This is a genomic window from Kitasatospora sp. NPDC057692, from assembly GCF_042799475.1.
In the GTDB taxonomy this organism is placed as follows: Bacteria; Actinomycetota; Actinomycetes; order Streptomycetales; family Streptomycetaceae; genus Kitasatospora.
Genome location: NZ_JBHVIV010000067.1, coordinates 1 through 49,650 on the forward strand (window position 1 = coordinate 1; position 49,650 = coordinate 49,650).

Annotated in this window: 39 protein-coding genes; 18 read left to right on the forward strand and 21 right to left on the reverse strand. The window is 73.6% G+C overall.

Annotated elements, in window-relative coordinates; translation table 11 throughout:
- Both ACFVFS_RS29855 and rpe read right to left on the reverse strand, forming a co-directional pair.
- Window positions 1-446: pirin family protein (locus ACFVFS_RS29855; protein ID WP_380627924.1), on the reverse strand; the 446-nt coding region annotated here is incomplete at its 3' end.
- Window positions 447-575: 129 nt separating this feature from the next.
- Window positions 576-1,259, reverse strand: coding sequence for a ribulose-phosphate 3-epimerase (gene rpe, locus ACFVFS_RS29860; RefSeq protein WP_380627925.1), 684 nt, complete (start codon window positions 1,257-1,259; stop codon window positions 576-578).
- A gap of 242 nt (window positions 1,260-1,501) precedes the next feature.
- Between rpe and ACFVFS_RS29865 the strand changes: the two genes are divergently transcribed.
- The gene (locus tag ACFVFS_RS29865; protein ID WP_376092235.1) at window positions 1,502-2,362 is read left to right on the forward strand and encodes a hypothetical protein; all 861 of its coding nucleotides are present in this window, start codon (window positions 1,502-1,504) and stop codon (window positions 2,360-2,362) included.
- Between the two features lie 50 nt (window positions 2,363-2,412).
- On the opposite strand, the gene ACFVFS_RS29870 is transcribed toward ACFVFS_RS29865, so the two are convergent.
- From ACFVFS_RS29870 to ACFVFS_RS29900, 7 genes are all read right to left on the reverse strand, one after another.
- Window positions 2,413-2,919, reverse strand: coding sequence for a DUF4188 domain-containing protein (locus ACFVFS_RS29870; protein ID WP_380627926.1), 507 nt, complete (start codon window positions 2,917-2,919; stop codon window positions 2,413-2,415).
- 134 nt (window positions 2,920-3,053) lie between these two features.
- The gene (locus tag ACFVFS_RS29875; RefSeq protein WP_380627927.1) at window positions 3,054-3,761 is read right to left on the reverse strand and encodes a TetR/AcrR family transcriptional regulator; all 708 of its coding nucleotides are present in this window, start codon (window positions 3,759-3,761) and stop codon (window positions 3,054-3,056) included.
- A gap of 13 nt (window positions 3,762-3,774) precedes the next feature.
- Window positions 3,775-5,274: a PE-PGRS family protein gene (locus tag ACFVFS_RS29880; RefSeq protein ID WP_380627929.1), complete on the reverse strand. Its 1,500-nt coding sequence runs from the start codon at window positions 5,272-5,274 to the stop codon at window positions 3,775-3,777.
- Window positions 5,271-6,734, reverse strand: coding sequence for an FAD-dependent monooxygenase (locus ACFVFS_RS29885; RefSeq protein WP_380627969.1), 1,464 nt, complete (start codon window positions 6,732-6,734; stop codon window positions 5,271-5,273). Before ACFVFS_RS29885 ends, ACFVFS_RS29880 begins: the two co-directional genes overlap by 4 nt.
- 288 nt (window positions 6,735-7,022) lie before the next feature.
- Entirely contained in the window at window positions 7,023-8,009 is a 987-nt protein-coding gene (locus ACFVFS_RS29890) for an aldo/keto reductase (protein WP_380627930.1), read from the reverse strand.
- A gap of 90 nt (window positions 8,010-8,099) precedes the next feature.
- Entirely contained in the window at window positions 8,100-8,933 is an 834-nt protein-coding gene (locus ACFVFS_RS29895; RefSeq protein ID WP_380627931.1) for an ABC transporter permease, read from the reverse strand.
- Complete coding sequence (locus tag ACFVFS_RS29900) at window positions 8,933-9,988, reverse strand: ATP-binding cassette domain-containing protein (protein ID WP_380627932.1); 1,056 nt, start codon at window positions 9,986-9,988, stop codon at window positions 8,933-8,935. Before ACFVFS_RS29900 ends, ACFVFS_RS29895 begins: the two co-directional genes overlap by 1 nt.
- A 108-nt stretch (window positions 9,989-10,096) precedes the next feature.
- On the opposite strand from ACFVFS_RS29900, the gene ACFVFS_RS29905 reads away from it, so the two are divergent.
- Window positions 10,097-10,843, forward strand: coding sequence for a TetR/AcrR family transcriptional regulator (locus ACFVFS_RS29905; protein ID WP_380627933.1), 747 nt, complete (start codon window positions 10,097-10,099; stop codon window positions 10,841-10,843).
- Between the two features lie 36 nt (window positions 10,844-10,879).
- On the opposite strand, the gene ACFVFS_RS29910 is transcribed toward ACFVFS_RS29905, so the two are convergent.
- The 3 genes from ACFVFS_RS29910 to ACFVFS_RS29920 all read right to left on the reverse strand — a co-directional run bounded on the left by ACFVFS_RS29910 (window position 10,880) and on the right by ACFVFS_RS29920 (window position 20,356).
- Entirely contained in the window at window positions 10,880-12,301 is a 1,422-nt protein-coding gene (locus ACFVFS_RS29910) for a serine/threonine-protein kinase (protein WP_380627934.1), read from the reverse strand.
- A 466-nt stretch (window positions 12,302-12,767) separates the two neighbouring features.
- Window positions 12,768-13,361, reverse strand: coding sequence for a hypothetical protein (locus ACFVFS_RS29915; RefSeq protein WP_380627935.1), 594 nt, complete (start codon window positions 13,359-13,361; stop codon window positions 12,768-12,770).
- Window positions 13,358-20,356, reverse strand: coding sequence for a polymorphic toxin type 44 domain-containing protein (locus ACFVFS_RS29920; RefSeq protein WP_380627937.1), 6,999 nt, complete (start codon window positions 20,354-20,356; stop codon window positions 13,358-13,360). The genes ACFVFS_RS29915 and ACFVFS_RS29920 overlap by 4 nt, the downstream gene beginning before the upstream one ends.
- A gap of 500 nt (window positions 20,357-20,856) precedes the next feature.
- On the opposite strand from ACFVFS_RS29920, the gene ACFVFS_RS29925 reads away from it, so the two are divergent.
- Window positions 20,857-25,191: a LamG-like jellyroll fold domain-containing protein gene (locus tag ACFVFS_RS29925; protein WP_380627939.1), complete on the forward strand. Its 4,335-nt coding sequence runs from the start codon at window positions 20,857-20,859 to the stop codon at window positions 25,189-25,191.
- Between the two features lie 109 nt (window positions 25,192-25,300).
- Here the strand turns inward: ACFVFS_RS29925 and ACFVFS_RS29930 are convergent, their stop codons facing one another.
- Complete coding sequence (locus ACFVFS_RS29930) at window positions 25,301-26,110, reverse strand: alpha/beta fold hydrolase (protein WP_380627941.1); 810 nt, start codon at window positions 26,108-26,110, stop codon at window positions 25,301-25,303.
- 275 nt (window positions 26,111-26,385) lie between these two features.
- Between ACFVFS_RS29930 and ACFVFS_RS29935 the strand changes: the two genes are divergently transcribed.
- The 4 genes from ACFVFS_RS29935 to ACFVFS_RS29950 all read left to right on the forward strand — a co-directional run bounded on the left by ACFVFS_RS29935 (window position 26,386) and on the right by ACFVFS_RS29950 (window position 28,583).
- Window positions 26,386-27,249, forward strand: a complete 864-nt coding sequence (locus ACFVFS_RS29935; RefSeq protein WP_380627943.1) for a helix-turn-helix domain-containing protein — start codon at window positions 26,386-26,388, stop codon at window positions 27,247-27,249.
- Window positions 27,246-27,479 carry a DUF397 domain-containing protein gene (locus ACFVFS_RS29940; protein WP_380627944.1) on the forward strand — a complete coding sequence of 78 codons (234 nt, stop codon included), beginning with the start codon at window positions 27,246-27,248 and terminating at the stop codon, window positions 27,477-27,479. Before ACFVFS_RS29935 ends, ACFVFS_RS29940 begins: the two co-directional genes overlap by 4 nt.
- An 89-nt stretch (window positions 27,480-27,568) precedes the next feature.
- Complete coding sequence (locus ACFVFS_RS29945) at window positions 27,569-27,985, forward strand: SSI family serine proteinase inhibitor (RefSeq protein WP_380627945.1); 417 nt, start codon at window positions 27,569-27,571, stop codon at window positions 27,983-27,985.
- Between the two features lie 193 nt (window positions 27,986-28,178).
- Window positions 28,179-28,583 carry a hypothetical protein gene (locus ACFVFS_RS29950; RefSeq protein ID WP_380627946.1) on the forward strand — a complete coding sequence of 135 codons (405 nt, stop codon included), beginning with the start codon at window positions 28,179-28,181 and terminating at the stop codon, window positions 28,581-28,583.
- A gap of 127 nt (window positions 28,584-28,710) precedes the next feature.
- Here ACFVFS_RS29950 and ACFVFS_RS29955 read toward each other — a convergent pair whose 3' ends face one another.
- The 3 genes from ACFVFS_RS29955 to ACFVFS_RS29965 all read right to left on the reverse strand — a co-directional run bounded on the left by ACFVFS_RS29955 (window position 28,711) and on the right by ACFVFS_RS29965 (window position 30,332).
- Window positions 28,711-29,160, reverse strand: coding sequence for a hypothetical protein (locus ACFVFS_RS29955; RefSeq protein ID WP_380627947.1), 450 nt, complete (start codon window positions 29,158-29,160; stop codon window positions 28,711-28,713).
- A gap of 223 nt (window positions 29,161-29,383) precedes the next feature.
- The gene (locus ACFVFS_RS29960; protein WP_380627948.1) at window positions 29,384-29,587 is read right to left on the reverse strand and encodes a hypothetical protein; all 204 of its coding nucleotides are present in this window, start codon (window positions 29,585-29,587) and stop codon (window positions 29,384-29,386) included.
- Window positions 29,588-29,678: 91 nt separating this feature from the next.
- On the reverse strand, window positions 29,679-30,332 hold the full coding sequence (locus tag ACFVFS_RS29965) for a TetR/AcrR family transcriptional regulator (protein ID WP_380627949.1): 654 nt from the start codon (window positions 30,330-30,332) through the stop codon (window positions 29,679-29,681).
- 75 nt (window positions 30,333-30,407) lie between these two features.
- On the opposite strand from ACFVFS_RS29965, the gene ACFVFS_RS29970 reads away from it, so the two are divergent.
- Window positions 30,408-31,523 (forward strand): threonine/serine dehydratase, encoded by a 1,116-nt coding sequence (locus ACFVFS_RS29970; RefSeq protein ID WP_380627950.1) that lies wholly within the window; start codon window positions 30,408-30,410, stop codon window positions 31,521-31,523.
- Between the two features lie 84 nt (window positions 31,524-31,607).
- Window positions 31,608-32,072 (forward strand): hypothetical protein, encoded by a 465-nt coding sequence (locus ACFVFS_RS29975; protein ID WP_380627951.1) that lies wholly within the window; start codon window positions 31,608-31,610, stop codon window positions 32,070-32,072.
- 51 nt (window positions 32,073-32,123) lie between these two features.
- On the opposite strand, the gene ACFVFS_RS29980 is transcribed toward ACFVFS_RS29975, so the two are convergent.
- Window positions 32,124-33,488 carry an FAD-dependent oxidoreductase gene (locus ACFVFS_RS29980; protein ID WP_380627953.1) on the reverse strand — a complete coding sequence of 455 codons (1,365 nt, stop codon included), beginning with the start codon at window positions 33,486-33,488 and terminating at the stop codon, window positions 32,124-32,126.
- A gap of 302 nt (window positions 33,489-33,790) precedes the next feature.
- Here ACFVFS_RS29980 and ACFVFS_RS29985 point away from each other — a divergent pair, with 302 nt between their 5' ends.
- From ACFVFS_RS29985 to ACFVFS_RS30020, 8 genes are all read left to right on the forward strand, one after another.
- Window positions 33,791-34,936, forward strand: a complete 1,146-nt coding sequence (locus ACFVFS_RS29985; protein ID WP_380627955.1) for a YncE family protein — start codon at window positions 33,791-33,793, stop codon at window positions 34,934-34,936.
- A 708-nt stretch (window positions 34,937-35,644) separates the two neighbouring features.
- The gene (locus ACFVFS_RS29990; RefSeq protein WP_380627956.1) at window positions 35,645-36,688 is read left to right on the forward strand and encodes a phytanoyl-CoA dioxygenase family protein; all 1,044 of its coding nucleotides are present in this window, start codon (window positions 35,645-35,647) and stop codon (window positions 36,686-36,688) included.
- Window positions 36,685-38,064, forward strand: coding sequence for a DUF6271 family protein (locus ACFVFS_RS29995; protein ID WP_380627958.1), 1,380 nt, complete (start codon window positions 36,685-36,687; stop codon window positions 38,062-38,064). The genes ACFVFS_RS29990 and ACFVFS_RS29995 overlap by 4 nt, the downstream gene beginning before the upstream one ends.
- Complete coding sequence (locus tag ACFVFS_RS30000; RefSeq protein WP_380627959.1) at window positions 38,057-39,265, forward strand: type III PLP-dependent enzyme; 1,209 nt, start codon at window positions 38,057-38,059, stop codon at window positions 39,263-39,265. Before ACFVFS_RS29995 ends, ACFVFS_RS30000 begins: the two co-directional genes overlap by 8 nt.
- Complete coding sequence (locus ACFVFS_RS30005) at window positions 39,266-39,874, forward strand: GNAT family N-acetyltransferase (RefSeq protein WP_380627960.1); 609 nt, start codon at window positions 39,266-39,268, stop codon at window positions 39,872-39,874.
- A 79-nt stretch (window positions 39,875-39,953) separates the two neighbouring features.
- Complete coding sequence (locus ACFVFS_RS30010; RefSeq protein WP_380627970.1) at window positions 39,954-41,207, forward strand: MFS transporter; 1,254 nt, start codon at window positions 39,954-39,956, stop codon at window positions 41,205-41,207.
- A 109-nt stretch (window positions 41,208-41,316) separates the two neighbouring features.
- Window positions 41,317-41,670: a DUF6204 family protein gene (locus ACFVFS_RS30015; RefSeq protein WP_380627961.1), complete on the forward strand. Its 354-nt coding sequence runs from the start codon at window positions 41,317-41,319 to the stop codon at window positions 41,668-41,670.
- Between the two features lie 487 nt (window positions 41,671-42,157).
- Entirely contained in the window at window positions 42,158-43,138 is a 981-nt protein-coding gene (locus ACFVFS_RS30020; RefSeq protein ID WP_380627963.1) for a LysR family transcriptional regulator, read from the forward strand.
- 127 nt (window positions 43,139-43,265) lie between these two features.
- Here the strand turns inward: ACFVFS_RS30020 and ACFVFS_RS30025 are convergent, their stop codons facing one another.
- The 3 genes from ACFVFS_RS30025 to def form a co-directional block, all read right to left on the reverse strand.
- A complete protein-coding gene (locus tag ACFVFS_RS30025; protein ID WP_380627964.1) occupies window positions 43,266-44,738 on the reverse strand; it encodes an RsmB/NOP family class I SAM-dependent RNA methyltransferase in 1,473 nt (490 codons plus the stop codon).
- Between the two features lie 108 nt (window positions 44,739-44,846).
- Window positions 44,847-45,788 (reverse strand): methionyl-tRNA formyltransferase, encoded by a 942-nt coding sequence (fmt, locus tag ACFVFS_RS30030; protein WP_380627965.1) that lies wholly within the window; start codon window positions 45,786-45,788, stop codon window positions 44,847-44,849.
- Window positions 45,789-45,834: 46 nt separating this feature from the next.
- The gene (gene def / locus ACFVFS_RS30035; RefSeq protein WP_380627966.1) at window positions 45,835-46,380 is read right to left on the reverse strand and encodes a peptide deformylase; all 546 of its coding nucleotides are present in this window, start codon (window positions 46,378-46,380) and stop codon (window positions 45,835-45,837) included.
- Between the two features lie 256 nt (window positions 46,381-46,636).
- Between def and ACFVFS_RS30040 the strand changes: the two genes are divergently transcribed.
- Window positions 46,637-47,287 (forward strand): hypothetical protein, encoded by a 651-nt coding sequence (locus tag ACFVFS_RS30040; protein WP_380627967.1) that lies wholly within the window; start codon window positions 46,637-46,639, stop codon window positions 47,285-47,287.
- 120 nt (window positions 47,288-47,407) lie between these two features.
- On the opposite strand, the gene ACFVFS_RS30045 is transcribed toward ACFVFS_RS30040, so the two are convergent.
- Window positions 47,408-49,495 carry a primosomal protein N' gene (locus ACFVFS_RS30045; protein WP_380627968.1) on the reverse strand — a complete coding sequence of 696 codons (2,088 nt, stop codon included), beginning with the start codon at window positions 49,493-49,495 and terminating at the stop codon, window positions 47,408-47,410.
- Window positions 49,496-49,650 lie beyond the last annotated feature (155 nt).

The window sequence follows — 49,650 nt, forward strand, 5'->3', positions numbered from 1 at the left end:
TCGCGGTGGCGGTGGGTGTCGGGGAGGGCGACCCAGAGCTGGGCGCCGTGCAGGAGGGGGGCGTGCGGGCGGGGGGACTCCTCGGAGTGGGAGATGGCCCGGCCGGAGGTCATGAGTCCGAGTTCGCGGGGGCGGACGGTCTGCAGGTTGCCGAGGCTGTCGCGGTGCAGGACCTCCCCGGCGTGCAGCCAGCTGACCGTCTGCAGACCCATGTGCGGGTGCGGGGGTACCTGCATGCCCGGCTCGTCCGCGATGTCGTCCGGGCCGTAGTGGTCCACGAAGCACCACGCTCCCACCATCCGCCGGCCGAGGCTTGGCAGCAGCCGGCGCACCATCGTGCTCTCGCCGAGCTGCACCTGACGGGCCGGCAGCAGGTCGCGGACCGGGCCGGTGCCGGGCTCGCCCCCGCAGGTGGTCGGGGCGGGCTTGACGTCGAGGTTGCTCATGGGGCGGTCACCGCCGTGCGCGTCGGGCGGCCGGGCGGGCCCGGGAGAGCGCCGCCCCGGCCGGGGGTCGTCGAAACGATCCTCCACCAGCGCGGGGCGATCCTCCACCCGGAGCCGTCCGCCCGGGGCTCAGTGCCCGCAGGCCCACCAGGCGTCCGCGCTCGCGCCCTCGGCGAGGGTGCGCAGCTTGGCGACCGCCTCGGCCGGGTCCTCGGCGCCGTAGACGGCCGAGCCGGCGACGAAGACGTCCGCGCCGGCCTCGGCGCAGCGCTCGATGGTGCTCGCCGAGACGCCGCCGTCGACCTGGAGCCACAGCTCCAGCCCGTGCTTGGCGATCAGCTGCCGGGTCCGGCGGATCTTCGGCAGCATGATGTCCAGGAACGCCTGGCCGCCGAAGCCCGGCTCGACGGTCATGATCAGCAGCATGTCCAGCTCGGGCAGCAGGTCCTCGTAGGGCTCGATCGGCGTGGCCGGCTTGAGCGCCATCGAGGCGCGGGCGCCCTTGGCCCGGATCTCGCGGGCCAGCCGGACGGGCGCGGCGGCGGCCTCGACGTGGAACGTCACCGAGCCGGCGCCCGCCTCCACGTACTGGGGGGCCCAGCGGTCCGGGTCCTCGATCATGAGGTGGCAGTCGAGCGGAGTGCCGGTGGCCCGGGCCAGCGACTCGACGACCGGGACGCCGAGGGTCAGGTTGGGCACGAAGTGGTTGTCCATCACGTCGACGTGCAGCCAGTCCGAGCCCCGCACGGCCTCGGCCTCCTGGGCCAGCCGGGCGAAGTCCGCGGACAGGATGCTGGGGTTGATCTGCGCCATGGGGCCTGTTACCTCTTCTTGCCTTCGTGCCGTCTGCGAGGGATCGGGCGTGCGCGGGGCGCACCCCGGTCATCATCTCGTGCACCGTCGGCCGCGCGGCACCACCGAGACCTCCGCGTGACCGTCATCACACCCCGGTCAGGGTTATCGTGACCGGCGCCGTGGTCATCAGCCAGTACGACAACCTGCAATGAGTACACCCGTACGGCGCGACCGCCCCCTCCCCTGAGGAAGGTTCCCTCTTGGCCGATCTCGTCCACCCCGCCCGGGCCCTGTGGTGGCTCTTCGAGCCGGTGCACGCCGTCACCTACTTCACCCCCGAGAGCCTCGGCGCCTTCGAGGCGGTCGGCCTGCGCGGGGTCGCGCGCAGCTACTTCGCCGGCCGCGCCGCCCCGCTCGGCCCGGTGGACGCGACGCCGGTGATCGCGGCGTTCTTCAACTTCGCGCCCGCCCCGATCGAGCGCGCCCTGCCGGAGGTCTGGAAGCTCGCCGACCCGGAGACGGCGCTCGCCGCCCGGGCCTCCGGCGCCTCGGCGGCCCTGGCTCGGCTGCTGGAGCACGTCGACCGGGCGCAGGTCGAGCTGGCGACCGACCTCCTGGAGGACGCCGTCACCCGGCTGGACTGCGCCGGGCGGGTCCTGGCCGCCGCCAATGCCTCCCTCCCCCGCCCGTCCGACCTGTACGGCCGCCTCTGGCAGGCCGCCACCGTGATGCGCGAGCACCGCGGCGACGGCCACATCGCCGCCCTGGTCTCCGCGGGCCTCGACGGCTGCGAGGCGCTGGTCGTCCGCTGCGCCCTGGACGTGCGGCGCGAGGCGCTGCAGCCGATGCGCGGCTGGACGGACGCCGAGTGGGACGCTGCCGCGGCCCGGCTGGCCGAACGCGGCTGGCTCACCGAGCGCGGCACCATCACCGAGTGCGGCCGGATCCGCCACCACTCGCTGGAGGCGGCCACCGACCTCGCCGCCGCCCGGGTCTGGGAGAACCACCCGCGCGCCGAGCTGGACCGGCTCGCCGCCGCCCTCAAGCCGATCTCGGCCCTCTGTCGCACCGCCCTGCCCCCGATCAACCCCATCGGTCTCCCCGCGACCACCACGGCCTGACGCCCTGGGCCGGCCCCCGCCACCAGCCTCCCGGCGGGGCGGGCGGCCGGCTACTCCGCCCTCTCGGAGCGGAAGGCGAGGCGCTGCCCGGCGGTCCGCCCCCGGCTCTCCACCGGCAGCACCCCGGTCGCGCCCGCGAGCCCGAACGGCGGCATGTCGAAGTACACGCACTCGTAGGAGCCCTCCGGCACGACGTACGTCTCGTGCCAGAGCCCGACCAGCCCGCGCAGCCGGCCCTCCTTGAGCTTCCTGTTGGCGATCCTCCACACCCGGTGGTGGAAGGCGTCCGGCGCGCTCGCGTAGCGGTAGAGCTTCTCCTTGGAGTCCCAGTACTGGACGACGTAGTAGGTGCGCGGCGAGGCCGTCAGCAGGACCTTCCCGCGCAGGCCGCGCTCCGGCTCCCGCCCCAGGTCGCGGAGCATCCGGAACATCGCCAGCATCACCGGCACCCACTGGTGGACGGCCCAGAACCGGTTGATCCGCATCCCGATGAGCAGGACGACGGTGTCCCCGGTGGCGGCCGCGGTGGTGAAGCCCGGAGTCGGTTTCGCGAACACGTCTGCCCCCAGCCTGTCGGCGCTTCCGGCCTCCCGCCGCTACGGCTACTCGCGGGTAGAGGCCGATGTAAGCGGTGATTACATCAGGGCGGACGCGGCCGGTCAACCCTCCGCGCACGCGAAATCCCGTCCGCTCAGCGGGGATTGGCGACTCCCCGGCCGAAGGTGTCGAGCACCTGGGCGACCACCTCCTCCGCCTTCTCGGCCGGCAGGTACCCGTCCACGATCATCTGCGCCAGCCCGTACACCAGCGCCTGCCCCGCGAGCCCCACCAGCGCCGGATCGCCCGGCCGCAGCAGCCCGGCCGCCTGGTCGGCGACGATCACCTCGGTGTACGCGCGGTCGATCCCGGACAGCCGCTCCAGCAGCTCCGGCTGCGGGGACGGCGCGAACACCCGCGACCGCACCAGGGCGAAGCGGTGCGGGTACCGGATCGCGTAGCGGACGAAGCCGAGCCCGATCGCCCGCAGCACCGCCCGCTGATCCCCGGGACCCGTTCCTGCGCCCGTCGCTGGACCCGCCCCTGCGCCCGCCGCTGGGTCCGTCGCCGGGTCCGCCCCTGCGCCCGCCACCGGGTCCGCCCCCGCGGCCGCCGCCATCTCCGCGCGCTGCCACCGCTCGAAGTCCGCCAGCGCCCGGTCCGCCACCGCCGTCATCAGCGCCCGCCGGTCCGCGAAGTGCCGGAACGGCGCCCCCGGCGAGACGCCCGCCCGCCGGGCCACCTCCCGCATGGTGACCTTCTCCTGCCCCCGCTCGTCCAGCAGCTCGAAGGCCGCCCCGACCAGTGCCTCGGGCAGCGCCCCGTGGTGGTAACTCCCGCGCTCCGCGGGCCTCTCCGTCATGCGAGCAGTGCTATCACACCACCGGCAGCGCCAGCAGGTGCGCCAGCACCGCCGCCGGAACAGCCGGATGGCCCGCCGCCCCCTCCGCCGTCCGGGCCTCCGTCAACAGCCCGGCGAGCAGGGCGTCCGGAAGCCGCGGGTCCCGCAGCGCCGTCCGCCGGACGAGCCAGTCCTCGTCGTCCAGCAGCCGCACCACCGAGGCCGCCGAGAGCCGGGGGTCCTCCAGGGCCCGCAGCCGCACCCCGCCGTCCTCGTCCCGGGCGCACCGCTCCACCAGTTCCGCGGACGCCGCCGGATCGTCCAGGGCGAGCCGCCGCAGCCACGGATCGGGATCGGCGGCGAAGCGGAGCACGCCCGTGCGCGGGAAGTTCGGGTGCTCCCGCAGCCGTCCCCGCGAGTAGCCGCCCCAGCGCACCCACATCTCCAGCAGCAGCCCGGCCGGTGCCTGCGCGCAGTTCTCGGCCAGCAGCAGCCGGACGGCGAAGTCCTCGTCACGGGCGAGGAGTTCGACCACGTCCGGGGGAAGGTCCCGGACGTGCGCGACACTGCGCCGCAGCAGGACGTGCGCGGACGCGGCGCAGCGCCGCAGGTGCGCGACGTCGCCCCGCCGTTCCAGCACCCACGGCAGCGGGTCGTACCGACCGTTCGGGTCGACCTCGACGGGGACGCCGGCCCGCTCCGCCTCGCTCAACTCGGGCCGCAGCGACACCGCGAGCCGCACGGCCGGGTCCCCGTCCCGCGCCAGCACCGCGACCAGGTCCGCGTCGAGGCGGGGATTGCCGGCCAGCGCCCGTCGCTCGCCGCTCCCGCCCCGCGCCAGCGAGTCGGCCAACTCCCGCTCCAGCAGGCACTTTCCGATGATCCGCAGCCGGTCCGCCTCCTCGCACCCGTCCGTCAGCGCCCTGAACTCGCCTTCCGGCAGCGGCTCGTCGGCGTACCGGGCGAGCAGTGCCTCGGCCCGGACGCCGGAGTGCGGATCGGCCAGCAGCGCGGCCCGGGCCGCCCCGTCGAGATGCGGCCACGCCCGCCCGACCGCCGGCGCCCGGACGCCGCAGCTCGGGTCGCCGAGAAGGACGGCCAACTGTGCCACGGAGAGGTTTCGTTGAAGGGCGAGTTCGGCCCGCACCAGAGGGCTCGGATCGGCCAGGAAGCGGTCGGCCTCCGCCTCCTCCAGGACCTCGTCCGCCGCGGTGAAGAACAGGGCCGCCCGCCGCACCCCGGCGCTCGGGTCGCGCAGCAGCCGCCGCCGCTGGGCGCCGGTCAGCCCGGACCGCTCCGCCGCCCGCGCCCGCACCTTCGCCACCGGGTGCGCGATCCAGGCGTCCACCACCGGCTCGGGCAGCGCGAGATACGTCAGCCCGTACAACAGCGGATCGCCGGCCGCGCACTCCTCGATCACCCGGATCCGCAGTCCCGGGGGCGCGGCGGGGTTCGCCACCGCGCCCTGCCGCCACAGCGTCCGCAACTCCTCGGTGGTGCTAGTCAGTTCCAGGACAGGAGCCCACTCCGTCATCGGCCTCGGCCCGTCCCCCCGGCAGGCGCGCCCCACCACCGGCGCAACGCGGCCTCCGCCCCGCCCTGGCCGTCCCCGACCCAGACCGCATGGCCGTCCGGCCGCAGCAGAACGGCGGGCGCGTCCACCTCCGCCCCGGCGTCGGCGACGTGGTCGACCCGGTCCGCCCAGCCCTCCGTCGAGAGCCGGCCGCCGGTGCGGTCGAGGAGCAGCCCGCGGCCGCCGTGCAGCAGTCCGTACAGCCGGCGGTCCCCCGACAGCCGTACGTCCCGCAGCCGCCGGCCGACGAGCTCATGGTCCCCGTCGCCGACCTCGTAGCGGATGTCGACCGCGGTGATCATGGCGGTGACCTGGCGGTTCACCTCCTCGACCGCCATCAGCCGCGCGAACAGCTCCCGCAGCGCGGTCGGCCCGGGCGCGCTGCCGAGCAGGGTCATCTGCGCCCGGGTGTTGGTCAGCACGCGCTCGCCGACCGGGTGCCGCTCCGCGTGGTAACTGTCCAACAGCCCCTCCGGCGCCCAGCCGGCGACCTCGGCGGCGAGCTTCCAGCCCAGGTTGAACGCGTCCTGCACACCGAGGTTGAGCCCCTGCCCGCCGGTCGGCGGGTGGATGTGCGCCGCGTCGCCGGCCAGCAGCACCCGGCCGACCCGGTAGCGCTCGGCCTGCCGGGTGGCGTCGCCGAACCGGGAGAGCCAGTGCGGTGTGTGCGCGCCGAAATCGGTGCCCGCGACGGCGCGCAGCCGCGCCTTGAACTCCTCCAGCGTCGGCGGCGTCGCCCGGTCCTCGGCGACGCCGTCCGCCGGCACGATCATCCGTGCGACGCCCGGCCGGCCGTCCACGTCGGGGGCCACGCCGAACCGCAGCTCGGTCCGGCGCACCCGCTCCACCACGGCGGCCACCTCCGCCGGGTCGGCGGTCAGCTCCAGGTCGCCGATCAGCGTCTCGACCTCGGCCGGCTCCCCCGGGAAGCCCACGCCGAGCGCCTTGCGCACCGTGCTGCGCCCGCCGTCGCAACCGACGAGGTAGCGCGAGCGCAGCCGCTCGCCGTCCGCCAGCTCGACGGTCACGCCGTCCGCGTCCTGCCCCAGTCCGGCGACCTCGCGACCGCGCCTGATCACGGCCCCGAGTTCGAGGGCGCGCTCCTCCAGCAACCGCTCGGTGACCGCCTGCGGGGTGGCCAGCCCGTAGGGGTGGGCGGTGTCCAGGCTCTCCGGCCAGCTCGTCATGACGCCGCCGAACAGCCCGCCCACCTGGAACTTCTCGCTCACCGCGAGGAACCGCTCCAGCAGCCCCCGCTGGTCCATGATCTCCACGCTGCGCGCGTGCAGTCCGCGCCCGCGCGACTCCCCGCCCCGCTCCGCCAGCCGCTCCAGCACGACCACGCCGACCCCGTGCAGCCGCAGCTCGCACGCCAGCATCAACCCGGTCGGCCCGCCGCCGACCACCACCACGTCCAGCACCGACATCGCCCAGCGCCCCGTTCCGTCGTTCCCGTACTTCCGCCGAAGCGGGCGGAACACCATGGACTCCGCGAATCCCGCCGTTCCACCCCGTCCCGGCCCAGGCCGACGATTCTGCGCCTCCCCCACCCCCTTGCCGCAAGGCCCCCCGTGCGCTATAAGTTGAGAGTGGCAACGAGTGACCGTCCTCGTTGCCTTCGCTGTTTCCGCCCGCGGCCCGCCCGGCGACGCCCCGACGCACCCGTGCGGCCCCGTTCGCACCCATACACCCACACACCCCCGCGTGCCCTACCAGGCGTAGTCCTCCGGCGCCGGCTTGCGGCCCGGGAAGAGTTCGTCCAGACGGGCGAGGACCTCCTCGTCGAGCTTGATGTCGAGGGCGTGCACGGCGGCGTCGAGGTGGGAGGCCGCGCGCGGGCCCACGATCGGGGCGGTGACGGCGGGACGGGAGAGCAGCCAGGCGAGGGCGAGGTCGGCCGGGTGCTCGCCGATCTCGGCGGCGAGGTCCTCGTAGGCCTGGATGCGGGGCCGGTTGGCCTCCAGGATCTCGCCGGCGTGCGGCAGCGCGCCGCGGACGAGGCCGCCCTCGCGCTCCTTGCGGAGGGCGCCGCTCAGCACGCCGCTGCGCAGCGGGGACCACGGGAGCAGGCCGAGACCGTAGTACTGGACGGCGGGGACGACCTCCAGCTCGATGGTGCGGTCGAGCAGGTTGTAGAGGGACTGCTCACTGACCAGGCCGAGGAAGTGGCGGCCGCGGGCGGCCTCCTGGGCCTGCGCGATGTGCCAGCCCGCGAAGTTGCTGGAGCCGACGTAGATGATCTTGCCCTGGGCGACCAGGACCTCCATCGCCTGCCAGATCTCCTCCCAGGGCGTGTCCCGGTCGATGTGGTGCATCTGGTAGAGGTCGATGTAGTCGGTGCCGAGGCGGCGCAGGCTGGCCTCGACGGCGCGGCGGATGGCGAGGGCGGAGAGCCGGCCCTCGTTCGGCCACTCGCCCATCGGGGCGTAGGCCTTGGTGGCGAGCACGGTGCGCTCGCGGCGGCCGTCGCCCTTGGCGAACCAGCGGCCGATGATCTCCTCGGTCCGCCCCTTCTGGCCGCCTTCGACGTTGCGTCCGTAACTGTTCGACGTGTCGAAGAAGTTGATGCCCAGTTCGTGGGCGCTGTCCATGATCAGATGGGCGTCGGACTCCTCCGTGTGCGGGCCGAAGTTCATGGTGCCCAGGCAGAGTCGGGAGACGGTGAGGCCGGTGCGGCCGAGGTGGGTGAACTCCATGGAGCCACCCTGAGCCGCACCGGCCGTACTGTCCAGCACATTTCGCCCCGTGGGACACGGGTCGCGCGGAGACGGACGAGGCCCCTCCGATCAGCGGCCGCGGGCGCCGTGCGTGGCGAACTTCCGCACCGCGAGCGGCCCGCAGAGCAGCAGCAGGAGCGCGCACCAGAGCAGACTGACCGAGGTCGCGTGCTGCATCGGCCAGGCGGCGGCCGGGGCGGACGGGTTGCCGAACAGGTCGCGTCCGGCCTGGACGACGGCGCTCATCGGGTTCCAGTCGGCGAGCGCGGCCAGCCAGCCGGGCATCCCTCCGGTGGGCACGAAGGCGTTGGTCACCATCGCCAACGGGAACACGGCGACGGCCAGTTGCCCGGCCGCGTCCTCCTTGCCGACGGCCAGTCCGAGCAGCAGGCCGACCCAGGTCATGGTGAAGCGGAAGAGCAGCAGCAGGCCGAAGGCCGCCGCGGCGTCGCCCGCCCCGCCGCGGATCCGCCAGCCGACGGCCAGTCCGACCGCCGCCAGGAGCCCCAGGACCACCATGCTGACCAGCAGGTCGGCGAGGGTCTGGCCGAGCAGCAGGCCGGTGCGGGAGACCGCCATCGAGCGGAGCCGGTCGGTGATGCCGCGCCCGACGTCGCGGGCGGCGCCGACCATGGTGGGCATGATGCCGTTGACGGCGACCATGGCGAACAGGCCGGGCATCAGGAACTCCCGGTAGCCGCCGCCGGATCCGGCCGACCCGCCGCCACCTGCGGGCGCACCCGGGACGGCGACGGCACTGCCGAACACATAGCCGAACAGCACCACCATCAGCACCGGGACGGCCAGCGAGGCGGCCACCAGCCCGGGCGAGCGGCGGTAGGCGAGGAGGATGCGGAGCATCGACGACCAGGTGTCGGCGAGCAGGCGCGCGGGTGCGGACATCAGGCGGCCCTCTCCGTCCCGGTGGAGATGCCGTCCGCGCCGGACACGCCGGGCACGCCGTCCGCGCCGTCCGCGCGCCCGGTGAAGGCGAGGAAGACGTCGTCCAGCGAGGGCGGCCGGAGCGCGGCGTCCCGGGCGACCACCCCCGCCGCGTCCAACTCCCGTACCAGCCCGGGCAGCAGAACCTCCACCCCGGGACGGGAGACCACCTCGACGGTCCGCTCGTGCTGGTCCACCCGCACGTCGCCGGTCCCGGCGAGCGCCGCCAGCACCACGGCGGCCCGGCCGAGCTGCGCGGCGTCGGCGAGGGTGACCGAGACCCGCGTGCCGATCGACGCCTTGAGCCGCTGCGGCGGGCCGGTGGCGATGGCGGCGCCGTGGTCGACCAGCACGATCGAGTCGGCCAGCCGGTCGGCCTCCTCCAAGTACTGGGTGGTGAGCAGCACGGTGGTGCCGGCGGCGGCCAACTCCCGCACCACGTCCCAGATCTGCTGCCGGCTGCGCGGGTCGAGGCCGGTGGTCGGCTCGTCCAGGAAGAGCACCGGCGGGGCGGTGACCAGGCTGGCGACGAGGTCGAGGCGGCGCCTCATGCCGCCGGAGTAGGTGCGGACGAGCCGGTCGGCGGCTCCGGCGAGCCCGAAGCGGTCGAGGAGCTCCCCGGCGCGGGCCCGGGCGCCCCGGGCACCGAGGTGGTGCAGCCGGCCGAGCAGGTGCAGGTTGTCGCGGCCGGTGAGGCCCTCGTCGACGGCGGCGTGCTGACCGGCCAGACCGATGCTGCGGCGGACGGCGTCGGGGGCGCGGACCACGTCATGGCCCGCCACCCGGGCGGTCCCGCGGTCGGGGGCGACGAGGGTGGCGAGGACACGGACGGCGGTGGTCTTGCCCGCGCCGTTGGGACCCAGCAGGCCGCAGACGGTACCGGCCGGGACGGTCAGGTCGAGCCCGCGCAGCGCACGGGTGGCGCCGAAGCGTTTCTCGACGCCGGCCATCTCGATGGCAGCCGTCTCGATGGCGGCGACGGTGGCTCCGGCATGGTTCCGGATGGTGTCGGACATGGCTCCGCCCACTCCCTCACTAGGTACAGCGTACGTAGAAGAGCTTGCGAGCGCATCGTACTACGTACGCCGTACGTATCTAAAATGGGGAACCGAGGTGATCAACCAGTGCCGTCCGAAGAATCCCCGCACAGCGACTCCGCCCCCGCCGCGTTTCCTGGCGAGGCGCCCGAGCTGATCTGGCTGCGCCCCGAGCGCACCGGCCGGGGCCCCCGCCCGGCCCACAGCCGGACCTCGATCGCCGCCGCCGCCATCGCCGTCGCGGACGCGGAGGGCCTGGACGCGGTCTCCATGCGCAGGGTCGCCGCAGCGCTCGGCGCGGGCACCATGTCGCTCTACAACTACGTGCCGAAGAAGGAGCACCTGCTCGACCTCATGCTCGACGCCGTCGCCGCCGAGTACGACTACACCGCCCTCACCCCGACCGGCGACTGCCGCACCGACCTGCGCCGCCTGGCCCACCACCAGCTCGCCGCACTGCGCCGCCACCCCTGGGCCCCGGCCCTGGTGATCGCCCGCCCCGGCCTCGGCCCGCACGCCCTGCGCTACACCGACCACTTCCTCGCCGTCACCGAGCCCAGCGGCCTGGACGGCGCCGCGCGGCTGGAGGCGCTCGCCCTGCTCAACGGGTTCGTCTGCCAGTACGCCCAGTACGAGCGCACGGCGGCGGCCGGCGCCAAGTGGCAGGCGGAACTGGCCGGTTACCTCGGCCGCGCCGCGGCGAGCGGCGAGTACCCGCACCTGGCCGCCGCGTTCGCCACCGCCGGCGCGCCGTCCGGCGACCCCGACAGCGCCTTCGACCGCTCACTCGACCGCGTGATCACCGCCGCACTGGCGCCGCTCGAGCGGTCCTGACCGCCGCCCGGGGCAGCACGCCCCGGCGGCCCTCGGCTACCCCTCGCGGCGGCGGCCGCCCGGCACGAACATCCAGAGCAGCCACGCCCCCGTGCCGAGCAGCAGCATGTTGACGGCGATCTGCCCCGGAGCCTCGCCGAACCCGGTGTCCCAGCCGCCCAGCCACACCTCCAACAGGCTCCCGGTCAGGTACCAGAGGCCGAAGTCGGCCACGACGGTCACCGCCCACACCGCCATCGGGTGCCACCGGGGGCGGGGCACCGCGTGCAGCAGCGCCAGAACGGCGGTGATGCCGAGCGCGGTCGGCAGGAGGCCGTCGCGGACGTGGTCGAGGTGGTTCCACGGCAGCATCGAGCCGACGACCCAGATCAGCGCCAGGCACCCGATGAACCGCACCAGCACCGCCGCCGCCGGATGCGGCTCGGGGCGCCGGGGGTGCGGCACCGGCGCGGGCGGCACCGATCCCGGCACCGGCCCCTGCCACCCCGTCGGCCACGCCGTCTGCGGCGACGGCGCCAGCGGCCCGGGACCCACCGGCGGCGTGAACGGCGCGCCCGGCCCCCACACCGGGGCCGCCGCCGTCGCCACCGCCGTCACCGGGGGCGGCCCGTACGCGCCCGCCGTCGTCCCCGCCACCTCCGCCCGGGCCACCGCCGTCAGCGCGGCCAGCACCTGCTCCACCGACGGCCGCGCCGCCGGGTCCTTGCTCAGCAGCGCCCCCAGCACCGCCGCCAGCGCACCCGCCCGCACCGGCGGTCGCGGTTCCTTGGTCACCACCGCCACGCACAGCGCGCCGAACGTCGACCCGCTGAACGGCGGCTCGCCCTCCACCGCCGCGTACAGCGTCGCACCGAGCGCCCACAGGTCGTTGGCGGGCACGGGCGGCCGGCCCTCCAGCTGCTCCGGCGCCATGTACGCGGGTGTGCCGATCACCGCGCCGGTCCGGGTGAGCGCCGTGGTCGCGTCCGCCATGTGCGCGATGCCGAAGTCGGTGAGGACGACGCGCTCGCCCATCAGCAGCACGTTGTCCGGCTTGAGGTCCCGGTGCACGATGCCCGCGGCGTGCGCCTCCTGCAGCGCCTTGACCACGGCCGCCCCGATCTCGGCGACCCGCGCCACCGGCAGCGCGCCCTCCCGGGCGAGCGCCGTCGCCAGCGAGACCCCGCGCACCAGCTCCATCACGATCACCGGCGCGCCCGCGTGCTCGACGACGTCGTGCACGGTGATGATCCCGGGGTGGTTGAGCCGGGCGGCGGCCCGCGCCTCGCGCAGCACCCGCTGGACGAGCTGCCCGCGCTCGGCGTCCGTCACGCCCTGCGGCAGCAGCACCTCCTTCACGGCGACGTCCCGGCCCAGGGTGGTGTCCCACCCCCGCCAGACCCGCCCCATGCCGCCCTGGCCGATCAGCTCCACGAGCTGGTACCGGCCCCCGATCAGTGCCCCGTCCACCGCTGTCATCCGGCACACCCTAGCGGCCCGGCCAAGCACCGTTGACGCCCCGTCATCACATCATTTCCCCCGGGCCCCCGTCACCGCCTACCGTGACCCGGCCGACGATCGCCGCACCCAGGAGAAGAACCCGCCACGCAGACCGACCACCACGGCCGGGCCGACGAGGGCTTCGGCGCCGTCGCCTCCGCCACCGTCCTCTCCACCCTCCTCGCCGCCACCGTCACCGGCCTCGACGGCACCCCGCCCCTGCTCACCCCGGCCACCGTCGCCGACTCCACCCGCGAACTCTCCTCCGCCTTCCGCCCCATGCTCACCCCCCACAGCGTGGGCAACGACGGCGCCGGCGGCCAGTTCACCTTCGTCGACCCCCGCGCCAACCACCTCATCACCGCCCTCGATACCTCCCTCGGCGCCTGAGCAACGTGGAAGTGGGGTGCTGTCGAAGCCTGCGCCGACAGCACCCCACTCACCATCAGATGCCGTGAGCCGCTGCGCCGATCCCGGCCACGGAATCCTTCAGCATTCTCAGGGAATCCTCTTCAGACATGCGGCCGACGACTTCGACCTCGATCAGGTACTGACCGTAACGAAGCCAGCCGTACCGCCGGTCACATGGCTGGCCTTCGTCCACGCGGAGGCAGAAGTACCGCTGCTCGTCCACACCCGGGACGCCGATCCCTTCGATCCGCTCGACATTCCCGTACCGGGCATAGCGCTTGTCCGGAGACCCGTCGCGAAAGACCAGCCAGGCCCAGGTCGGGGAATCGAACTCCATCACCGTCTGAGCGAAGTTGGCGACCAGGGGATCAGAAGTATCCTGCACGAACAGGCGCTTCACCCGCTTGTCCAGTCCTCGCATGAAGGGCGCCCCCGGATCTTTGTCCGGGCTCCGCTCCCACGATTCCGCCTTCGGCGGAGCCTCAAGGAGCAAGCCCTCGCCCCGCCCGCCATCCCGCCACTGCGCGGCAAGCGGAAGATTCCAGAGCGAAAGCCCCGCCAGGAGCACCACAAGAATCCCTCCAGCGGATATCTTCCCCCAACGGGATTTCGGAACAATCTGCTTCACTTGCGATCCACCATCGGCATCTCCTTGTTGGATGTCAACCCGACCACCGCGTCATGGAACTGCCCCTGCGTCAGGTCCGACCCGTATCGATCATACAGGTCAATACCGAGCTGCATCGTGATGTGGTCGCCCTGGTCATCCTTCCCCACGAGCCAACTCTCCATCTTGGAGGCCCCATCGATGAGAGTCTTCGCATCGATTCCGGCCGCTCGGCCGACATAGCCATAGTGAATGTTGGACCAGATGTCATACCTGAGCCGCTTGGTCGTCCCAGGGACCTCAAACCAATAGTTGTTCTTGGCCTTCATGTCAAACATTTTGTCCAAAACGGGTTTGTGGTCCCAGTCGCAGTCCGGGCAGACCTTTGCTCCCCACATGGTCAAGCCAGTGAGTACATCATTGCGCGGGACATTTGATGAGGAGCCCTTGCCCACGTTGGCCCAGACGGAGGTGTCGGGCTTGACGAGGGAACGGATCGACTTGACTACGGCGGCATCCTTGTTCTTCTTCATCTCCCCGTACATGTATGTCTCGGCACGGAAGAAATCCACTGCGTCAAGATCTGTCGACTTCTTGGGCTTCACCTTCGCCAGGGCGGCAGGCTGCGTCTCCTCCAATCGCTCCATTGCCTCCTTTGGAACGTTGTTTGCCGTGGTCTCAGCCGCGTTCTTCATCGTGATGGTGCCAGCAGATCCACAGTCGTACAGAGTGCCGCATTCCTCGGACTTGAGGCCGTTGGGGTCACTGCGGTTGACGGGGTTGTTGTTGCTGTAGGCGTAGGCGTTCCACTGGAGGGGGTCGCCGGCGTCGAGGATGGGGTCGGGGCTGAGGAACCGCCCGGTGCTGGGCTGGTACTGGCGGGCGCCCAGGTTGGTGAAGCCGGTGACGTCGTCCTTGAGGCCGTTGACGAAGCCCTTGTCGCCGGCCCAGGGGGTGGGCAGGGAGGCAGGGCCGCGGAGGGCTCCGAAGGGGTCGGTGGCGCGACGGGACTCGGCCAGGGTGGTGCGGTCGATGGACAGCGAGTTGGTGCCGTGGTGGTCGGCGAACTGGTAGGTCAGCTTGGTCGGGCCCTGGCGGACGAGCGTGATGCCGCCGGGGATGCCGTAGTACCGGGTGCCGGTGCTGACCTTGCTGTTGGTGTCGTAGGTGAGTTCGTCACCGCCGCCCAGGTTGACCGTCACCCTGCCTGGGTTGCGGCGCACCAGCTGGTTGCCGTCCGCGTCGTAGACGTACGTCGTGGTCGCGGTGCCCTGGGTGAGCGAGGCGAGCTTGCCCTCGACGTCCCAGGTCATCGTGGTGCCGTTGGCCGCGTCGGCGGCGTTCCAGGTCGGGGTCCCCCACTTGGACTGCCAGCCCGGGGCGTAGACGACGAACTTGCCGTCGTCCTGGACGACCGCGAAGTAGCCGCTGCCGGCACCCGCCGTCGTCTGGGAGGACCACAGCGCGACGTGCTGCGCGTCGTAGACGACGAAGTTGCCGTCGTCCTGCATGGCGGCCCAGGCACCCGGGTGGTTCTGGGTGTTGGCGGCCCAGAGCGCCTGGCCGCTGCGCAGCGAGCTGAGGACGAGGTTGCCGTCCGCCTGCATGGAGAGCTGGACGCTGTTGGAGCGCACCGACTCGCCCGACTTCAGGACGAAGCCCGCCTTGAGCTCCCGGTTGCCGCCCGGGTTGATGATCCGGGTGGTGTTGCCGGCGGCGTCGTACTGGTTGCCGCCGGTGCCCCACGAGGCCCAGCCGTACGTGCTGGTCGTGCTCGCCAGCGCGTGCGGACCGCCGGTGCCGCCACCGGTGTTCGTCGCCGTGGTGGGCGTGTTGCGGGTACCCGGAGCAGGGGACGTCTGGGCGACCGTGAGGTCCTTGGCCGGGTCACCGGCCGGATCGCGGTTCACCACCTTGGTGCGGTTGCCGGTCAGGTCGTAGGTGTACTCCTGCCAGTAGGCGGCGCTGCCGCCGACCGTGGTCTTCGCCGGTGCAACGGCACCGCTGGTGGGCGTCGCGTTCGCACAGGCGCCCTGCCCCGCCCGCGAGGGGGTGGGCTGCTCCAGCCTGCCGGTGTCGGTCCACGCCGTCTTCAGCCGCCCCAGGTAGTCGTACGTGAAGCACTGGAGGTCGGTCGCGGACGGGGTGTTGTTGGGGATGCTCCGGATCGAGGTGATCTGACCGGCCTGGTTGTAGGCGTACGTGGTGTTCTGGACCGTGCCGGTGGTCGCGGTCTGCTTGTCGAGGTACTGGGTGAGGGCACGTCCGGTGGACTCGTCGTAGGTGTTGGTGGCGACGATCTGGGTACCCCACGGGTTCACCGTCGAGCGGATGTTGCGCCCGTAGGCGTCCCAGTCGGCCTGGCGCAGGTACTGGTCGCCCGCGCCCGTCATGTCGTGCAGGGGGCCGTACTTGTCGTAGTTGTAGGTGATCCGTTCCTCGGCCAGGTCACCTGCGGCGGCCCGACCGTCCTGGAGCAGCACACCGGTGATCGGGTCGTAGAGGGCCGTGTACGTGAAGGACGCCTGTCCGGTCCGGCCGATCTCGCTCCCCGGGATCGACACCACCGTCTTCGTCGGGTGGTACGTCGTGTCCATCTCGGTGACGGACTTGGTGTAGGCACTGCCGCCGGCGCCGCCGACGTAGCGGATGGAACCGGTCGGCTGCCCCTTGGCCACCGTGTCGTAGGTGTAGCCGGTGAGCTGGTTGGCCGGACTGGCGCTGCCGTTGTAGGTGCCGGTCCTGCGTCCCAGCAGGTCGTAGGTGGTCGCCACCGTCTGGTTGCGCGCGTCGGTGGTGGTGGCCAGGCGGCCCGCGCTGTCGTAGGTGCGCGTCGACACACCGGTGTCCGGGTCATCGGCGCGGATCTGGCGGTTGCGCTGGTCGTAGCCGTAGCTCCAGGTGTTCCCGGCCGAGTCGACCCGGGTCGCGGGCTGGCCGGCCGGAGTGTAGGTGTACGCGGTGACGTCCGCGTCGGTCCGGCTGCCGGTCGCGGTGGCCGTCCGGTACTGCCACAGCTCAGCCGTACGGCCGCGGCTGTCCGTGACCGTGCTGGTCGCGGTCGCGCCGGCGGGAGGCGTCACGTCCACCCGGTCGGCGCCAGGGTAGGCCGTCGTCGTGGTGTTCTGCGGCACGCCCAGGGCGATGAACTGCGAGCTCACCGGTCGGCCCATGCCGTCGAAGACGGTGTAGGTCTGGCCGGGCACCTGCGCGGCAACGGCGCTGAACCGGACGGTGTTCGGGCCCGACGTGTCGTCGTAGTGGGCCGCGTAGGCCCGGTTCACCCGGCCCTGCGAGTCGTAGAAGGTGTCCGTGACCAGTCGGCCGTGGTAGGCCTCGATCGCCGGATCCGCCTGGGTCTGGAGCACGCGGCCCAGACCGTCCATGATCTGGGTGGAGACCGCGTAGGTCTCGTTGCTCCGCAGCGTCCGACTGGTGATCGCCGATGGCGTCGCCGTGCTGTTCACGGCGTAGTCGAAGGTGAGGTTGGCCGCCGCGTTCGTCGCCCTGCCGGGGATCCAGACCCCCTTGAGCCGGCCGAGCGCGTCGTACGACTGCGTCGCCGTCCGGCCGTTGGGGTCGGTGCTGGTGATCGGCAGGGCCCGGGCCGGGTTCAGCGTGACCGTGGTCTCGCGCCGACCGCCGCCGTCCGGAGCGCCCGCCGGGGCGGGGGTCCCGGTCACGGTCCGGTTCGGCAGTTCACCGGGGTTGGCCGGGCTGTACGAGGTAGTGACCGTCGCACCACCGGTGTTGGCGCTGTCGGTCGAGGTCAGGTCGGTGACCGTGGCCGCCCGGCCGTAAACATCGTAGGTGCTGGCTCCGGTGGTCACCCACTGGGCGTTGCCGCCGTCGTAGCGGTCCAGCACCTGGACGCCGGTGGCCTCGCCCTTGGCGCCAGCGCTCCGGTGCGCCAGGCCGTCGTACAGCGTGCGCGCGCCGGACACGGTGTTGGCCGCGGTCGCCGGCGCGTCGCAGGCGTTGCTGCCGGACACCGTCAGGACCTCCGACACCAGCCCGGTCATCTGCGGGCTGGCGCCGACCGCGTAGTCCGTGCGCGTGCAGAGGTCCGGCGTGCCGTCGGCCGTGGTCAGCGAGGTCTTGACCCGGTTGTTGTAGTTCTTGTCGGTCTTGGTCACCGTCGAGGTCTGCCGGGTGCCGGTGCTCGTCCTGACCGTCGTGACGCTGGTCGAGGTGGTCGCCGGGTACCGGGCGACCAGGGCGGGCAGGCCGGTCCGCTGGTGGGTGGCCCGGTCGACGGGGTCGCTGCTGGTGTTGACGGTCGACGTCTCGGGGGTGGAGCCGTCCACGTCGGCGTAGACGTTGCTCTCCAGGATCCGGCCCGACAGCCAGTCGGAGTCGGTCTTGGCGCCGCTGGTGGGTCCGGCGACCGTGACCGAGCGGTCCGTCTGGTCGGCCTTCAGGTCACCGTCCATGCCCTGGTAGTAGCTGGTCGAGACCTTGGACCTCGGGCCGTCCTGTCCGGAGCCGGTCACCGCGGTCACCTTGGCGTAGCCGCGGAACTGGTCCCAGGTGCGGTACGTGTCGTCGGCCAGGGCGCCGTCGTTGCGGTGCCACGCGGCCGGACCGTACTCGTACGAGGTCACCTGGGCCAGCGAGCCGGCGGTGAGGTCGGAGTTGGGGTCCACGGTCACCGTGGCGACCGGGTAGCGGAGGAACCAGTCGTCGACCGTCGTGCCGGCTCCCGAGTCGTACCACTTGACGTTGTAGCAGCTCATGGCGTTGCTGTCGGCCGAGACCGGCATCTTGCCCGTGGTGCGCATGCACGAGTCACGCTGGTAGTCGACCGTGATCCGGCCGCCGGTCTCGGTGGTGATCTGCCCCATGCGCGGCCGGTAGTAGCGCGAGCGGGCCGGGACGAGGCCGTCGACCCGGTTGGGCAGGAGCAGGTCCGCGAACGTGACCTCGGGGAGCGACTGCTCGCCCTGCCCGTCGAAGGTGTCCTTGCCGATGCGCTTGACCGACTGGAGCCACGGGATCCTCGTGTTCTCCTTCGGGTCGGCGTTGAACGAGTTCTTGAAGGTGTGGGTCAGTTCGTAGCGGTCCACCGGGCGGTACGACCCGCCGGAGCGGATCGACGTGGTGATGGCGTTCAGCCACTTGGTCGACCAGTAGCTCGGACCGCGGTTGGAGCAGACACCCTGCTGCCCGCACAGCTTGTCCAGCGGCGTGTCCGGCCAGTGCGACGCGACACGCTGGCCCGGGTCGCAGCCGGTGATTCCGAGATCGCAGCGCTCGCCCGTCTCGAAATCGATCTTGGCTGCCGGCTGGTGACCGCCGTTCGCCCCGAGCTGGTCCGAGAGCAGCTGGCCGTAGCCGATCGACGCGAGCGTCCCCCCGCGGGTGTACTCCGTGTTGGTGCCCGTACCGGTGCCGCGCGCGTACCAGTTGGTCTCGGGTGCGTAGGTGTAGGTGGTGAGGTTTCCGTGGACGTCCACGACGTGGTCGAGGTTCCACCGCCAGGCCATCTGGCACCAGGAGCCCTGGCCCTTGGCCGCGTCGTAGCACGGGTCGGCGGGCTTGCCGCTCCCCCCGGCGGACGGCGAGTAGACCGGCACCGTCCAGGCGGAGCGGCTGTCGGCGCCGGTGGCGGTCGGCGTTCCGGCGGCGGACGGCAGGTGGTTCAGTCCGAAGTAGTAGACCGTGCCGCCGGTGTCGGTGACCTTCAGGTACGAGCCGTTCCAGGTGCCGTTGGTGGCGCCGGTCAGGAACTCGATCTTGGTTCCGTCGTCGTTCTTCAGCCGCCAGGCGCACTTGGACTGCTCGTCCTGCGCGCTGCCGGCGACGCAGGAGGTGTCGTCGGGTACCAGCTCGCCCGAGTGTCCGCCCAGCGAGAGGGTCAGGTTGGCCCCGCCCCAGCACTGGTCGGCGGAGTTGGCGATCCCGGCCTTGCCGCACGGCTTGTAGGACCGCTCGACGAACCCCGCGCCGAGGTTCCAGCCGTCGCCGATCCACGACGCCTGCGCGTTGGTCGACGACGTCCGGCCGTCGACCGAGGCGGAGTCGTAGCCGAGCGCGAGCTGCGGAGCCGAGCCGCCCAGGGCGGGAGGAGACTGGATCGGGTAGTCGTACGTGAAGGAGCCCGAGGAGCTCCCCGCAGTCCATGCCTGACTGGCCGCCAGAGACGTGGCGGTGTAGTCACCCAGACCGCTCGACGGCGTGCCCTCGGTCGCCAGCACGATCGGCGCCGCCGCAGCCGTCAAGGCCGCGGACGCACCCGCCGCCGCAAGCTCCGCCGACTTCGACTCCGCCTGTCCACGCTGCGTCAGCAACGGCTGAACGGATGGGAGTTCGACATCGGCGATCAGCCGCTTCGCCTGCGCGTCGTAGTGTGACGACACAGGCGTCCTGGTCAGGCAGTCGGCCACCTCCGGTGTGGTGAGCGCACACGCCGGCAGCGACACCAGGCGCGCCCGCTCGGCGTAGTCGCCGCCAAACCCGGCGCCTGACAGGTCAAGGCCCACCCGCACCGTGGCGGCGTCCGCCGGCACCGTCCGCGAGAGCGAGACGAGGACGCCCTGCACGCCGGCAGCGGTCGTCGCCTTCTCGTCGGCGACGCCGACCTTGACCGGGGCGTTGACCGGGCCGCCGCCCGCGTTCCGGTCGGGTGCGCCGTTCGTCGGCGCCTCGCCGCCCGGCACCAGCGCGACCGGGGCCAGCCAGACCGGCAGCTCGCCGGCCTGCTTCGAGGCACCGGCGGCCGACTCCCGGACCTCGACACCGTCCGGTCCGCGGCGGACCGCCTCCACGCCGGCCGCCGGCGCCGCGTCCAGCACCGCGAGGGCGGAGCCGACCGCCCGCTTCGGTTCGCCCTTCGGGGGAACCCAGTTCGGCGTCCCCGTGTTCGGACGCGTCGACTTCGGCGTCTCGCTGACACCCGGGACAGACTCCGTCTTCGGCAGCGCGGTGTTCGGCGGCGACCAGATCCGGTCCTTGTCGTCTCCGGCCGACGGCGCGGCGAGCGCCGGTGCGGCCGGCACCAGGAACGAGCCAAGCACGGCCAGCGTGCTGACGACGGCGATGCGCGGCCTCCTCGGTCCCGGTGGAGGCGCACTCCCTCCGACCAGCCGTTCCGGATGGGCATGATGAAGAGGCACTGCAACCCCCACGGGCGATCGACACACCTGCATGCAGGTGTAGACAAAACGACTGTGGCGGACAGTAGGGCCTGCGGAAGGCAAAGCGCGAGCAAATTGACGATCTTGGTCGACGTGACCGAAATCACTCCCAAAGCAAAGCGGTTCGCTCACATCCAAACGGGACATAGCGCCCCGGCAAACCGGTTGACGGACCGTCCGACCTGCGGCAGCTTGCTCCGTGACCTGCGCTTGCGATCTTCACAGATCCTTCATCGCAGCCCGAAGCACCACGCAATGGGGAGACCGCACCAATGCCTTCCGCTCCACCCGGGGCTCGCTCCGCAGCGCGCCGTCGCGTCAGACTCCGGTCGTCGCGACTGACCGCCACCGCTGTGGGGGTCGTTCTGGCCCTCACGCCGATGGCACCCGCCGCCTTCGCCGCCGATGCCGCACCCACCGCCTCCGGCCCCGAGCCCTCCTCGATTCCGCCCGAGCTGGCGAAGGCCATCGCCGACGCCGACGCCGCGCGCGCCGAGGAGAAGCCCGCCGTCACGGCCGCCGACAAGGCGATCGCGCAGGCCAAGGCCACCGGGAAGCGCGTCCCGATTCCCGAGTTGACCGATGCGTTCAGCGAGACCGCAGCCACCCCCGAGGGCCACCTCGCCCGCACCCAGCACCCCGACCAGCAGCGCGTCCAGCAGGCCGACGGCACCTGGGTCCCGCTGGACGCCAGGCTCGTCGCCGACCCGGCCGGCGGCTACCGGCCGGCCGCGGCCGCAGGCGGTGTGCACCTGTCCGGAGGCGGCCCCGGCCCCCTCGGTACGCTCACCGGCCCCGACGGGGAGACGCTCGCGATCGACTCACCGTTCCCGCTCACCACTCCCGTGGTGGACGAGGACGGTGACGGGCTGCTCTACCCCGAGGTCATCGCCGGCGTCGACCTCAAGGCCACCGCCGACAGGTTCGGCGGCCTCGCCACCGTCCTGATCGTCAAGACCGCCGAGGCCGCCAGGGATCCGCGGCTCAAGACGCTCCGGTTCGGCACGACCGCCAAGGACGTCACCGTCGCCGCCGACGCGTCGGGCAACCTGGCGGCCACCGGCAAGGACGGCGCCGTCCGGTGGTACGCCCCGGTCCCGCAGATGTGGGACAGCTCCGGCAGCACACCGGCGGCGCCGAGCACCAGGCAGGGCAAGTCCACCGCGTTCGCGCTGGGAAGCAGCGGCACCGCGGCACCGTCGGCACCCGCCGGGGTCAGCAGCGCGGACGGACCCGCTCCGGGCGCCAAGGTCGTCAGCATGGCGACCACCGTGTCCGGGGGCGCCATCGAAGTGACCCCCGACCAGTCCGTACTGGGCCAGGGCCAGGGCCCCTGGTTCATCGATCCCGGCTGGATCCCGGACCGGCGTGACGGCAACGCCTGGACCTGGACCCAGCAGGCCTACCCCAACACGTCCCGGTACGGGCAGACGACGGCCTCCCACGGCAAGTACGCCCGCCCGGGCGTCGGCTACCAGGGCTTCGAGACCGACAAGGGAATCGAGCGGTCGTACTTCCAGTTCGACGTCCGCGGGTACCCCGGCACCATCGTCAACAAGGCCACGATGTCGCTCTGGGAGTACGAGTCGTCCGACCACTCGTGCACCACGGCGTACACGCTGGACCTCTACCAGACCGGGGACATCAGCTCCCAGACCACCTGGAACAACGAACCCGGCATCATCGGAGGCCTGGGAGAGGCCCAGGTGGCGGGCTCGGGCTGGCCCGGCTGCTACGACAACGTCCAGTTCAAGTACAACGTCACCTCCGTCTTCCAGAACTACGCGCCCTGGCACGACACCGTCACGTTCGGCCTTCGGGCCCGCAACGAGGCCGACCGGATGGCGTTCAAGCGGCTGGAGTACCGGCCGGTGATCGAGGTCGAGTACGACCGCGCGCCCACTACTCCCAGCGAGCAGTACACGGCGCCCGCGCCCGGTACCGCGGTGCCGTGGAGCACGGACCAGGGCTGCAACGGCTCGTCCTTCGCCTGGCTCAGCGCGGGGAGCGAGTTCAACGGCGCGGTGACCCTCAACGCGAAGGTGCACAGCCCCGTGCAGTCCACGCTCTACTCGTGGACGCACATCTGGGACTACAGCATCCCCGGCGCACCCGACGTGGACAGCGGGTACTCCGCCGAGACGACCAACGGCACCAATGCCGCGTTCAACGTCCGCAGCGACGTGATCAAGGACGGTCACGTCTACGGCTGGAGCACGCACTCCGCGGACAAGCTGGTCCCGATGTCCGGCTCGACCCCGACCTGCCGGTTCGGCATCGACCTGACCCCGCCGACCCTCGGCGTCAAGGGCGTGTACGACACCCTGTCCGAGGCCGAGCTGGCCGACCGGTTCCCGCCGTCCGGCAACGGCCAGGTGACCCGGAAGCGCGCGGGCGAGTGGGGCATCATCCCGTTCGACGCCGTCGACACGGCCCCCTCGGGCGGTACGCCCTCCGGCGTGGTGTGCGCCCGCTTCTCCTGGGACCCGCAGTTCAGCAACTCCCCGTGGCAGTGCGGCAGCGACCTGCCGCAGGGCGGCATCCGCGTCCTGCCGGGCCGCTGGGGCACCAACATCGGCTACATCCAGGTCATGGACAACGCCCGCAACGTCTCCGCGGTCGCGTCGTACGCCTTCTACGTTCCGTGGAACCCCGACGGCCCGCCTCCCCGGTTCGGTGATGTGACCGGCGACAGTGCGCCGGACATCGTGACCACCGACCAGGCCGGCAACCTCCGCGCCTACACCGTCCCCGGCAACCCGATCGCGAAGAGCCCGGCCGTCAGCCTGGTGGCCCTGGGCAAGGACTCCCCGACCAGGAACGGCTGGGGCAACGTCCAGTTCAGCCACCGGGGCACCTTCACCGGCGGGAACAACATCGACGACTTCGTCGTCCACGCCGCCGGGGACCCGTACCTCTACGTCTACGGCAACCCAGGCAACACCGGCTACTACGGGCGCATCGACACGGGGCCGGCGATCGACAAGCCGAGGTGCGTCACCACGGCCACCGAGACCTGTTCCTGGCTCAACGCTCCCGGGTACCACGCGGCCGACTGGTCCCGGACCCTCCGGGTGGCCGCCCTCGGCGACCCGGTGAACACGGACCTCGACTACAAGCTCCAGTTCAAGAACAGGAGCGGCCTGCTCACCGTCGAGAGCACCGGCAACGGCGATGCGGCGCTCTGGTACTACCCGGCGACCGAGGGCAACGTCCTGGGCAGGCCGGTCCAGCTCGCCGCCTCCGGCTGGAAGAACAAAGAACTCATCACCCCGGGCGACTGGGCCAAGCAGGGCCACCCGGGCCTCTGGGCCCGGAACCTGGAGCCGGCCGCCGACGGCGCCAAGGGCGACCTGCTCGCCTACACCTTCAACACCGGCAGCGTTCCCGCCACCGACAAGTACGGGTACCCCGTCATCGCACCCGACGGCACGACCCCGAACGTGCCGACCCTGACCGGGATCGCCGGCAGCACCAGGATCGGCGGGGTTCCGGTCGACGGCTGGCCGACGCTGGGCTCGGACGGCGACCTCACCGGCAAGGGCTCGCCCACCCTGTGGGGCAAGAACGCCTCCGGCCAGATCGACATCTGGTGGGGCGAGACCACCAACCCCGGCACCGCCAACCCGGGCATGGCCTGGCACGTCGGGCCCGAGCGGATCGCCGACACCTCGGCCAACCCGCTCTGGTGGGCTCTCGACGGCTCCACCGACGTGGACACCAACGCCTCCAACCCGCTCTACCCGAACAACTTCACCCGCACCACCGACCACAACGGGCTGGCCGGAAAGGCCACGGCCCTCGACGGCTCGACCTACTACCGCTCCACCAACCAGTCGGGCATCGACACCACTCAGAGCTACACCGTCGCCGCCTGGGTCAAGCTCGACAACACCAACGGATACCAGACCGTCGTCAGCCTGACCGGCCAGGAGCGCAGCCCGTTCTACCTCCAGTACTCGGCCGCGTTCGGCCGCTGGGCCTTCGTCCTTCCGGGCGAGAACTACCGCAACACCGGCACGTACTACAGCGCCGTGGACACCTCGGCCCCGCAGACGGGGACCTGGACCCACCTGGTCGGCACCTACAACGCCCCGGCGGGAACCATCACCCTGTACGTGAACGGGCGCACCACCGGATCGGCCCAGGTCCCGAGCTCCTGGCGGGCCAGTGGCAGTCTGAACATCGGCGGCGCGACCACCGACCGGTACACCTCGCCGGATTCCGTGCTGAAGGGCGCCGTCAGCGACGTCCGGGTGTACCCCTACGCGTTCACCGAACCGCAGGCGCAGGCCCTCGCCACCACCAACTCCTCCGTTCAGGTCCGCAGTTCCTACGACGGCGGCAAGTGCATGGACGACTGGGGCGGCACCCCGGGAGCCCTGGTCCGGGTGTACGACTGCTGGAACGGCGCTTCCCAGCACCTCACGCTGACCAGCGACAACAGGATCAAGGTCCGCGGCAGCACCGATCGCTGCCTCGGCATCAACGACACGCCGGCCCAGTGGGGCTCGAAGGTCCAGGTCCAGGCATGCAACGGCTCCGACGCGGGCCAGCTCTGGGTCCGCCGCTTCGACGGCACGCTGTACAACCCGGCCGCCAACAGCTGCATGGAGCTGCCGGGCTGGAGCACCGAGAACGGCACGGCCATCGGTATCTGGCAGTGCAACGGCAACCCGAACCAGCGCTGGTTCGCCGTGGCCCAGGCGAGCTGACCGGCCCGGCCGCCACACCCGTCGACCGCCGATACGCACAACGGTGCCCCTTCCCCGAGACCGCCTCGGGGAAGGGGCACCGTGCTGTCCGCGCCCCGGAGGCGGCGGGTCACCCCAGGGCGCGGGGGAGGGTGGTGCGGACCCACTGCTCGGGTTCGGAGAGGTGGGGGGCGTGGCCGGCGTGGGGGTAGACGTGGCGTTCGGGTTTGGGGAGGGAGAGGTCGATCAGGTCGAGGACCTCGCCGTACATCGGTTCGCTGTCGTCGCTCTGGGTGAGGAGGACGCGTTCGGTGAAGCGGTTGAGGGCGGTGAGGTCGAGGTCGAGGGCGTCGGGGTCGCGCAGTTCGTCGAGGTAGGTCGGCGCGTTGCGGATGTAGGTGTGGCGGACCGGCGCGGGCAGCTGCTCCCACGCCCCCGGGCCGAAGGCGACGGTGTCGACGTAGCGCTCGGCCCCGGCGGCCGATTCGGCCTGTTCGAGGAGCTCGCGGACGGCCGAGATCCGTTCGGCGAAGGCGACGCCGAGGGGGCGCAGCTCCGGGTCGGCGAGCAGAGTGCCGGTCGCAGGCGGTTCGTGGACGGCCACGCCGCGCAGCAGGTCGGGGCGGGCGGCGGCGAGGCGCAGGGCGATCAGGCCGCCGTAGGAGTCGCCGCAGACGTAGGCCGGCGCGAGGCCCAGTCCGACGATCAGCGCGGCCAGGTCGGCGGCGTCCTCGTACACGGAACCCTGGGTGAGCAGGTCCTCGCTGCGGCTGTGCCCGCGCCGGTCGTAGGCGACGGCGGTGGTCTCCTCGGCCAGTCCCGGCAGGACGCGCGACCAGCTGTCGGCGTCCGTCCACGATCCGTGCACCAGCACCAGTCCCGGCCCGGCACCCCGGGTCTCGTAGTACAGCGACACCCCGTTCACCCTGATCTCGGCCATCACGAGCCTCCCGACCTCGGTCGTGCACCGGTAGCGCCCCACCCACCAGCGTGACACACCCCCGTCACACCGGTCGGATGAACGGACCGGGGGGTGGGGGGAATGCGGGCGCCGTCACGGAGCGGAACCACCGGCCCGGCGGACGATCACACGGAATTCCCGAAACCGAATACGCATGGGAATATTCAAGAAAATCGGTGGACCTTGAAAGCGGCTTGAGTCCCGGCCGCGCGTGCGGCAAGACTGGGCCCCAACATCCGAAGGGAGGGCCCCACTTGACCACCGACCTCTCCACGATCCGGCAGATCAGACTCGGCGACGAACTGCGAGCCCTGCGGCTGGAGCAGAACAGAAAGCTCCTGGAGGTCACCAGCGGTCTGGATGGCTGGAGCGCCGCCCGCCTCAGCAAGATGGAGCGGGCGGAGCAGCCCGTCGGTCCCAGGGACCTCGCGACGCTCCTCGACTACTACGGGGTCACCGGAGCGGACCGGGAGTACTACGAGAACCTGCTCGGCAGCGGGCCGCCGCCGAAGCAGTGGTGGCGGAACCTGGACTACGCCGAGGCGATCACGCCGGCCTTCGCGGAGTACCTGGCCCTGGAGGCCGAGGCCTCGTCCATGCTGGACTACTTCCCCTCCGGGTTCCCGGGCCTCGTGCAGACCGACGAGTACGCGATGGAGATGATCGCGGCGGGTCTCGACTCGCCCAACGAGGAGAGCGTCGAGGCGGGGGCCGAGGTCCGGATCCTCCGGCAGCGGCGGCTCACCGACGAGCCGGCGCTGACGTTGGAGGCGTACTTCGGTGAGGTCGCGCTGCTGATCGCCGGCGATCAGTCCGTCCTGGCGCGGCAGATCGCACACGCCGTCGAGGTCGCCCAATTGCCGAACGTGACACTGCGAATGGTGCCACTCAGCGCAGGTCGGACCGGCATTCTGTCATCCGGCGTCACGCTCATGCAGTTCCCTGGCGATACCGAAAACGGCTTCGTCTTCATCGAAGCCGTCGGCGGTATGCTCCCGCGTAGGACGGGACGCGACGTGCGACGAGCCGAGCGAGCCTTCGCCCGAGTCAAGCGGCATGCGTTGTCTCCTGCCGACACCATCACCGCCCTTGAACGCAAGGTGGAAGAGCTGACGTGAGCCAGAAGCACGATCCCTACGTCCACAACCCCTCCGACGCCGAGTGGACCAAGTCCCCCTTCTCCGGTGACGGCAACGGCAACTGCGTGGTCATCGCCCGCTTCCCCAACGGCGACGTCTGGCTCGGCGACGACAAGGTCCCCGACCGGCCCCACCTCGCGTTCGACCACGCCGAGTGGGCCGCCTTCGTCAGGGCCATCGAGACCCGCTCCCCCCACTTCACCGCCTGACCCCGGAGTGGGAAGTCGGACCGGCCGACTTCCCACTCCGGAGCGGCGGTCGGCCGTGACCCGCCCGGCGGCGGGTCGTTGCGCCGGGCGTGAAGACGACCCGAGCCCTCGCCCTCCTCGCCACCGCCCTGTTCACCGCCGGCCTCGCGGGCAACGCCCATGCCGTCATGCCGATCCCCATGGCCCAGAGCCCCGAGGCGGTCCTGCGGCTCACGGTGGCCCACGGCACCTCCCCGACCTCCGGCACGCCGCGCGTGGCCGCCCTCGACTGCCCGCCGGACGCCGCCACCACCCACCCCGACCCGGTCACCGCCTGCCGGCTGCTCGACTCCGTCAACGGTGACCTCGATCTGCTGGACGTCGACCCGGGCGTCTGCACCGACCTGTACGACCCCTACACCGTGACAGCCAAGGGCGTGTACCGGGGGCAGCCGCTCTCCTTCCAGCACACCTACGGCAACCAGTGCGTCCTGCTGCGCACCACCGGCGCGTTCTTCGACTTCTGACCGGCTTCCGAGCGACTTCCGACCGGCTTCCGACCGGCTTCCGACCGGCTTCCGACCGGCTTCCGACCGGCTTCCGACCGGCTTCCGACCGGCTTCCGACCGGCTTCCGACCGGCCGATCCTGCGGACGGCCGGGGAGCGCGACCTGGGATGCTCTCCTCGGCCGTTGATCACACGGAAGCGGGGGGAAGCACATGGAGACCACGGACAGCCGGGAGACCGGGAACACCGGGGAGACCGGCGAGATCGGCGCGCTGCTGCGCGAGCGGGAGGAGCGGGCGTGGCGACGGGCCCGGCGCTCACGGGGCTGGGGGCCGAACGCGCTGGGGCTGCTGGCGCTCGGCGCTTGGCTGTGGGCGGTCGCGCTGGCCTTCCTGCCGGCCTCGCACGAGTTCCCGAACGGTCGCACCGTGCACTGCGGCTCGCCGGTGTTCTACGACTCGATCGGGAAGCGGGGGGACTTCGGCCACTGCGCCGACGTCGCGGACAACCGGATGCGCGGCGCGGTCGGCGTCGGGCTGGCGACGCTGCCGCTCTCGGCGGGCTGGCTCTGGCGGACCGTCGGTACGCGCCTCCGACGCGCGGAGGACCGGCCCTGAGCGGCGGTGCCCGGCCCCTCGGGGGCGGGGCCGGGCACCGGATGGCGCTCCGTCACGGCGACGGCCCGGAGCGGTGGATCGGGTGCTCCGGTGGACGGAGCGTCCACCGGGGCGAGGGGACTGACCGTCAGCCGCGCGGCACGGCGTAGGTCCACCAGCCGCTCCACGCGCCACCGGCACTGCGGTCGCGGTAGTAGTCGGCGTTGATCGCGGCGGAGCGCGAGGCGACGCTGAACGCGTCGCCCTTCTTATTGACGATCTTCACCTTGGTGACGAAGTCCTTGGTGCCGCCGAGCGACATCCACGGCGCCTGCGAGCCCCGCGGCGGGGTCCAGGTCGTCCAGACGTTGTGGTCGGTGCCGATCACGAAGAGCTGCTTGGTGCCGTCGGCGAGGGTGACGTAGGTCTTGCCGTCACCGTAGTCGCCGCCGCAGTAGAAGGTGCCGCCACTGGCGTTGCAGGTCTGCGGCGCGGGCTTCATGGTGTCCGCGCCGTCACGGGCCAGGGCCGGGGAGGCCCCCAGGCCGACGACGGTGAGGGCGGCGAGGGCCACCGCGGCGGACTTGATCGTGCTCATCGGATACTCCCGGAGTTGCCGGAGTTGTCAGGGGAAGCTCGGGCCCCGTTCGGCCCGCCGGACAGCCTCGGGCAGTCGCTGACGGGACGTCAACGCAGGCCGGGCGCCGTGCCCCCGACACCGGCGGCGGATGCCTCTACAGGCATGGATCCGCCGGAATCTGAACCCTCCAGGGCTCCCGGCCCGATGGAGGAGGAGACCCGGACCGGGCAGCCGACGGACCTCAGGACCCGTCGCCGCCGTCGCCGCCGCCGCTCTCGACCTGGCGGGGCCGGGACTTCTGGTAGCGCCGCACGACCCGCCCGGCGCCGATGGTCGCGCCCGCGACGACCCGGGTCCACCGGGGGCCGCCGCGGTCGGCCCACACCACGCAGACGCAGCCGCCGACGACGAGTGCCAGGATGCCGATCAGCACCGCTCCGATCATGCCCGTTCTCCCTTGCTGTCCGGTTCCGTCCTCACGGTGGTGAGGCCTTGCGCACGCTAACCGTTCCGGGGTCCGGAACACGAACGGGACGTCAACCCGCGCTACCCGGCCGCGGCGCGGCCGCGGCGATCAGCTGGCGCAGGGCTCCGTAGTACACCTCGTGGTCGGTCACCACGGGCAGGTAGTCGGCGACGTGGCCGGCCAGCACGGGGTAGGCGTCGGGGTCGAGGGCGGCGAGCGCGGTGCGGGTCACGGCGCGGGTGGCGGCGGGGTCGCGGTGGTCGACGAAGCTCGCGCTGCCGAGGGTGAGCAGGTACATCCGCCGGTAGGCGGTCATCGCCTCCGCCGGGGTCAGGCCGGCCGCGACGCTGTCGGCGAGCTGCGGTTCCACCAGACGGGCGAGCAGGTTCCGGCCGAGCCAGGGGCGGCTGCCGCGCAGGGCGACGAGGCCGGGGTGCGCGGTCAGCAGGCGGTAGAGCGCGGTGAACCGGGCCTCGGTGGCGTCGGCCCAGGCCGTGCCCGGCGCGATCACCGGCAGGCGCTCGGCGAGGTGGTCGGTGACCAGGTCGATCAGGCCCGCCAGGTCGGTGCAGCGGCGCTGGAGCGAGGCGACCGAGATCTCCAGCCGGGCGGCGAGGGTCCGGAAGCTGAGCGCGGCCGGGCCCTGCTCGTCGACGATCGCCAGGGCGGCGACGGCGATGCGCTCGGGGGTGGCGCGGTCGAGGGCGGAGGATTGCCGGGGCATGCATGACAGCGTACGGTACGGCGTACCGGTACGCCGTACCGGAACGAGGGGACGCGAACGTGGAGGCGGCGCACCATGGGACGGCAGCAGCTCGACCACCAGGACATCAAGGCGGCCGCGGAGCGGATCGCGGGGCGCGTCCGGCCCGTGGCGCTCGCCCCGGGCGGCGACGGGAACAGCGGCGGAAGCAGCGGCGGAAGCAGCGGCAGCACCGTGAGCGGCGACCCGCACGCCGGACCGTGGCTGGCCCTGGAGTACCTGCAGCACACCGGGTCCTTCAAGGCGCGCGGGGCGCAGAACTTCCTCCAGGCCCACCGGGAGGCCGGCTCGCTGCCGGACGCCGGCGTCACCATCGCCTCCGGGGGCAACGCCGGCCTGGCCTGCGCGTGGTCGGCGCGGCAGCAGGGCGTACGGGCCACCGTGTTCCTGCCCGCCACCGCCCCTCAGGTGAAGATCGCCCGGCTGCGCTCGTACGGGGCGGACGTCCGGCTGGTCGGCACCGAGTACGCCGAGGCGCTCGCCGCCTGCGAGGAGTACGCCGCGGCCACCGGCGCGCTGGCGAGCCACGCCTACGACCACCCGCTGATCGCGGCGGGCGCGGGCACGCTGCTGGAGGAGATCCACGGGCGACTCCCCGGCCTGGACACGGTGCTGGTCGCGGTCGGCGGGGGCGGGCTGTTCGCGGGAGTGGCCGCGGCCGCCCGCGCGCACGGCGTCCGGGTGGTGGCGGTCGAGCCGGAGGGCTCACGCGCGCTGCACGCCGCCCTCGCGGCGGGCGGGCCGGTGGACGTCGCGGTGGACTCGGTGGCCGGCGACTCCCTCGGGGCCCGCCGGGCCACCACCCTGGCCGTGGACGCGGCGCGCGGGCAGGACGTCCACTCCGTCCTGGTGCCGGACGCGGCGATCGTCCGGGCCCGGCGGGAGCTCTGGGAGGACCGCCGGATCGCCGTCGAGCACGGCGCCGCCACCGCCTTCGCCGCCCTGCTGCCCAGGGCCGGGGCCGAGACCGGGGCCGGGGCCGGGACCGGGGAGGACGGCGGCCACGGTTACCGCCCGGCCGACGGCGAGCGGGTCTGCGTCGTCCTCTGCGGCGCCAACACCGACCCGGCCACCCTCACCACCCCGCCCGAACCGGGAGCGTGCGCTTCTCCTGTCGAGCCCTCCACCACCCCACTGAAGTCGCGATCATGACAAACACGCTCCGCGCAGCGGCCCGATAGCGTGTCCCCGCAACCGCCGTCCCCGCCCGCCCGCTCCCCCGACCGGAGGTCGCCCGTGGCCCGGCTCCACGTCCGCAGCGGCATCAACCCCGACGACCCGGACGCGCCCGTGGTGGCGCTGCTCGTGGACCCGGACGGCCCGCCCGGGGAGCGGGCCGTGGCCAGGCTGGGCCGGTACGGGTACGAGGGGGACGGCGCGTTCCACCTGCTCGCCACCGACGGCTGGGCGGAGCGCTCCCTCGACGGCGACCGGCTGACCGTCGCCGTGGCGGCCCACCCGTTCACGCTCCGGCAGATCGACGCCGACCCGGAGGCCTTCCCGGAGCGCTCGGCCACCGCGCCCGAGGCGGCGCTGGTGCTGCGCGCGGACGCGGTGGTCGACCCGGGGCTGTACGCCCGGGCCGACACCGCGACCGTCGTGTTCAGCGCCGGCCCGGAGCTCACCCTGGACGACGTGCTGGCCGGCGACGACGCCTGGCCGGTCGTGCTCGCCCCGGCACCGGCGGGCGTCGAGGCCTGAGACCCGCTGCCTGCGGGCGTCGAGGCCCGAGCCCCGGCGCCTGCGGGCCGGTCAGGCTCCGCTGTGCCGGAGCATGTCCTCCCGCTCCACCACCTTGACGCGCTCGCGCCCCTCCGCCGCGCCCAGCGCGCGCTCGTGGGCGTCCAGCTCGCGCCAGCCCTCCCAGGTGGTGAACCGGACCCCGCGCTCCCGCAGGTGGCCGACGACCGCCTCCGGCTCCGGCTCGACGGCGCCGGGCAGGCGGCCCTCGGTGTGGTCGGCGAGCAGGCAGGCGACGGTCTCGTTGGCGTCGCCCTTGGTGTGGCCGATCAGGCCGACCGGCCCGCGCTTGATCCAGCCGGTCACGTACACGGCGTCCTGGTGCGAGCCGTCCGCGGCGAGCACCCGGCCGGCCGCGTTCGGGACGGTGCCGGAGACCGGGTCGAACGGCAGCTTGGGCAGCTCGTCGGAGTAGTACCCGATCGCCCGGTAGATCGACTGCACGTCCCAGTCGGTGAACCGGCCGGTGCCCCGCACGTTGCCGGTGCCGTCGAGCTCGGTGCGCTCGGTGCGCAGCCCGCTCACCCGGCCGTCCTCGCCCAGCACCTCCACCGGGGACTCGAAGAAGTGCAGGTAGAGCCGGTGCGGGCGGTCGCCGACATCACGGATCGCCCAGTTCTCGATGGTCGCGGCGACCATGTCGACGTGCTTGGCGCCGCGCCGCTCGGCGATCGAGCCCTCGTCGTACTCGATGTCCTCGGGGTTGACGATGACCTCGATGTTCGGCGAGTGGTCGAGCTCGCGCAGCTCCATCGGGCTGAACTTCGCCTGGGCCGGACCTCGGCGGGCGAAGACGTGCACCTCCAGCGCCTTGTTGCGCTTCAGGCCCTCGTGGACGTTCGGCGGGATCTCGGTCGGCAGCAGCTCGTCGGCCGTCTTGGCGAGGATGCGGGCGACGTCCAGGGCGACGTTGCCGGCGCCGAGCACGGCGACCTTCTCGGCCTCCAGCGGCCAGCTGCGCGGCACGTCCGGGTGGCCGTCGTACCAGGAGACGAAGTCGGCGGCCCCGTAGGAGCCGTCGAGGCCGACGCCGGGGATGTCGAGCGCGCGGTCGGCCATCGCGCCGGTCGAGAAGACCACGGCGTCGTAGAAGCGGTGCAGGTCGTCCAGCGTGACGTCGGAGGGGTAGTCGACGTTGCCGAACAGGCGTATCTGCGGCTTGTCCAGCACCTGGTGGAGCGCGGTGATGATCCCCTTGATCCGCGGGTGGTCGGGCGCGACGCCGTACCGGATCAGCCCGAACGGCGCGGGCATCCGCTCGAAGAGGTCGATGGAGACCCCGGGCTGCTGGGCGGCGTCGGACTTCAGCAGGGCATCGGCGGCGTAGATGCCGGCGGGGCCGGCGCCGATGATCGCGACGCGGATCGGGCGGGTCATGGCGGAACGATCCTCCGTACAGGGACGAACGGGACAGGGCACAACAGGGCACAGCTGGATGGAACGGTCCGGCCGGAGGCGGACGGGCGAGGGTGACCCACTCCCACCCAACCCGGTCGGACCTCGCCACTGTAGGCGGTGTCGATCTATGACCCCATAGGCCCGACCTATGGCCGGGCCGGGAACACCGGCGGTCCGCTCCGTACGCACAAGGTCCAAAAACCGACGCGGCAAGACCGGGCGGGTGCCCTAGCGTTGCCCTCGCACCACGACATGAGGTCTAGACCACAGAGTGGGGAATCATGAATACTCGTGTGTGGAAAGCCCGTCGGACGGCGTCCCTGGCGACGGCCGCGGCGCTCCTGCTGACCGGGGCCGGCGCCGGGGCGGCCGCCGCCGATCCGACCCCCGGAGCGGCCGGCACCTCGGCCACCGGCACCGCCACCGCCACGGGCACCGCCACGGGCACCGCCATCGGCTGGCGGGCGCTCGGCCTGGCCGTCAGCCCGGAGGGGGGCAAGGCGTACGTGGTGGCGGCCGACCGGTCCGGAAGCCGCACGCCGGTCGTACTGCGCACCGTGGACCTCCGCAGCGGCGCCGTCGTCGCCGAGCTGCCGCTGGCCGAGGACGGCGCCGCCGGGAAGCCCGTGGTGAGCCAGGACGGCCGGCGGCTCTACGTGGTCGTGGCGGACCGGCTGGTGGCGGTCGACACGGCCTCCGGCACCGTGCTCTCGCGCACCCCGGCACCGGAGCAGGCCCGGCCGGCCGGCTGGACGCCGGGCGCGCCGACCGGCCTGGCGGTCGGCCCGGACGGCTCGAAGGTCTACCTCGGCCAGAACGGCCCGGCCGGCGAGGGGCAGGGCGTGCGACCCGGCCGGGTCCTGGTGTTCGACACCGACCGGGGTGCCTTCACCGGCGCGCTGCCGCTGCGCGGCTACGGCGTGAGCGGGTTCGCGCTCCAGGCGGGCGGCGCCACCGCGTACGTCGCCACCGACCTCGGCGTCGAGCACCTCGACACCACCACCCCGGTGCCGACCGTCCTGCGCGCCGTCGACCGGCTCGGCGCCGCCACCGAGCTGGCCGCCTCGCCGGACGGCCTGCGGCTGTACGCACTGGGCGCGCAGGCCTCGGCCGGCACCGGGTACGCCGTCAACACGGTCACCGATGTCGCGCGGCCGCTCTTCACCTTCGCGACCGCGCCGGTCGACCTCCACTACGTGGCCGTGAGCCCGGACGGCGGGCGGCTCTACCTGCTGAAGGACAGCTGGACGCCGCAGGCCTCGGTGCTCGCCTACGACACCGCGACCGACGCCAACCTCCCGGGCGAGACGCTCACCGGCTTCGGCCTGGACGGGGTCTCGGCCACCGCGGTCGCCCCGGGCGGACACGCCCTGCTGCTGGCCGGGATCCGCGGCGACGGCTCGTACCTGAGGACCGTCACGCTCTGAGCCGGGCGCTCCCCCTCGGCCCCGGGACCTCGGCCCCGGCATCCCGGCCCCGAGGGGGAGCGCACCCCGCACAGCCTCGCCGCCCAGCGCACCCGTCGCCCTCCGCCCTCCGCCTCCGCCCTCCGCCCGACAGATGCCCTCCGCCGGACCCCGCAGCTCGTCGACCCCTTTCTCGCACGGGGACTCCGCACCGGGTACACCGCGGACCCGATCTGCACGGCACCCCCGGATTCACCACCGCTCCGCCCGACTTCCCCCACCGAACGCCCCCACTTCGGCCCGAACGGTGTCAATCCGTCAATCCGCGCGCCCGCCTGCCCCTTTGGGCAGTTGCGCCCACCCGAAGGGGCAGCCGCGCAACCTCCTCCCCCGGGACCCGGCCCCGACCCGCCGCGACCGCCCAGGCCCGGGTTCCGGCGCAGGTCACGACCGCTCGTCCACCGACCGACGGTCCGTCTGCTGGGGCTGGAGGGACGAGGGTTGACACCGGAAGTTGGTCTAGTCCACCGTAGGGGAACACGCGTTTGACGAGGCCGGAACAGTCCGCGGCGCCCCTTGTCGGACGAGGAAACCACTCCCTCACCACTCCCCGGGGCGCCCGCCCCGCACCGCCTTTCCCCGCGGCCCGTCCCTCCGCCCGGCTCCCTCCGCCCCGGCGCACGGTCGACGACCGCCCCGACTCCCCGACCCCACCCTTGGAGTGACGTGATGCCGAAGCCCGACGGATACCTGTTCCGGGCCGCTTCGGAGCGCCCGTACTTCAGCAACGACGGCGAGTCCTACCTCGCCGCCACCGCACTGAAGGACATCAGGAAGCAGCGCCCGTTGCGCGTCCTGTCCGAGGAGCAGTTCACCTTCTGGCAGACCTACGGCTACGTCGTCGTACCGGAGGCGATCCCCGCCGAGGCCGCCCGCGCACTACTCGACTTCGCCTGGGAGTTCCAGGGACTCGACCCCGAGCGCCCGGAAACCTGGTACGAGGAGCGGGACTTCCGCGACGAGCTGGACCGGCACCTGCACATCTACGGCTTCGTCGAGGCCTACCAGCACCAGCTCATCTGGGACAGCCGGCAGACTCAGCGGGTCTACGACGCCTTCGTGGACGTCTGGGACTGCGAGGAGCTCTGGGTCACCCTCGACCGGCTCAACCTCAACCCGCCGAACGTCAGGAACCGCGACCGCGCACTGATCGAACCCACCGACGAGGGCTTCGACATCGAACTGCACTGGGACGTCGACTCCACGGCCGGCATGCTGCCGCAGCGCGTCCAGGGCATCATCGCGCTCAACGACACCGCGCCCGACCTCGGCGGCTTCCAGTGCGACCCCGAGCTGTTCCGCCGGTTCAACACCTGGCAGGCCGCCCAGCCGGCCGACCGCGACCCGATCCGCCCGGCCGTCGACCGCGCCGAGTTCCCGGTGGTGCGGCCCGAGTTGAAGGCCGGCGACCTGCTGATCTGGAACGGCATGCTGGCCCACGGCGTCGCCGCCAACTCCTCGGCGGGCGGGGTGCGCTCCGTCCAGTACCTGTCGATGATGCCCGCGCTGGAGGAGCACGAGGAGCTCCGGGCCTCGCGCGTCGACTCCTGGCGCCACCTCTCCACGCCGACCTGGAACCGCACCCTGGTCGGCGACCACCGCCGCCACGAGTCGCTGCGCTACGGCCGGGCCGAACTCACCGGCCTCGGCGCCAGGCTGCTCGGCCTGGAGTCCTGGGACACCGCGTCCCCGGCCGGGGACGGCGAGGCGTGAACGGGGACACCGCCGTGCGCGACGTCTGCCTCGCGCTGCCCACCAACCGGTTCTGCGTCCCGGCCATCTCCGCCGTCGGCGAGGAGGCCGCCTGGGCCGCCCGCGAGTTCGGCGTCCGGGTGCACCTGCTGATCCTCGACTCGGCGGACGCCGCCACCCGCACCGACCACGCCAAGGCGGTCGCCGAGCTGCCCGCCGACCCCGGCGTGGTGGTCCACCACCTCGACGAGGAGCGGCAGCGCGCCTTCCTGCGGGCGGCGATCGACCGGGCCCGCGCCGAGGAGCCCGCCCTCACCGCCGACGCCGACCACCTCCTGCGCCTGATGCTGCCGGACACCGTCTCCTACGGCGCCTGCACCAACCGGGCGTTCCTGTTCGCCGCCGCCCTCGGCTGCTCCTCCGTGCACCGCCGCGACTCCGACAGCAGCTACCAGCGGCTGCACGGCGAACCGGTGTTCCCGATCCACCACGAGCTGCGCTCGATCGGCCGGCGGGCCGCCGACGCCGCGCCCGGCGTCACCCACCACACCCTGGACCCGGTGCACGCCGAGAAGCCGGTCGCCCTGGTCGGCAGCTCCTTCGTCGGTGAACTCTCGGTCGACCTCGGGGAGATCCGCGCCCTGGACCCGGCGCTCTACGAGGAGGTCGTCGGCCTCTGGGCCCCCGCCGACTACGACGCCGAGCAGCGCCGCGAGCTGGTCGCGGACTCCTTCGTCGGCAACGGCACCGAGCCGTTCACCGACGACCGCGCGGTGCTCGACCTGCCGGACATCTGGCGGATCGACATGTGCAACATCGCCCTGGACCGCGAGGTGTACGAGCGGGTGCCGCTGCCGCCCGCCACCGACACCATCGGCAGCGACTACCTGCTGCACCACCTGGTGCTCCACGCCGCGCTGCCCGGAGTCACCCACAACCGCAACATCGTCAACCACTACACGCCCGAGCGGCGCAGCGACGCCGGGTTCACCGCCTACCAGCTGCGGTTCACCAAGTTCCTGCTGTCGATGCTCCACCTCTACCCGGTGTACGACGCGCTGGAGCTGGCCGGCGGATCGCTGCTCGACGCCGACCACCACCTGCGCCCCGAGCCGGTCGCGGAGTTCGCCCGCGAGGCGGCCGGCGCGGACCGCGCCGAGAACCACCGCCGGCTGGCGGTCCTCGACCGCGCCTACCGCGAACTCGGCGGCCGGTACGCGGCGTTCGCCGACCACCTGGTGCCGCTGCGCGAACGGCTGCTGGACGAGGCGCAGGCCGACATCGAGGCCTTCGCGCTGCTCGTCGACGCCTGGACGCCGCTGGTCCGCGCCGCCCGCGCCACCGCGCTCGGCGAACCGACCGCCCCCGGGGCAGGCCGGAGCGCCGCCCATGCCTGACCACGGACGCCTGCGCGCCGCCCTGGCCGCCGGCGAGGACGACCGGATCATCTACGACCTCGACGGCATCGAGGCCCAGTACGACGCCCTGCTGCGCGAACTGCCGGGCGTCGACGTCCGGTTCGCCATGAAGGCCTGCCCGGTGGACGAGGTGCTCGGCTGCCTGGCCGCCCGGGGCGCCGGCTTCGACGCCGCCGGCCCGCAGGAGATCGCCCAGGCCCTGCGCACCGGCGTGCCGGTCACGCGGATCCACTACGGCAACACCGTCAAATCCGACCGCCACATCGCCGAGGCGTACCGGCTCGGCGTGCGCGACTTCGCCACCGACAGCCTGGCCGATGTCGCCGCGCTCGCCGAACACGCCCCCGGCGCCCGGGTGTTCTGCCGGCTCGCCACCACCGGCGAGGGCGCCCTGTGGGGGCTGAGCCGCAAGTTCGGCTGCGCGCCCGAGGACGCCCTGCGGGTGCTGACGGCGGCCCGGGACGCCGGACTGGTCCCGGCCGGCCTCTCGGTGCACGTCGGCTCCCAGCAGCTCACCTCCGAGGCCTGGCAGCGCGCGCTGGAGACGCTCGGCGCGGTGATCGAGGAGGCCAACCGCCACGGCATCCTGCTGGACCACGTCAACCTCGGCGGCGGCCTGCCCGCGCTCGGCGTGCTCGACCGGCGCGGCCGGCCGCTCCACCCGCCGATCGACAAGATGTTCGCGGTGATCCGGGAGGGCATGCAGTACCTGCGCGAGGTCTCCGCCGGGCCGCTGGAGTTCCTGCTGGAGCCGGGCCGCCACCTGGTCGCCGACCACGGCGCGATCCGGGCCCACGTCACCCGGCTGACCGACCGCCGGCAGCTCGACGGCGAGCGGTCGTACTGGCTCTACCTGAGCTGCGGCAAGTTCAACGGCCTGTACGAGATGGACGAACTGCGCTACCGGTTGGAGTTCCCCACCCGCGCCGGTTCCCCGACCGTGCCCGCCGTGATCGCCGGCCCCACCTGCGACAGCGACGACGCCTACGCCGACGAGGGCGCCGGGATGCCCGTCCCCCGGGACGCCGCCTCCGGCGACCCGGTGTGGATCCTCTCCTGCGGCGCCTACGCCACCGCCTACACCACGCGGGGGTTCAACGGCTTCCCACCGCTCCCCCACAGCTGCGTCCGGGCGGCCCGCCCGGACGACGCACCCGGCCCCGAGAGAGACCCGCACTAGATGTCCGCGCACCACTCCACCGACCAGCGGCACCCCACCGACCCGCCCGGCACCGGCGACCGGCAGCCTCCCACCGACCCGCCCGGCACCGCGCTCGACGGCACCCGGCTCGGCGAGGACCTCCTGGTCCGCCCCGTCGCCGAGCCCGACTGGGCCGAGATCGTGCCCCTGGAGGCCCGCGCCTACGCCGACAGCGGCCTCTCCGAGGGCGGCGAGGCGCTGCGATCGCGCCACCGCGCCGCCCCCGACTGCTGCTTCACCGTGGAGCACAAGGGCGAGTTCGGCGGCTACCTGCTCGCCCTGCCCTACCCGCTCGGCCACTCCCCCGACCTCGGCCGGGCGGAGTCCCCGGCCACCCGTGCCTCGACCAACCTGCACGCCCACGACCTCGTCGTCACCGAACGGCTGCGCGGCCACGGCCTCGCCCCGCGGCTGCTCGCCTTCCTCGCCGACACCGCCCGCACCCGCGGCTACGCCACCGTCTCCCTGGTCGCCGTACGCGGCAGCGAGGTCCTCTGGGCCCCGCTCGGCTACCGCCCCCACCCCGAGGTGGACCTGCCGGCGAGCTACGGCGAGCGCGCCGTCTACATGTCGATGCCGCTGCGCTAGCCGCCCCACCGGCCCCGCGCCCTTCGCCCCCTCCCCCGCGACAACCTCCCCCCACACCCAACGAATCGGGCTGATGCACATGCTCCGCGTGCGCGATGACTTCCTGCGAGCACACCTGGCCATCGCAGCGCTGTTCTGCTTCCTCGGCTTCCAGTACGCGACCTGGGTCTCCCGCCTCCCCGCGCTGAAGACCCGGCTGGACCTGGACGACGGCCGGATCGGCCTGCTGCTGATGGTCTGCGGCATCGGCGCCGCCGTCTCCTTCCCGCTCGTCGCCCCGGCGATGAGGCGGTTCGGCTCGCGCGCCCTCGCCACCGTCTCGGCGATCGGCCTCGGCCTCGTCCTGGCCGGCCTCACGCTGGCCCCGAACTACCCCGTCCTCCTGGTGGTGGCCTGCCTGGACGGCGTCGCCGTCGGCTTCCTGAACGTCGCGATGAACGCCCAGGGCGCCGCCATGGAGGTCCGCTTCCAGCGCACCGCGATGTCCAGGCTGCACGCCACCTTCAGCGCCGGCTCGCTGCTCGCGGCCCTGCTCGCCTCCGGCGTCACGGCCGTCACCACCACGCTCTCCGCGCACTTCGCGATCGCCGCCGCCGTCCTCGCCGTCCTGCTCCTGCTCGCCCAGACCGGCATGCTGGCCGACGAGCCGGCCGCCGAGACCGCCGTCGAAGCGCCCGCCGACGCCGCCCCGGCCAAGCGGCGCGGCATCCCGCTGCCCTCCCGGATCACCGTCTGGATGGGCCTCGCGATGGTGTTCGGCACCGTCACCGAGGGCGCCATGAACGACTGGTCCGCCCTCTACCTGGAGAACGTCGTCAAGGCCTCGCACCAGCTGGCGCCGATGGGCATCGCCGTCGTCTCGGTGATGATGGTGCTCGCCCGCCTGTTCGCCGACGGCTGGCGCACCCGCTTCGGCGACGGCCGGATCGTGCGGGTCGGCAGCACGGTGGCCGGGCTCGGCCTGGCGCTCGCCCTGCTCGCCGGCGGCGTGGTGCCGACCCTGATCGGCTTCGCCTGCGTGGGGCTGGGCGTCGCCGCCGTCACCCCGTGCGTCTACGTCGCCGCCGCCCGCCAGGGCTCCGACGCACTCGCCCTGGTCGCCGCCACCGGCACCACCGGCCTGCTCGCCGGCCCCGCCCTGATCGGCTTCATCGCCAACGCCAGCAGCCTGGTCTGGGGCATGGGCGTGGTCGCCGCCTCGGCGCTGGTCGTCGCGCTCTGCGCCACCCGGATCCGCTGGCCCTCCCTCGACGCGAACACCGCTGCGGAAACCGACCCGAACACCGCTGCGGACACCGACGCGAAGCCCACCACCGCCCTCAGCGAGGCCTGACGGCCCCGTCTCCTCCCCATCGGCGCCCCCGCGACCTCCTCGCGGGGGCGCCGCCCGCTTCCCCGAAAACCCGTCGCCCGCGGGCCGCCGCCCGGCATACGCTCGCCGGATGAGCACGCGCACCTTCCGCATCACCGTCCGCGGCGTCTTCGACGGCCTCACCCCCGAGCAGCAGGAGGAGCTGCGGTCGCGCGCGGCCGAGCACGACATCCTGTTCGCCGCGTTCACCCCCGAGGGCCACCTCAGCTACGACCTGAACGCCCGCGCCGTCTTCACCTTCCGCTACCAGGACACCGGCGAGGCCGAGGAGGACATCCTGGAGGCCACCGAGCGCGCCGAGCGGTCCGCCCGCGCCTGGCTCGACGACCGCGGCTACGGCTACAAGAACCTCCGCTCCCAGGCCGAGGACCTCTCCCAGGCCCCGCTCGGCAAGCGGCAGCGCCGCGCCGCCCGCGAGGCCTGAGCACCGCGGCTCGGGCCCCTCGGCCCGAGCCCCGGGGGAAAACCCGCCGCGCCGCTCCGACCTACGCCTCCCTGCTCGCCCCGCGCACCCGCGCGCTGCTCGCCGAGCACGGCATCACGGTGACCGACTACCGCCCCCTGCAGGCCCACCGGCCCCGGGCGACCCACCGGGGCACCACTCCGGCGTGACCCGCCGGGCCGCCCACTCCGGCGCGAGCCCTCTGGTCTGTACCACCCCGACGCGCCGACCGGCGTACGCCGTGGGACTCCCAGAAGGTCGGCACACGGCCTCCTTGGCAGGCCTCCACCAACATGTCATTGTCAATCATCACGTCAGATCCTTTACTCCCAAGGGGAGTTGTGGCGATCGACGCTAGATGCCGAGTCGTCATGCGCTCCCGCGAAAACCAGGTCAGCACACCTTCCACCTCCGGTCATCCCTACCCCCACACCCCCACCCAGCCGACCGACCATCAGCGGAGAACCCCATGCCGGACCTCGATCTCAACCTGCTCGTCGCCCTGGACGCCCTGCTGGAGGAGGGCAGCGTGACCGGTGCCGCCGAACGGCTGCACACCTCGGCCCCGGCGATGAGCCGCACGCTCGGACGGCTGCGCCGGGTGCTCGGCGATCCACTCCTGGTCCGGGCCGGGCGCGGGCTGGTGCCGACACCGCGCGCGGTGGAACTGCGCTCCGAGGTCCGAGCCCTGGTCAGCCGGGGCCAGGCGCTGCTGATACCGCCCGCCGCCGCCGAACCGGCCCAGCTCAACCGCCGCTTCACCCTGCAGACCGGCGACGTCCTGCTGACCACGATCGGCGCGTCCCTGCTCGCCGCGGTCCGCGCCCAGGCCCCGACCGTGACCCTGCGCTTCCTCGGGGACGACCTGGAGGGCACCAGCGCGATGCGCGACGGTCTGATCGACCTGGAGGTCGGCGTCACCGACCACCTCGACCCCGAGACCCGCACCGAACCCCTCGCCACCACCCGACTGGTGGGCATCGCCCGCACCGGCCACCCGCTGACCACCGGCGCGCCCCCGACCGCCGAGGAGTTCGCCGCCGCCGACCACCTCACGGTCTCCCGGCACGGCCGCGGCCCCGGCCAGGTCGACCAGCGCCTCGCCCAACTCGGCCTCGCCCGCCGCGTGGTGGCCAGCGTGCCGAGCTACCCGGCAGCGCTCTTCCTGCTCCGCGACACCGAACTCGTCGGTCTCGCCCCGGCCCGCCTGGGCACCCCGGCGGCCGAGGCCCTCGGGCTGACCACCTTCCCCCTCCCGGTCGACCTCCCCGACGTGGTCCTGAGCATGGCCTGGCACCCGCGCAACGACCAGGACGCCGGCCACCGCTGGCTGCGCGACATGGTCCGCGGCGTCGTCGCCTCCCCCGCCGGCCCGGCCCGTCCGCTGCCGGCCCTCACCCTCCCGGACCCCGCGCGCCCGGCCCCCCGCCCCGCCCTGACCGCCCGCTGACCCCACTGGCCCCGATGGCCCCGATGGCCGCACCGACCCCACCGGCCCGGCCGTCGGCCCCCACCGACACCGCGGCGGCGCACCACGGGCCCCTGCCCCGGTGCGCCGCCGGATCACGCGTCGGTGGCTACGCCGTGCGGCGCAGCAGGGCCAGGTACATCGCGTCCGTGCCGTGCAGGTGCGGCCAGAGCTGGACGTCCGGGCCGTCGCCGAGGGACGGGACGCCGGGCAGCAGCGGCCGCGCGTCGATCCACTCGACCCGGGCGCCCTCGGTGCGCAGGACGTCGTCCACCACCGCGCGGGTCTCCGCGAGGTGCGGGGAGCAGGTGGCGTAGCCGACCACGCCGCCGATCCGGGTGGCCTCGACGGCCGAGCGCAGCAGGTCGCGCTGGAGCGGGCCGAAGGCGGCGACGTCCTGCGGGCGGCGGCGCCAGCGGGCCTCGGGGCGGCGGCGCAGGGCGCCGAGGCCGGAGCACGGGACGTCGACGAGGACGCGGTCGAAGCCGCCGGAGCGCCAGGCGGGGCGGGTGCCGTCGGCGGCGATCACGGTGTACGGGCCGGGGTTGCCGTCCAGCGCCCGGGCGACCAGCCGGGCCCGGTGCGGCTGCTTCTCGCTGGCGACCAGCGCCGCGCCGCGCTCGGCGGCGAGCGCGCCGAGCAGCGCGGCCTTGCCCCCGGGGCCGGCGCAGCCGTCCAGCCAGAGCCGGTCCGGGCCGTCCAGCGGCGCGGCGGCGAGCGCCAGGGCGACCAGCTGGCTGCCCTCGTCCTGGACGCCGGCCCGGTTCTCCTGCACGGCCGCGATCGAGCCCGGGTCGCCGCCCTCGGCGAGCCGCAGCGCGAACGGGGACCAGCGGCCCGGCTCGGCCTCCGGCAGCGCGTCGGCCAGCTCGCCGACGGCGGCCCGGCCGGGGCGGGCCACCAGGGTGACCTCGGGACGCTCGTTGTCGGCGCGCAGCAGCCGCTCCACGGCGGCGCGCCCGGCGTCGTCCGGCTGCCAGCGGCCGAGCGAGTCCCACAGGGCGGCGACCACCCAGCGCGGGTGGGAGTGCACGACGGCGAGGTGGTCCTCGGCGTCCTGGTCGTACGGCGGGGCGACCCGCTCGATCCAGGCGTCCAGGTCGTGGGCGCTGATCCGGCGCAGCACGGCGTTGACGAACTTGGCCTTGCCGTCGCCGAGCACCACCCGGGCCAGCTCGACGGTGGCCGAGACGGCCGCGTGGCTGGGGATGCGGGTGGTGAGCAGCTGGTGGGCGCCGAGCGAGAGCACGTCGAGGACCGGCGGGTCGACCTTGCTGAGCGGGCGGTCGATGCAGGCGGCGATCACCGCGTCGTAGGTGCCCTGGAGCCGGAGGGTGCCGTAGACCAGCTCGGTGGCGAGGGCCGCGTCGCGGCGGTCCATGCCCTTCTGCTCGGCCTCGCGGAGCAGCGAGGGGAGGATGAGGTTGGCGTAGGCGTCGCGCTCGTCGACGGCGCGCAGGGCGCGGAAGGCGACGATGCGCGCCGGGTCCTTCTTCGGGCGCCGGTGCGGGCGCGGGGCGCGCTTTCCGCCGGACGCACCGGTGGTGCCGGAGGTGCCGTGGGTACTGCCGGACGTGCTCATGGGATGTGCCTCAAAGTGCTGCGGGGGCTATTTCTGGATCTCTCGAACAGTAACGCGGAAAGCCGGTCCCGGCCGGTCACGGGCGCTCTCGGCCGTACTCGGCCGCTCTCAGCCGCTCTCGCCCAGCCGCTCGCCGGACTCGATGCGCGCGCCGCGGGCCCAGTCCGCCGCCCGCATGGCCTTCTTGCCCTGCGGGCGCACCTCGCCGAGCTCCACCTCGTGGCTGCCGGTGCCGACCCGGACGCTGTTCTTGCCGACGGCCAGCTCGCCCGGCGCCAGGGCGGCGGCCTCGGGCAGCAGCCGCACCGGGCCGGTGACCTTGAGCCGCTCGCCGCGGAACTCGGTCCAGGCGCCGGGCGCGGGGGCGCAGCCGCGCACCACCCGGTCCACCCTCAGCGCGGGCGCGGTCCAGTCGATCCGGGCGTCCTCGACGGTGATCTTGGGCGCGAGGGTGACGCCCTCGGCGGGCTGCGGGACGGCGTGCAGGGTGCCGTCGGCGATGCCGTCCATGGTGGCGGCGAGCAGCCGGGCGCCCGAGTGGGCGAGCCGCTCCAGCAGGTCACCGCTGGTGTCGGCGGGGCGGACCTCCTCGGTGAGCACCCCGAAGACCGGCCCGGAGTCCAGGCCCTGCTCGATCAGGAAGGTGGACGCGCCGGTGACCTCGTCGCCGGCCATCACCGCGTGCTGGACGGGGGCGGCGCCGCGCCAGGCGGGGAGCAGCGAGAAGTGCAGGTTGACCCAGCCGTTCTCGGGGATCTCCAGGGTGCCGGGGCGCAGCAGGGCGCCGTAGGCGACGACCGGACAGCAGTCGGGGGCGAGCTCGGTCAGCCGGGCGACGAAGTCGGGGTCGCTCGGCTTCGCCGGCTTGAGGACCTCGATCCCGGCCTCCTCGGCGCGCTGGGCGACGGGGCTGGCGACGAGCTTGCGGCCGCGGCCGGCGGGGGCGTCGGGGCGGGTGACCACCGCGACGACCTCGTGCCGGTCGGAGGCGAGCAGGGCGTCCAGGGCGGGAACGGCGACCTCGGGGGTGCCGGCGAACACGAGGCGCATCAAGTGCCTTTCTGCAGTGCGGAGTTGGCTGGTTCGAAGGAGGGTGTCAGCGCGCCGCGCCGAAGGTGCTGTGCGGGGAGACCTTGACCACGGGAGCGGGGCCGGAGCCCCAGTCCGACTCGCGTATCGCCTTGAGCGCGGCCTTGCGCTGCTCGGTGTCGAGGCGGTCGATGAAGATGATGCCGTCGAGGTGGTCGGTCTCGTGCTGGATGCAGCGGGCGAGCAGCTGGGTGCCCTCGATGGTGACCGGGTCGCCGTGCATGGTGAAGCCGCGGGCGACGACGCCGTGCGCGCGCCGGGTGTCGTAGCGCAGGCCGGGCAGCGAGAGGCAGCCCTCGGGGCCCTCCTGCTCCTCCTCGCTGAGCGACAGGTCGGGGTTGATCAGATGGCCGGTGACGCCGTCCACGTGATAGGTGAACACCCGTAGGGAGACGCCGAGTTGGGGCGCCGCCAGACCGGCGCCGGGGGCGTCGAGCATGGTGTCCGTGAGGTCCTTGACGAGGGTGCGGAGCTCCTTGTCGAAGGTGGTGACGGGCTGGGCGGTGGCGCGCAGGACGGGGTCTCCGAAGATGCGGATCGGCTGGATCGCCACGGAAGCGGGCTCCTGTCCGTCGGGGTCCGGGGTGCGGGGGTCTGGCTGCTGGCGACGAGCGGGCCGAGCGGTGTGCGCACGGCCGTCGGCCAGTCTATGCAATCCGTCCGGACCGGGTCCCGGCACATCCCGCTCGCCCCGGCTGCGTGACCCCGGCGGGCGGTCCGGCGTTGGTCAAGTGGAATTGACCGTGGCCGGAGCGCGCGGGAAGGGCGCTCCGGCCGAGCCGAACCGTACGGAAGGTGGCACGTAAGCCATGGCCGAGCAGATCAACCACGACGCCCGGGCGCGGGCGAGCCTGCACCTGCTGGTGCGGGACATCGAGCGGGTGAGGCGACAGGTCGACGCCCTGCGGACGCTCACCGCCCAGTTGGGCAACGTCTACCGGCCGCGCCGGCCCAGCACCTCGGCGGGCTTCGTCGTGTACGGGCGGGCCCCGGCGCCGACGGTGCGCCTGGCGCAGGAGCTGCGGGAGAGCGTGGAGACGCTGGTGGCGGCGGCGGTCGAGTTCGACCGCGCGCTGGGCTTCTCCTGGGACTCGGTGGGCTCGGCCCTCGGGGTCACCAAGCAGGCGGTGCACCGCCGGTACGGCATGCGCCGGCCGACCAGTGAGCTGCTGGCGGCGGGCGGCGCGGTGCCGGGCCCCAGCCGCCCGGACCGCTCCGAGGAGCTGCCCGGCCACACCCCGGCGGTCGCCCACGGGCCGGCCCACCCGCCGGAGCGCGACCGCTCCCCCGCCCCGACCGGACTCGCCGCGACCGTCCCGGCCGCCCGCCAGGGCGCCCTCGACCGCACCAGCCTCGACCGCCCCGCGCTGGACCGCACCGCCCTCGACCGCACCGCCCTCGACCGCGCCCCCCTCGACCGCCCCGCGCTGGACCGCCCCGGCGTCCCGCTGCGCGGCTGACGCCCCCGGACGCCGGGTGGGGGCCGCGGTACGGACACCGCGCCCCTCACCCGACGTCCACCACCCCGAACCCCGGCCACCCCGACACCCGTCCCACCGACACCCGCCGGCCGACACCCGTCAGCCGATGTCCGTCGGATCGATCCGCACCTTGACCGTCTCCGGCGTCCGCAGCGCGATCCGCGCGATCTGCGCTGCCTTCAGCGCCGCCGCCAGCGCCGCGCCCTGCCCGGGCGGCACCCGCAGCAGCGCGCGCTCCTGCTCCTCCCCCCGCAGCGCCGCCACCGGCACCGGCCCGAGCACATCCGCCTCCTCCGGCAGCCGGACCAGGTTCAGCAGGTCCGCCACCGCCGCCGGGCTGCCGGTCACCGAAGCCATCCGGGCGACCGGCGGGAAGTGCAGCTGCGCACGCTCGTCCAGCTCCAGCCCGGCGTGCCCGAGCGGGTCCCAGCGCACCAGCGCCTGCACCGGCCGCGCCGTCGGCTCGGCGACCACCACCACCGTCCCGCCCTCGGTGGCCGGCCGCACCAGCGCGGCGGCGGCCAGCCAGAGCCGCAGCGCCTCCTCCCCGGCCCGCAGGTCGGGCCGGCTCAGCAGCGCCCAGCCGTCCAGCAGCAGCGCCGCCGCGTACCCGCCGCCGCCCTCGACGACCGGCTCCGCGCCGGGCGTGGAGATCACCAGCGCCGGCTCGTCCGGGACGGTGGGCAGCACCGCGTCCCGCCCGGAGGTGCGCACCGGAACGCGCGGGAACGCCTTGCCCAGCTCCTCCGCCGTCCGCCGGGCGCCGATCACCTGCGCCCGCAGCCGGAACGAGCCGCACTCCGGGCAGTGCCAGTCCCGCTCCTCCACGCCGCACCACTGGCAGCGCAGCGGCGCGTCCGCCCCGGCCGCCTCCAGCGGGCCCTCGCAGCGCCGGCAGCGGGCGGGCGTGCGGCAGCGCCCGCAGGCCAGTCGGGGCACGTAGCCGCGCCGGGGCACCTGGATGAGCACCGGCCCGCCGGCCGCGAGGCCCTCCCGGGCCGCCTCCCAGGCGACCGAGGGAAGCCGGGCGGCCTGGGCGGCGGCGTCCCGGTGCTGGTCCTGGTCGGTGACGGTGCGCACCCGCGGCGCGGTGCGGCGGACGGTCTCCCGGTCGGCGGCCAGCGACCGGGCCCAGCCGGTGCGCACCAGCTGGGCGCCCTCCACCGTGACGACGTGCCCGCCGAGCAGCACGGCCGCGCCCTCCTCGGCGGCGCGCAGCAGGGCGACCTCCCGCACGTGCGGGTGCGGGCTGCGCGGATCGCCGTGGCTGGAGTCGCCGTCGGACCAGACCACGACCAGCCCGAGGTCGTGCACCGGTGCGAACATCGCGGCCCGGGTGCCGATGGCGGCGTGCACCGAGCCGCGGCTGACCTGCAGCCACCGCCGGTAGCGCTCGCGCGGGCCGAGGTCGGCGGCCAGCACGGCGTGCATGCCCTCGCCGAGCAGCTCGGTCAGCGCCCGGTCGACCCGGGCGACCGAGCGGCCGTCCGGCAGCACCACCAGGGCGCCGCGCCCGCCGGCCAGGGTGGCGGCGACGGCGCGGGCGATCTCGTACGGCCAGCCGGGCCCGGGCAGCGCCGCCCAGACCGCGCGCGGCGGGCCGCCGTCGGCCAGCGCGGCGAGGAAGTCCGGGCCGGCCGGGTAGCGCGACCAGCCGCCGGGCGCGGGCGCCGGCGGGCGGGGGCGGGGCGGCGGCGAGGGCTCGGCCTCCGCCTTGGCGTGCCGGGGCGGCACCGCCAGCTGCAGCACGTCGGCCAGCGTGCCCGCGTACCGGTCGGCGACGGTGCGGCAGAGCCGCAGCAGCGGCGGGGTGAGCACCGGCTCCGGCGAGAGGACCTGGGCGAGCGGGGCGAGCGGGCCGGGGAAGTCGCTCTTCTCCAGCCGGGCGACGATGAAACCGTCGTGCAGCTCCCCCCCCTCACGCTGCCCTTTGACCACACGCGCCCCGAAACGCACCCGGACCCGCACACCGGGCTGTGCGTCCTCGGCCATCGCGGCCGGTACCTCGTAGTCGAAGAACTTGTCGATGGTGAGCACGCCCTTGTCGACGACCACCCGGGCGACCGGCAGGTGCTCGGCCCGCTTGGCGCCGCGCCAGCTGCGCGGCTTGGCCCGGCGGACCGTCTCCCGGATGAACGCCAGCTGCTCCGGCGCCCCGCCCTCGTCACTCCCCTGCGTGCTGCTCATCGCCCCAAGTAGTACCAGGTCGCACCGACAAAACGGCAGGTGGCGGCCGCCCCGGGGGGCGGGGGGGCCCCCCCCGCCGGGTTTAGCGCGGGTACCCCCGCGAAGGCCCCCCGCCCGTGTTGAACTGGGCCCCCCCGGGGGGGCCCGCCCCCGGG

Bases quoted from the DNA above. Each gene is read 5' to 3' on its own strand.
- rpe (WP_380627925.1), bottom strand. From the start codon at position 1,259: ATGGCGCAGATCAACCCCAGCATCCTGTCCGCGGACTTCGCCCGGCTG.
- ACFVFS_RS29875 (WP_380627927.1), bottom strand. From the start codon at position 3,761: ATGACGGAGAGGCCCGCGGAGCGCGGGAGTTACCACCACGGGGCGCTG.
- ACFVFS_RS29880 (WP_380627929.1), bottom strand. From the start codon at position 5,274: ATGACGGAGTGGGCTCCTGTCCTGGAACTGACTAGCACCACCGAGGAG.
- ACFVFS_RS29890 (WP_380627930.1), bottom strand. From the start codon at position 8,009: ATGGAGTTCACCCACCTCGGCCGCACCGGCCTCACCGTCTCCCGACTC.
- ACFVFS_RS29895 (WP_380627931.1), bottom strand. From the start codon at position 8,933: ATGTCCGCACCCGCGCGCCTGCTCGCCGACACCTGGTCGTCGATGCTC.
- ACFVFS_RS29900 (WP_380627932.1), bottom strand. From the start codon at position 9,988: ATGTCCGACACCATCCGGAACCATGCCGGAGCCACCGTCGCCGCCATC.
- ACFVFS_RS29910 (WP_380627934.1), bottom strand. From the start codon at position 12,301: ATGACAGCGGTGGACGGGGCACTGATCGGGGGCCGGTACCAGCTCGTG.
- ACFVFS_RS29925 (WP_380627939.1), top strand. From the start codon at position 20,857: ATGGCACCCGCCGCCTTCGCCGCCGATGCCGCACCCACCGCCTCCGGC.
- ACFVFS_RS29930 (WP_380627941.1), bottom strand. From the start codon at position 26,110: ATGGCCGAGATCAGGGTGAACGGGGTGTCGCTGTACTACGAGACCCGG.
- ACFVFS_RS29950 (WP_380627946.1), top strand. From the start codon at position 28,179: ATGGAGACCACGGACAGCCGGGAGACCGGGAACACCGGGGAGACCGGC.
- ACFVFS_RS29955 (WP_380627947.1), bottom strand. From the start codon at position 29,160: ATGAGCACGATCAAGTCCGCCGCGGTGGCCCTCGCCGCCCTCACCGTC.
- ACFVFS_RS29960 (WP_380627948.1), bottom strand. From the start codon at position 29,587: ATGATCGGAGCGGTGCTGATCGGCATCCTGGCACTCGTCGTCGGCGGC.
- ACFVFS_RS29965 (WP_380627949.1), bottom strand. From the start codon at position 30,332: ATGCCCCGGCAATCCTCCGCCCTCGACCGCGCCACCCCCGAGCGCATC.
- ACFVFS_RS29970 (WP_380627950.1), top strand. From the start codon at position 30,408: ATGGGACGGCAGCAGCTCGACCACCAGGACATCAAGGCGGCCGCGGAG.
- ACFVFS_RS29980 (WP_380627953.1), bottom strand. From the start codon at position 33,488: ATGACCCGCCCGATCCGCGTCGCGATCATCGGCGCCGGCCCCGCCGGC.
- ACFVFS_RS29985 (WP_380627955.1), top strand. From the start codon at position 33,791: ATGAATACTCGTGTGTGGAAAGCCCGTCGGACGGCGTCCCTGGCGACG.
- ACFVFS_RS29990 (WP_380627956.1), top strand. From the start codon at position 35,645: ATGCCGAAGCCCGACGGATACCTGTTCCGGGCCGCTTCGGAGCGCCCG.
- ACFVFS_RS30000 (WP_380627959.1), top strand. From the start codon at position 38,057: ATGCCTGACCACGGACGCCTGCGCGCCGCCCTGGCCGCCGGCGAGGAC.
- ACFVFS_RS30005 (WP_380627960.1), top strand. From the start codon at position 39,266: ATGTCCGCGCACCACTCCACCGACCAGCGGCACCCCACCGACCCGCCC.
- ACFVFS_RS30010 (WP_380627970.1), top strand. From the start codon at position 39,954: ATGCTCCGCGTGCGCGATGACTTCCTGCGAGCACACCTGGCCATCGCA.
- ACFVFS_RS30015 (WP_380627961.1), top strand. From the start codon at position 41,317: ATGAGCACGCGCACCTTCCGCATCACCGTCCGCGGCGTCTTCGACGGC.
- ACFVFS_RS30020 (WP_380627963.1), top strand. From the start codon at position 42,158: ATGCCGGACCTCGATCTCAACCTGCTCGTCGCCCTGGACGCCCTGCTG.
- ACFVFS_RS30025 (WP_380627964.1), bottom strand. From the start codon at position 44,738: ATGAGCACGTCCGGCAGTACCCACGGCACCTCCGGCACCACCGGTGCG.
- fmt (WP_380627965.1), bottom strand. From the start codon at position 45,788: ATGCGCCTCGTGTTCGCCGGCACCCCCGAGGTCGCCGTTCCCGCCCTG.
- ACFVFS_RS30040 (WP_380627967.1), top strand. From the start codon at position 46,637: ATGGCCGAGCAGATCAACCACGACGCCCGGGCGCGGGCGAGCCTGCAC.
- ACFVFS_RS30045 (WP_380627968.1), bottom strand. From the start codon at position 49,495: ATGAGCAGCACGCAGGGGAGTGACGAGGGCGGGGCGCCGGAGCAGCTG.